Source organism: Sphingopyxis sp., from assembly GCF_036675685.1.
Lineage (GTDB): Bacteria > Pseudomonadota > Alphaproteobacteria > Sphingomonadales > Sphingomonadaceae > Sphingopyxis.
In genome coordinates, this window is the sequence record NZ_JAKFEM010000005.1 from 168,368 (window position 1) to 223,976 (window position 55,609).

Here is a 55,609-nt window from a genome sequence, read left to right on the forward strand (position 1 = left end):
GGCAAACCGGCGGGGCCAGCCGCCGCAACCACGCTTCCGCACCGCGGTTTCGAACCATCGAGAAAAATATATGACCGACCAGTTCCAGCTTACCGACGACCAGCTTGCGATCCAGGACATGGCGCGCAAATTCACCGCCGATGCGATCACGCCGCACGCGGCCGACTGGGACGAGAAGCACATCTTCCCGCGTGAGACGATCAAGGCGGCGGCCGAGCTCGGCTTCGCGTCGATCTATGTATCCGAGGAATCGGGCGGCATCGGGCTGGGGCGGCTCGAATCGGCGCTGATCATGGAAGCGATGGCCTATGGCTGCCCCGCGACCTCGTCCTTCATCTCGATCCATAATATGTCGAGCTGGATGATCGATGCGTTCGGCAGTGCCGAGGTGAAAGCCAAATTCCTGCCCAGCCTGGTGACGATGGACAAGATCGCGAGCTATTGCCTGACCGAACCCGGCTCGGGCTCCGACGCGGCGGCGCTCAAAACGAACGCCAAACTCGAGGGCGGCCATTATGTCATCAACGGCACCAAGCAGTTCATTTCGGGTGCCGGGGTCAACGACATCTATGTCACTATGGTCCGCACGGGTCAGCCGGGGCCGAAGGGCATTTCATGCCTCGTCATCGAAAAGGACATGCCCGGTGTCAGCTTCGGCGCCAAGGAGCGCAAGCTGGGCTGGAATGCGTCGCCCACCGCGCAGGTGATCTTCGACAACGTCAAAGTGCCGGTCGAAAACCGCGTCGGCGCCGAGGGCGACGGCTTCCGTTTCGCGATGGCGGGGCTCGACGGCGGGCGGCTCAACATCGGCGCCTGCTCGCTGGGCGGCGCGCAGCGCTGCCTCGACGAAGCGGTCGCCTATACCAAGGATCGCCAGCAGTTCGGCCAGCCGATCGCCGATTTCCAGAACACCCAGTTCATGCTCGCCGACATGGCGACCGACCTCGAAGCGGCGCGCGCGCTGCTTTACATGGCGGCGGCGAAAGTGACCGCGAACGCCCCCGACAAGTCGCGCTTCTCGGCGATGGCAAAGCGGCTCGCGACCGATAACGGCAGCAAGATCGTCAACGACGCACTCCAGCTGTTCGGCGGTTACGGTTATCTGAAAGATTATCCGATCGAGCGTTTCTGGCGCGACCTGCGCGTCCATTCGATCCTCGAGGGCACCAACCAGGTGATGCGGATGATCGTCGGAAGGGACCTGCTGCGCCAATGACCGACGATGTTCTAATCTCGACCGAAGGCCGCATCGGCCGCATCTCGCTGAATCGTCCCAAGGCGATCCATGCCCTGAACCTCACCATGTGCGAGGCGATGATCGACGCGCTTTTGAAATGGCAGGGCGATGACGCGGTCGAGGCGGTGACCATCGATCATAGCGAGGGCCGTGGCTTCTGCGCGGGCGGCGACATCCGCATGCTCGCGACAAGCGGCGCGAAGGACGGCAAGGAGGCGAGGGCCTTTTTCCACACCGAATATCGCCTCAACCATCTGCTCTTCACTTACCCCAAGTCCGTCGTCGCTTTCATGGACGGCATCACCATGGGCGGCGGGGTCGGGATTTCGCAGCCGGCGAAATATCGCGTCGCGACCGAACATACGCGCTTCGCGATGCCCGAAACGGGGATCGGCCTGTTCCCCGACGTCGGCGGCGGCTGGTATCTGCCGCGATTGGAGGGCCGCGTCGGCGTCTTTCTCGCGCTCACCGGCGCGCGCCTCGACGGCGCCGAATGCCTCGCGCTCGGTCTCGCCACTCACTATCTCCCGTCCGAAAAGCTCGCCGAGGCGAAGGAGCGCATCGCCGCGCACCCCGATCGCATCGGCGGTATCCTCGGCGAGCTTTCGATCACCGCACCGTCCGCCGCGATCACCCAGCATATCGACAAGATCAACCGGCTGTTCGCGAGCGACACCTACGAGGATATTCTCACCGCGCTCGAGACCGACGGCGGCGAGTGGGCCCAGAAAGAGCTCGACGCGCTGCGCACCAAATCGCCCCAGACATGCAAGATCGCGCTGCGTCAGCTCAAGGAAGGCGGCGCGATGCACGACTTTGCCGCGCAGATGACGCAGGAATATGCGATCGGCAGCCGCGTCGTCCAAATGCACGATTTCCTCGAGGGCGTCCGCGCGCTGATCGTCGACAAGGACAACAGCCCGAAATGGAATCCGCCAACCGCCGAAGCCGTCACCGACGACTGGATCGACGCGATCTTTGCGCCCTTGCCCGATGAGGAAAAATGGACCCCGCTAACCTGACCTCGTCACCCCGGACTTGATCCGGGGCCCACGCGGTCATGGATACCGGATCAAGTCCCGGATGACGATTATCTGGAGATCATGAGAATGACATACGAAACCCTCCTCGTCGAAACGCGCGGCGCCGTCACCCTGGTGACGCTCAACCGCCCGCAGGCGCTCAATGCGCTCAATTCGAAGGTGCTCGACGATTTGATCGCGGCCTTCGCGGCGTATGAGGCCGATCCGGGGCAGCGCTGCGCGGTGCTCACCGGCTCGGGCGACAAGGCGTTCGCCGCGGGTGCCGACATCAAGGAAATGGCCGACAAGCCTGCCGCCGATTTCTATCTCGAGGATTTCTTCTCGAAATGGACGAGCGATTTCGTGAAGAAGGTCCGCAAGCCGTGGATCGCCGCGGTCAACGGCTTCGCGCTCGGCGGCGGCTGCGAACTCGCGATGATGGCCGACTTCATCGTCGCGTCGGACAAGGCGAAGTTCGGCCAGCCCGAAATCAAGCTCGGCGTCGCGCCGGGCATGGGCGGGTCGCAGCGGCTGACCCGCGCCGTGGGCAAGGCGAAGGCGATGGAAATGTGCCTGACCGGCCGGATGATGGACGCGGCGGAAGCCGAACGCTCGGGCCTCGTCGCGCGCGTCGTCCAGCATGAAAGCCTCGTCGACGAAGCCGTGAAGACCGCGACGACAATCGCCAGCATGCCGCCGATGGCCGCGATGGTAAACAAGGACATGGTCAACGCCGCGTATGAGACGACGCTCGACCAGGGGCTGATCTACGAACGCCGCCTGTTCCAGATCCTCGCCGCGACCGAGGACAAGGCCGAAGGCATGGCCGCCTTCATCGAAAAGCGCGAAGGCGTGTGGAAGGGGCGGTGAGCCCTTCGCGGCGACAGGTCGTCTCAAAGCGGGCAATTTACGCCGCCGCGATCCTGATTGGCCTGCATATCCTTGCTTACGCCTATGTCGTGGATCAACGCATCTTATATGATCAGGGCGACCTCGAAGGATTGCTCTGGTGGCTCGTCGCCTTCCTGATCTTACCCGCTGCCGCCTTGTTGACGCTTGCGGTCAGTCTGGTCGCGCAGTGGCTGAAATCGAAAAATCCTTCGGGAGAATGACATGAAAATCGCATTCATCGGACTTGGCAATATGGGTGGCGGGATGGCCGCGAATCTCGCGAAGGCGGGGCATGACGTCCGCGCGTTCGACCTCAGCGAAGAAGCGTTGGAACGCGCTGTCGAAGGGGGCTGCACCCGCGCTGTGTCCGCCGCGGAAGCCGTCACCGGCGCCGAAGCCGTGGTGACGATGCTTCCCGCGGGCAAGCATGTCGCCTCGGTCTATGAAGCCGAGGTGTTTCCGAACGCTGCACCGGGGACCTTGCTCCTCGACTGCTCGACGATCGACGTCGCGACCGCGCGCTCGAATATCGAAGCTGCGACCGCCAAGGGTCTCGTCGCGGTCGATGCGCCGGTGTCGGGCGGCATCGCCGCCGCCAACGCCGGCACGCTGACCTTCATGGTCGGCGGCACCGACGACGGCTTTTCGCGCGCCGAACCGATCCTTGCGAAGATGGGCAAGGCGGTGATCCATGCCGGCGACGCGGGGGCGGGGCAGGCGGCGAAGATCTGCAACAACATGCTGCTCGGCGCCTCGATGGTCGCGACGTGCGAGACGCTCGCGCTCGCGCAGAAATTGGGGCTCGACCCGCAGAAATTCTTCGACATCGCCAGCGTATCGTCGGGGCAATGCTGGTCGCTGACCTCCTACGCGCCGCTCCCCGGCGTCGGGCCAACGACCCCCGCCGACAATGATTACAAGGGCGGGTTCGCCGCCGCGCTGATGCTCAAGGATTTGCGCCTCGCGATGGAAGCCGCGGCAAGCGTCGACGCCGACGTTCCGATGGGGACGAAAGCGCGCGAGCTGTATGAGGCATTCGTCGATGCCGACAAGGACGGCCGCGACTTTTCGGCGATCATCCACACGCTTCAGTAAAAGTCTGCCGTCTCGCCGCCATCGCGGCGCTCGGTCCGGTGCACCTGCGTCGGCGCGTCGCGCCGGCCGGTGCGCACCTCGATCCGGTCACCCACCCGCCGCACTTCGGCGGGCACCAATATCCTCGCGCGCGCCACGGCGACCGCCGTCGCTTGCGGCGCCGGGACCGGCGCGCTGCCGGCGAGCAGAAGGGCGGCGAGGGCGGACATGGCGTTCATGCTCTACCCTAACGGCAGGTCTTGCCAGTGCTTTAACCCTGAATCGCAGGTTTTCGCTCATCCCTGCGGCCACGCGAGAGCAAATGAAAGGCCGCCTGCCCCACGCCGGGACAGACGGCCTCCTTTTCGCAAGCGATAGCGAGCTTAGAAGCCCGACTTCGCCGCCGCCTTTTCCTTGAGCAACGGCGCGATGGTAAATCCATGCTTCTCGAGCGCCGCGACGATCTTGTCGGTGCCCTCAAGCCCCGCCCAGAACATCGGGCCGCCGCGATAGACCGGCCAGCCATAGCCATAGATCCATACGACATCGATGTCGCTCGCGCGCTGTGCCTTGCCTTCGGACAGGATCAGCGCGCCTTCGTTGACCATCGGATAGAGGGTGCGCTCGATGATCTCCTGGTCGGTGATTTCGCGCTTTTCGACCCCCGCCTTCGCCCGGAACTCCTCGATGATCTCGGCGACACGCGGGCTTTCGCTCGGATTGCGCTTCTCGTCATAATCATAGAAGCCCGCCTGCTTCTTCTGCCCCCAGCGGCCTTCGGCGGCGAGCGCGTCGCGGATGCTTTCGATGCGGTTGGGATCGCGGTGCCAGCCGATGTCGACCCCCGCAAGATCGCTCATCTGAAACGGCCCCATCGGCATGCCGAATTCGACATGGACCTTGTCGACCTGCGCCGGGGTCGCGCCTTCGAGCAGCAGCTTCATCGCTTCCATCTGGCGGGGTTTCAGCATGCGGTTGCCGATGAAGCCGTCGCACACGCCCGCGACCACGGCGACCTTGCCGATCTTCTTGCCGATCGCCATCGCCGTTGCCAGCGCATCGGGCGCGGTCTTTTCGCCGCGCACGACTTCGAGCAGCTTCATCACATTGGCGGGCGAGAAGAAGTGCATGCCCAGCACATCGCCGGGGCGGCTCGTCGCGGTCGCGATTTCGTCGACGTCGAGATAGCTGGTGTTCGAAGCGAGGATCGCGCCGGGCTTGGCGATTTTATCGAGCTTGCCGAAGATGTCCTTCTTGACGTCCATATTCTCATAGACCGCCTCGATGATGAGATCGCAGTCGGCGAGCGCTTCGAGGCCGAGCGTCGGGGTGAGCAGACCCATCATCTGGTCGACCTGTTCGGGCTTGAAGCGGCCCTTGGCGGCCGACGCATCGTAATTCTTGCGGATCACGCCAAGCCCGCGGTCGAGCGCGTCCTGCGCCATCTCGACGATCGTGACGGGGATGCCCTTCTGGAGGAAGTTCATCGAAATGCCGCCGCCCATCGTGCCGGCGCCGATCACGCCGACCTTCTTGATGTCGCGCAGCTTGGTGTCCTTGGGCAGGCCGTCGATCTTCGCGGCCTGACGCTCGGCGAAGAAGATGTGGCGCTGCGCGGCCGACTGGCTGCCGAACATCAGCTTCATGAACTGCTCGCGCTCAAAGGCGAGGCCCTCGTCGAAGGGCAGGCGCGTCGCCGCCTCGACGCAGGCGAGGTTGGCGTAAGGCGCCTCGAACCCGCGCCAGCGCTTGGCGTTCGCCGCCTTCAGCTGTTCGATCACCGCGACATCGCCGAACACCGGGCGGTTGCGCGTCGGGCGCGGACCGTCGGCGATCTTCGCGCGCGCAAAGGCGATCGCATCGGCGGCGAGGCTGTCCTCGCCCGCGAGTTCGTCGACAAGGCCGAGTTCCTTCGCCTTGGCGGCGGGAAGCGGGTCGCCGGTCGAGGTCATCGTCGCCGCGGCTTCGACGCCGACGACGCGCGGCAGGCGCTGGGTGCCGCCGGCACCGGGGAGCAGGCCGAGCTTCACCTCGGGCACGCCGAGCTTCGCCGACGGCACCGCGATGCGATAGTGACAGACCAGCGCGGTCTCGAGACCGCCGCCGAGCGCGGTGCCGTGGATCGCGGCGACCACCGGCTTCGATGCCGCCTCGATGCTGTTCAGCACCGCGTTGAAATCGGGACCGCGCGGCGGCTTGCCGAATTCGCTGATGTCGGCGCCCGCGATGAAGGTCGCACCGTCGCAGCGCAGCACGATCGCCTTGACGCTGTCATCGGAAAGCGCGGTCGCGAAATGATCTTCCAGCCCCTGGCGGACATGCCAGCTCAGCGCATTGACCGGCGGGTTGTTGACGATGATGACGGCAACGTCGCCGTCCTTCTGCATCGTGACGGAAACGGGAGTATCTTCGGACATTTTAGGCTCCTTGGTCTGAACCCCGTTCGCAACGAGCGAAGTCGAGATGCCCATCGTCGGCAATTGCCTTCTGGGTGTCCGGGCTTTGCTCGACACAAACGGGAAGAGGGGTTTGCATTTTCAATCGTCGATCGCGGCGTGGACGAGGGTCTTGACCTCGCGCCGCACGGGATAGGTGGAAGAGGGCATGAGCTGGGTCATGAAGACCATGCAGATCTGCTCGACCGGATCGACGAAGAAACCGGTCGAGAACATGCCGCCCCAATAATAATCACCGACAGAGCCGGGGGTCATCGTCTGTGCGGGGCTTTCGTTCACGGCAAAACCGAGACCGAAGCCGACCCCGGCATTCTCGGCCTCGGAGAAGATGCCGACGCTGTGCTGGACAAGGTCGCCGCCGCCGACGAGGTGGTTCGCGGTCATCAGCGCGAGCGTCTTGCGGCTGATGATGCGGACACCTTCGAGCTGCCCGTCGCCGAGCAGCATCAGGCAAAAGCGGTGATAATCGTGGAGTGTCGAGGCGAGCCCGCCGCCGCCCGAATGGAAGGTGCGATCCTTCGCCCAGCGGCTCTTGTCGCCGCTGTCGAACGGCTTCATCTTGTCCTTCGGATCAAAGGCGTAGCAGTCGGTCAGCCGGTACTGCTGGTCCGCAGGCACCTTGAAGCCGGTATCGACCATGCCGAGCGGACCGAAGATCCGCTCTTGCAGCACCTCGCCAAACGGCTTGCCCTCGATCCGCTCAATCACCGCGCCGAGCACATCGGTCGCCATCGAATAATTCCAGTGCGCGCCGGGGTCGAACTGCAGCGGAATTTTCGCCAGATCGGCGATGAAGCTGTCCATTGTATAATCGGCGTCGAAATCGTCGATGCGCGCCTTGCGGTATGCGGCGTCGACCGGCGTGCGCTCCTGAAAGCCGTAGGTGAGGCCCGCGGTGTGGCGCAGCAGGTCGACCATGCGGATCGGAGAAGCGGGGGGCCGCGTCAGGAAGGGCACATTGCCCCCGCCCGCGACGAAGACGCCGGTATCCTTGAACTCGGGGCAAAACTTCACCAGCGGATCGCTGAGCGCAACCTTGCCCTCTTCGACGAGCATCATGAACGCGATGCTCGTGATCGGCTTGGTCATGCTCGCGATGCGGAAGATCGCATCTTCTTTCAGCGCTTCGCCCGGCCGCGCTTCGCCGATGCAAGAGACATGCGCGACCTCGCCGCGCCGCGACACAAGCGTCGCGGCGTGCGGCAGGCGGCCTGTGTCGACATATTTGGCGGCGAGAAACGCCGGGATGCGGTCGAGGCGCGTTTTATCGAAACCATGGCTCATGCGACGCGGACCCCTTCGAGGGTGGCGGCTGCCTCGGCGAGCAGCGCCGGATCGATGGCAAGGTCGCTGGCGGCGGCATTGTCATGGACCTGGCTCGCGCGGCTCGCGCCGACGATGACGCTCGCCATCCCGGGTTGCGCGAGCAGCCACGCGACCGCGAGCTGCGCCATGCTGCATCCCGCCTTATCGGCGATCGGGCGCAATCTCTGCACCGCTTCGAGCACCGGCTCGGCGAGATAGCGTTCCATGAAATGCTGGTCCTCGCTCGTCGCGCGGCTGCCCGCGGGCGGCGGCGCGCCGGGAAGATATTTGCCGCTGAGCACTCCCATCGCGAGCGGCGACCAGACGATCTGGCCGATGCCATTGGCGATGCACAGCGGGATCACCCCGGCTTCGGGGCGCCGGTAGAGCAGGCTGTATTGCGGCTGGCTCGACACGAATTTGACGTTGGGCGGCGCGAGCGCCAGCGCCGCGGCGATCTGGTCGGGCGACCATTCGGAAAAGCCGATCGCGCGCGTCTTGCCGCTGCGCACGACCTCGCTCAGCGCCGCCATCGTCTCCTCAAGCGGGGTGTCGGGATCGTAGCGGTGGCATTGGTAGAGGTCGACATAGTCGGTCTGGAGCCGCGTCAGGCTGGCGTCGATCTGCTTCTCGATCTGCGCGCGGCTCAGCCCCTTGTCGCTGTCCGACATCGGGAAAAAAACCTTCGTTGCCAGAATATAGCTATCGCGCGCGCGGTCCTTGAGCGCGCGGCCGAGAAATTCCTCCGCCGCGCCGCGGCCATAGGCATTCGCGGTGTCGATGAAGTTGATCCCGGCGTCGAACGCCGCGTCGAGACATTCACGCCCCGCGCTGTCGTCGACCCCGACCCCATAGGTCAGCCAGCTGCCGAGGCAGATTTCGGAGACTTTGATGCCGCTGTCGCCGAGGTCGCGATATTGCATGGATCAGCCTTTCGTCAGTGCGAGGTCTGGCCGAGCAGCTGGCGCGTCACCGGGTGCGAGCTGGTGAGCCCGCCATCGACCGCGATCGCCTGGCCATTGACATAGCTTGCCTGGTCGCTTGCGAGGAAAAGCGCAACATTGGCGAGTTCTTCGGGCTGCGCCGCGCGGCGAAGCGGATTGAGTTGCCCCAGCTTGTGGGTGACCTCCTTCGCCTTGGCATAGTCGAAGGTCGGCTTGGTCATGCCCGTTTCGGTGAGGCCGGGGCACACCGCGTTGACGCGCACACCGCTCGTCGACAGCTGCTGCGCCGCGACCTTGGCGAGGTTGATCACCCCCGCTTTCGAGGCCGAATAGGCCCCTGGACCCGCGCCCGAATTGAGCCCCGCAACGCTCGCGGTGAGCACGATCGCGCCGCCGCGGCCCTGATCGACCATCGCCTTGCCGGCGTGCTTCACCATCAGCGCGGGGCCGATCAGGTTGACGCGCAGCGTCTCGGCCCAGGCGATGGGGTCGAAATCGAAAATGCCGCCCATGTCGCCGATGATCCCGGCGTTGGCGAAGGCGACGTCGAGGCCGCCGTAGGTTTCCTTCGCGGTCGCGACGAGCTTCGCGACATCGGCCTCGACACCCGCGTCGATCTCCAGCGCAACCGCTTCGCCGCCGGCATCCTTCACCAACTGCGCGGTTTCGTGCACCGCCGCCGTCTTGTCGCCGATGACGAGCTTGGCGCCCTCGGCGGCGAAGCGCAGCGCGCTCGCGCGGCCGATGCCGCTGCCGGCACCCGTGATGATCGCGATCTTGCCGTCCAATGCTCCGCTCATACCACGACACCTCCATCCACAACGATCGTCTGCCCGGTTATGAAGGTTGACGCGCCTGACCCCAGGAACACCGCCGCCCCCGCGATCTCGCGCGGCTCGCCGATCCGGCCGAGGCAGGCGTTCGAGGTCGAGGCTTTCAGATTTTCCGGATTTTCCCACAGCGCCTTGGCAAAATCGGTTTTGACCAATCCCGGCGCGATCGCGTTGATCCGGACGTTCGCCGGACCGAATTCGCGCGCCAGATTTTTGACCATCTGGATATCGGCGGCCTTGGTGATCGCATAGGCGCCGAGGATCGACGAACCGCGCAGGCCCCCGATCGACGACACCAGGATGATCGACCCCGACTGCCGCTCGCGCATTTCGGGGGCGACCATCGTGATCAGCCAGTGCTGGGCGACGATATTGTGGTCGAGCGTCTTGCGCAGCGCCTCGTCGCTGATCGCCTCCATCGGCCCATAATGCGGGTTCGACGCGGCGTTGCAGACGAGGATGTCGATCGGCCCGAACGCCGCGCGTCCCGCATCGACCATCGCCTGCAGCGATTCCTTCGACGACAGGCTCGACGAGACGGCGATGGCGGCGCCGGGATGTTTGGCGTTGATCCCCGCCGCGACGGCCTCGCACGGCTCGATGTTGCGGCTGGTAATCACGACCCTGGCGCCATGATCGGCATATTCCTCGGCAATCGCCTGCCCGATGCCGCGCGACGATCCGGTGATGATCGCGACCTTGCCGCTCAGATCGAATAAACTCATGCGCCGGCCTTTCGTGCAAAATCCCACGCCTTTTCCGCCAGCGGACGGACGCGTTCGGACATGTCCTTGGCATGTTGCGAGGAGGCGGTACCCTCGATCACGCGCTTCTTGATGCCCTGGATGATCCCCGCGAGGCGGAAGAAATTATAGGCGAAATACCAGTTCATGTCGGGCACGCCGTCGCGGCCGGTGGCCTTGCAATAGCGTTCGACCATTTCGTCGAGTTCGGGAATGCCAAGCGCCGCGCGGTCGATATCCATGACCCCTGACCGGCCGCCATTTTCGGTGACCCATGCCATCGCGACATAAGTGAAATCGGCGAGCGGATCGCCCAAAGTCGACAATTCCCAGTCGAGCACCGCGAGAATTTCGGGGCGGCCCTTCGCAAAGATCATATTGTCGATGCGGTAATCGCCATGGACGACGCTGGTGCGCGTCTGTTCGGGAAGGCTCGCGGGAAGGAAGGCGATCAGCCGTTCCATCTCGTCCATCGTCTCGGTTTCGGACAGCCGGTATTGCTTGGTCCAGCGGTCGACCTGACGGCCGAAATAATTGCCGGGCTTGCCATAGTCCGACAGCCCCGCCGCCTCGACGTCGACATTGTGCAGCGCGGCGAGCGTATCGATCATCGCCTCATAGGTCGCGCGGCGGTTTTCGGGGGTCGATCCCGGCATTGCGCCGTCCCAGATCGTGTGGCCGTCGACCATCCCCATCACATAGAACCAGCTACCGATGACACTGTCGTCGGTGCACAGGCCATATTGGCGCGCGACGGGGAAGCCCATTTTGTGCAGCCCCGCCTGCACCTTATATTCGCGGTCGACCGCGTGCGCCGACGGGAGCAGCGGGCCGAAGGGCTTGCGCCGCAGCACATAATTGCCCGACGGCGCGCCGATCTTGTACGTCGGGTTCGACTGGCCGCCGGCGAATTTATGCTGGGTCAGCGGACCGGTGAAACCCTCGACATTTGCTTCCATCCACGCGGTGAGCTTCGCCTCGTCGAGCAGATCGGCGCCTTCGGGCGCGACGGTGCCGCTGAAGGCCTTCTGGGCGTCGAGAGTCATTGATCGAAAACGATCACCGACCGCGCGGCGTCGCCTTTCTTCATCTTGTCGAAACCGTCGTTGATCTTCTCGAGCGGGATCGTTTCGGCGACGATGCTGTCGAGGTCGAGCAGCCCGCGCAGGTAGAAATCGACAAGCCGCGGGATATCGACCGGGAAGCGGTTGCCCCCCATGATCGCGCCCTGCAATTTCTTGCCCGAAAGCAGGTCCATCGCGCTGAGGCCGACCTTTTCGGACAGCGGCATCATGCCGAGGATCGTCGCGGTGCCGCCGCGGCGTAGCGATGCAACCGCGAGGCTGGCCGAGGCCGGACGCCCGACCGCTTCGATCGCATGATCGACGCCGCCCCTCGTCAGGTCGAGGATCTGCTTGGCAGCATCCGCGTCCATTGCGTCGACGACATCGGTCGCGCCGAGCTTCATCGCCAGCGCGCGCTTTTCCGGAACCGGGTCGGCGGCGATGATGCGCCCCGCACCGGCGATCTTCGCGGCGTTGATCGTCGCGAGGCCGACGCCGCCGCAACCGACGACCGCGACGGTCTCGCCCGGGGTGACCTTGCAAGCGTTGAAGATCGTTCCCGCGCCCGTCGTCACCGCGCAGCCGATGACCGCGGCGCGGTCGAGCGGCATGTCGGGGTTGATCGCGACGCAGGCATGTTCGTGGACGAGCATCGTTTCGGCAAAGGCGCTGAGGTTGAGCATCTGGTTGACGATGCTGCCATCGGGGCGCGTGATGCGCGGCGGCTGCCCGGGCGTGCGGCGCGTGTCGCCGCCCATGCACAGCGACATGCGGCCCGAAACGCAGAACTCGCAGTGGCCGCAAAAGGCGGACAGGCAGGTGACGACGGCATCGCCGACCTTCACCGTGCGCACTTCGCTGCCGACCGCCTCGACGATGCCCGCGGCTTCGTGGCCGGGGATCGCGGGCAGCGGGTGCGGATAGGCGCCGTCGATGAAATGCAGATCCGAATGGCAAAGGCCGCAGGCGGCGGTGCGGATGCGCACCTCGTGCGGGCCGCAGTCGGCAATCTGCACCGTCTCGATGGCGAGCGGTTTGCCGGGTTCGATCAGGATGGCGGCTTTGGTCATTCATGCTCTCCGTTTGGTCCCCCTCCCGCCTGCGGGAGGGGTTAGGGGAGGGAATGTTAAATACGAAGCGGAACAGGCCCTCCCCCGGCCCCTCCCGCAGGCGGGAGGGGAGCTAGCGCGAAACCCCTATGTCGCCCGACGAAAAGCCCGGATCGGCCGCTTCGCTATGCTTGGCGAATTCGATCCGCGCGATCGCGCGCTCGTGGACCTCGTCGGGACCGTCGGCGAGCCGCAAGGTCCGTTGGTGCGCATAGGCCTTGGCCAGCCCGAAATCCTCGGACACGCCGCCGCCGCCGTGCGCCTGGATCGCGTCGTCGATGATCTTCAGCGCCATGTTCGGCGCCTGCACCTTGATCATCGCGATCTCGGCCGCGGCCGACTTGTTGCCGACCTTGTCCATCATGTCGGCGGCCTTGAGGCACAGCAGGCGCGTCATCTCGATGTCGATCCGCGCGCGCGCCAAGCGATGTTCCCAGATGCTGTATTCGGCGACCTTGCGGCCGAAGGCGACACGCGACTGCAGCCGCTTCGCCATCTTGGCGATCGCTTCCTCGGCGACGCCGATCGTGCGCATGCAGTGATGGATGCGGCCCGGGCCGAGGCGCCCCTGCGCGATCTCGAAGCCGCGGCCTTCGCCGAGCAGCATCGCGTCCTCGGCGTTGACGCGCACGTCCTTGAGCTCGATTTCCATATGGCCGTGCGGCGCGTCGTCATACCCAAAGACGGGCAGGTGGCGCAGGATGTTCACGCCCGGCGTATCGAGCGGCATCAGCACCATCGACTGTTGCGCGTGGCGCTTCGCGCCGAAATCGGTCTTGCCCATCACGATCGCGACGCTGCAACGCGGATCGCCCGCACCCGACGACCACCATTTGGTGCCGTTGATGATATAATCACTGCCGTCGCGCTCGATCCGCGTTTCGATGTTTGTCGCGTCGGACGAGGCGACCTTGGGTTCGGTCATCAGGAACGCCGAGCGGATCTGCCCGTTCATCAGCGGCCCGAGGTATTTTTCCTTCTGCTTGGCCGTGCCATACCGGTGGAACACTTCCATATTGCCGGTGTCGGGCGCCGAGCAGTTGAAGACTTCGCTCGCAAAGCCGACGCGGCCCATTTCCTCGGCACACAGCGCATATTCGAGGTTGGTGAGGCCGGGGCCTTCGAACTCGAACGTCTCGTCGACATGGTGGTGCGCGGCGCTGCGCGGCGGCATGAACAGGTTCCAGATGCCGGCGTCCTTCGCCTCGGCCTTCAGATCCTCGACGATCTGGATGACCTTCCAGCGGTCGCCGGCCTTGTCCTGCTCGTTGTAAGTGGGGACGGCGGGGCGAACCTTGCGCTCGATGAAATCGCGCACCCGGTCCCGCCAATAGACCTGCCGGTCGGTGAGATCGAAATCCATCTGCGCTTCCTTTCCCTTTACGTTCACGTAAACTCTTGGACCGATTCGACGGCCTTGCCAAGTCCCGTGGGACCCAAAATTACATCATTCCGCCGCTGCGCGACATGTTCGTTACGGATGTGCTCCGCTTGCGTCGGGTTCGGCGCGTGCGGCGTCGCCCAGCAACGCCAGTCGCGCCTCGTGATCGGCGCGCGAAATCGGGAATTTGCGCATGACGATCAGCCCCAGCGTGCCGATGATCAGGATCGCGAGCGCATAGCCAAGCGCGAGGTTGCCGAGCACGTCGCCGCCGACCTCGCCCGGTTTCGCATTCGCCGGAAAGGCCGCGAAAGACAGGATCAGCCCGGCGGCGAAGATGCCGATGCCCGTCGCGCATTTCTGCATGAAGAAATAGCCCGCGAAGAACAGGCCTTCGGACCGGCGTCCGGTCTCGCTCTGCGACGCTTCGACGACATCGGCCATCATCGAGGAGGAGAGGATCATCAGGATGATCGAGAAGCTGTTGGACACGAAAACGAGCGCGAACATCGTCGCGACACTCGGTTTTCCGGGCAGGCCGGGGAAAAATCCCTGGATCCACGCGAAATAGATGCCGCTGTTGACGAGCAGGGCGACGGCGCCGGCGAAAATCGCGCCGTCGCGCTTGCCGAGCTTTGCCGACAGCGGCGCCACGAGCAGGAAGGCCGCGATCATCGACCCGAACAGCAGGAAGACATAAGCGACCATCTCGCCCTGCGTGAACTGCCAGAAAAAGCCGAGCAGATAATTGTTCATCGAAAAGGTGATGCCCTGATTGATAAAACCGAACAGCGCCGCGAAGATCAGCCACAGGAAAGCCCGGTTCGACAGCGTGTCGCGCATGTCGCGCAGGATATGGCGAAGCGTCATCACGGGCTTCACATCGGCGAGGTTCGACACCGCGATCCGCTTATGCTGCCCCGCTGCCGAAACCAGCACTGCGCCAGCCATCATCAGCGCCCCGGCGAGGGCATAGGGGAAATAGCCCTCAGGATCGACGAGCCCTTTCGCGCCGCCGAAAAAGACGCCGTAAGCAAGCAGCAGGATGAGCAGCCCACCGCCCCAACCGAACAGGAAGCGATAGCGCATGACCGCGGTGCGTTCGTCATAATCGCCGGTGAGTTCGGGGACGATCGCGACCGACGGCACCTCGCACATCGACACCAGCGACCGCACGATGATTGCAAAGCCGATTAGCCACGCGACGGTCATCGTGTCGCTCATTTCGGGCGGGCTCCACAGCATCATCCACGCGATGGCGAGCGGGATCGGTGCGCCGTAAAGCCATGGCAGGCGGCGGCCCCAGCGACTGCGCGTGCGGTCGGTCAGCTCGCCGATCACCGGATCGACGAAGGCGTCGGCGATCAACGCGACCATGATCGCGGCACCGACGATGCCCGCGTCGAGCCCGATCACCTGATTGTAGAAGAGCAGAAGAAAGGTCGAAAAACCGTTGTCCTTGACGCCATAGGCGATGCTGCCAAGCCCATGCGTGGCCTTCAGCCAGACGGGCAGGCGTTTGGGCGCCGGAACCGTCGCGGCCGCTGCGCTCACGCGTCGGCTCCGGCCTTGGCGGCCTCCTCCATCGCAACGAGCGCATCGAACAGGCCGGGGGCTTCGGGGTCCCAGGCGTGGCGCTGGCCGATCGTCAGTCCGCCGTCGACCAGCATATGCGTGCCGGTCATGAAGGAGGATTCCTCGCTCGCGAGATAAGCGACGGCGTTGGCGATATCCTCGGGCTGGCCGCCGCGCGCGACGGGCTGCGCGGCCGCGCTCATCCCCGCGATGATCGCCTTCGCCTGATCCTTATGCGCGTCGGGCACGTCGAGCGACGAGGTGAAGATATTGGTGTTGATGAAACCGGGGCAGATCGCGTTGACGCGAATGCCGTAGCGCGCGAGGTCGGTCGCCGCGATTTTGGAAAGGTGGAGCACGCCCGCTTTCGCGACGGCATAGGCGATCGGCGAATAGCCCGCGCCGAGCGCCGCGACGCTTGCGGTGTTGACGATCGATGCACCCTTGCGGCCCTTCATGTGCGGGCTTGCATAGCGGATACCCATCGCGACCGATTTCAGTACGAGGTCCATCGTGCGGTCCCAGCCTTCGGGGGTAATTTCGTCAATCGGCGCGCGGTCGCCGGCGGCGGCGGCGTTGTTGAACACGATGTCGATCCCGCCGGCTTTGGTGGCCGCCTCGTTCATCAGCGCCTCGATGTCCGACGGCTTGGTGACGTCGCAGCGGACGAAATCGATCTTGCCGTTCGACGCGGCGGCGAGCGCCTGTCCGCCGGCATCGTCGATGTCGGCGGCGAAGACATGTGCGCCTTCGCTCGCGAGTTTCAAGACTGTGGCTTTGCCGATTCCCGATGCTGCACCGGTGACGACGGCAATCTTGCCAGCGAATCGCATGACCCATTCTCCCGTTTTCTTTTGCCACTTAGCTTAGGGGCCAAAGGACATGCGTCAACGCTGGTCAAACGGACGCTACGGCGCCGTAACGGCAGGTGCGCCCGGCCAAGTTGACGCTTGCGTAAAGCAGGCGACTGCTCCTAGATTTGGGACAGGAAGAGGAGCCTGAAACATGAGCGATCTGGACGCTTTTCGCGCCGAAGTGCGTGGCTGGCTGGAGGCGAACTGCCCCGCCGAAATGCGCGAGCCCATCCGCGACGAAGGTGACGTCTGCTGGGGCGGGCGTAACTGGGTGTTCAAGAACGACGCCCAGAAACAGTGGCTCGAAGCCTGTGTCAGCAAGGGCTATACCGTGCCTGACTGGCCGAAGCCTTATGGCGGTGCCGGGTTGACTCCCGAAGAGACCAAGGTCCTCAAACAGGAAATGAAGCGCATCAATGCGCGCTCGCCGCTCGACAGCTTCGGCATCTGGATGCTCGGCCCCGCGCTGCTGCAATTCGGCACCGAGGAACAGAAGGTCGAGTACCTCAACCCGATCGCGCGCGGCGAAATCCGCTGGTGCCAGGGCTATTCGGAACCCGGCTCGGGCAGCGACCTCGTCTCGCTCCAAACCTTCGGCGAAGACAAGGGCGACCATTGGGTCGTCAACGGATCGAAGATCTGGACGAGCTACGCCGACAAGGCCGACTGGATTTTCTGCCTCGTCCGCACCGACAAGGCGAACAAATATCAGGGCATCACCTTCATGCTCTTCGACATGGCGAGCAAGGGGGTCACGACCAAGCCGATCCTCCTCATTTCGGGGAACTCGCCCTTCTGCGAAACCTTCTTCGACGATGTCGAAGTGCCCAAGACGCAGTTCATCGGCGAAATCAACCGCGGCTGGGATGTCGCCAAATATCTGCTCGGCCACGAACGCGAGATGATCTCGGGCGGCGGCGCGGGCGGCGACATGGTCAGCATCGGCGGCGCCTTTGCCAAGGCGTTCGGCAAGAATGCTGCGGGCGAGCTCGACGACCCGATCCTGCGCGCCGAAATGGCTGCGTTCGATGTCGATGTCTTCGCGTACCGCGCGATGGGCGAGCGCTTCATGGACATGTGGAAGACCGGCCGCGCGCATCCCGCCAGCTCGAACATGATGAAATATGTCGGCACCGAGCTCAACAAGCGCCGCCACGAACTGGTGATGTCGGGGGGCGGCAGCGAAGCGCTCGAATGGGACAGCGAAGAGACCAAGGGCGGCGCAAGGGCGCGTGGCTGGCTGCGCACCAAGGCCAATTCGATCGAAGGCGGGACGAGCGAAGTCATGCTCAACGTCATCGCCAAGCGGATTCTGGATTTGCCGGGGGCATGAAATCAACCACCTCCGTTTGTCCTGAGGAGGGACTGAGCGGAGGCGAAGGCCCGTCTCGAAGGACACATACGCGACGGTCCTTCGAGACGCCATTTCGACAAGCTCAATGGCTCCTCAGGACGAACGGAGTTTTCTGATTATGCCGCTTTACCACAACGACGATCAGGCGATGCTCAAGGACAGCGTCGCGCCTTTCGTGGCCGAACAGGCGCCGGTTTCGCACTTGCGCAAACTCCGCGACAGCGCCGACGCGACCGGCTTCTCGCGCGACCTCTGGGCGCAGTTCATCGAAATGGGCCTGCCCGGCATGCTCGTTCCCGAGGGTCATGGCGGGCTCGGCATGGGGCATATGGAGGCGGGCATCGTGCTTGAGGAAATCGGCCGCAACCTGACCCCGTCGCCCTTCCTCTCGACCAGCGTCGGCGCTGTTGCCGCGCTCGCCAAAGCGGGCGGCACACAGGCCGACCGCTGGCTTCCCGCGATCGCATCGGGCGAGGCAATCATCGCGCTCGCGATCGACGAGGGCGCCAAGCACCGTCCCGACCGCATCGCGACCACCGCGACGCGCGCCGGCAACGGCTTCCGTCTCGACGGCAAGAAGAGCTTCGTGCTCCACGGCCATGTTGCCGACATGAGCATCGTCGCGGCCAAGACCGACGGCGGGATCACTTTGTTCGCGGTGCCGAGGGATGCGAAGGGCCTGACCGCTGACCCGCGCCGCCTCGTCGACTCTTCGCTCGCGAGCCATGTCACGCTCGATGGCGTCGAGGTCGATGCCGACGCGGTGATCGGCGAAGTCGATGCGGGCGAGGATGTCCTGAACGCACTGCTCGCCGCGACGCGCACCGGTGCCGCCGCCGAAATGGTTGGCGTCGGGCAGGGCGCGATGGACATGACGGTCAACTACCTCAAGGAACGCAAGCAGTTCGGCAAGCTGATCGGCGAGTTCCAGGGCCTCCAGCACCGCGCCGCGCATCTTTACGGTGAGATGGAAGTCGCGCGCGCGACGGTGATGAAGGCGCAGCAGCTGCTCGACGAGGGCAGCGAGGGCGCAAAGCTGATGGTCTCGGTCGCCAAGGCAAAGGCCGGCCGCGCCGCCAACCTCGCGGTGCGCGAGGGCGTGCAGATGCACGGCGGCATCGGCATGACCGACGAACATGACATCGGCCTCTATATGAAACGCGACCGCGCGCTCGCCGAATATATGGGCGATGTGCATTATCACATCGATCAGGTCGCGCGGATGAACGGCTACTAATCTCACCCCTCCCGCTTGCGGGAGGGGCAGCGAGACTTGCGAGCTTGCTCGCTAGTCGCAGCGGGGAGGGCGGATCGCCCGACATGCCCCACCCCAACCCTCCCCTGAAGGGGAGGGAGAAAAAAGGATTGCACTATGAACCTTCAGGACATGTTCGGCCTCGACGGCCGCATCGCACTCGTCACCGGCGGTTCGCGAGGGATCGGCAAGATGATCGTCGAGGGCTATCTCGCCGCGGGCGCGGCGCGCGTCTATATCTCGGCGCGCAAGAGCGCGCAGATCGAGGAAGCCGTCGCCGATTTCGAAACGCGCTATCCGGGCAAGGTCATCGGCCTGCCCGTCGACCTCTCGACCGTCGAGGGCTGCCGCGCGCTCGCCTCGGAACTCGAAGCGCGCGAGGAGCGCCTCGACATCCTCGTCAACAATGCCGGCGCCGCGTGGGGCGAACCCTTCGAGGGTTTCCCCGAAGCGGGCTGGGACAAGGTGATGGACATCAACGTCAAATCGCCCTTCTTCCTGACGCAGGCGCTGCACGGGCTGCTCAAGGGCGCGGGCACGCACGACCGCCCCGCGAAAGTGATCAACATCGGCTCGATCGACGGGATGCGGCTCAACCCGTGGGAAACCTATAGCTATCATGCGTCGAAGGCGGCGATCCTTTATCTCACCAAGCGCATGGCGGCGCGGCTGGTGCAGGATCATATCCTCGTCACCGCGATCGCGCCGGGCGCTTTCCAGTCGGACATGAACAAGGCCGCGCGCGACCATGGCGACGCGGTCGCGCAAAGCATCCCGGTCAAACGCATCGGCGTGCCCGAAGACATGGCGGGCGCCGCGATCTTCCTTGCGTCGAAGGCGGGCGACTATGTCGTCGGCGACACGATCACCGTCGACGGCGGGCTGGTGCACGGCGACGTGCGGACCAGCATCGACGCGTAATTCTACTCCTTCGTCACCCCGGACTTGATCCGGGGTCCACGACCGCGCCGCCGGAATGGATGCCGGATCAAGTCCGGCATGACGAAGAGGGGCGCGATTGACTCGCGCGCGGCGAAGGTGTATTATGCAACTAATGCACCAAGGAGATTCCCGATGCGTCTGGCTTTCCTCATCCCGCCGATGATGCTCCTCGCCGCCTGCGGGCAGGAGAAGGACGCCAAGGACGGCACCGAAGTGTCGATCAATGCCGAGGGCGACGGTGGCGGGGTCCAGATCAAGACCGGCAAGGACGGCGGCAATATCAAGATCGGCGGCGACGGTGCCGCGATCGACATCGACATTCCCGATTTCGTCGATCTCGATATCGAGAGCGATTTCGACATCGACGGGGTGAAGCTCTATCCGGGCAGCAAGGTCACCAAGGTCGACGTCGACGCGAACGACAAGAATGGCGCCGACAAGGCGACGGTGAAACTTGGCTTCACCTCGCCCGCCGCGCCGACAAAGGCCGCCGACTGGATGGCGGCCGAATTCGCGAAAAAGGGCGTCAAGGTCACGCGCACCGGCGACACGCTCGCGGGCAAGGACAAGGACGGCGCTGATTTCACGATCAAATTCGGTCCCGACGGCGCGAACGCCAAGGGCGAGGTGGTGATCGTCAAGAGCTGACGGCAGCGAAAAACAAACCGTCGCCCCCGCGAAGGCGGGTGCCGCTAGCAACCTTGGGCAAGGCCTCTTGCGGCCCCCGCCTTCGCGGGGGCGACGTATATGTTACCCGCTATTCCTCAATGCCGTCGCGATCGCGTTGATCGTCAGCTGGATGCCCTCGGCGATGCGCGGGTCGGTCTCCCCGGCGCGGTGGCGCTTCATCAGCTCGATCTGGAGCAGGTTGAGCGGCTCGATATAGGGCAGGCGCAGCCGGATCGACGCCTCGAGCGCCGGATTCTTCTCGAGCAATCGCGTCTGTCCCGTGATGTCGAGCAGCCCGTCATGCGCGCGGTTCCACCCGTCGCGGATGCGCGCGAAGATCGTCTCATGCCCGTCGATATGGCCCGCGAGTTCGGCATAGCGCGCCGCGATCCCCATGTCGGATTTCGCGAGAACCATCTCCATATTGCCGAGCAGCGCCGCGAAAAAGGGCCAGCCCGCCGCCATGTCGGTCAGCAGCGCCTTGTCCTCGAATGCCGCAAAACCCTCGCCGGTGCCGTACCAGCCCGGCAGCATCGCGCGCGCCTGCGCCCAGCTGAACACCCACGGGATCGCGCGCAGATCCTCGATCGCATTGCTCTTGGTGCGGCTCGACGGCCGCGACCCGATCTTCAGCGTTGCGATTTCGGCGATCGGCGTCATCGCGCGGAAGAAATCCTTGAACGCCGGCGTGTCATAGACGAGCCCGCGATAGGCGGCGAAGGCGCTGTCCGACACGGCATCCATCGCCGCGGTAAAGCGCGCCGCATCCTTGTCGCTCAGCGCTTCGGGCTCGAGGCTCGCGAGCAGGCTCGCCGACACCATCGCCTCGAGGTTCGTTGCCGCGCTGTCGGCGGTGCCATATTTGGCGGCGATCACCTCGCCCTGCTCGGTGATGCGGATGCGCCCCTGCACCGTGCCCGCGGGCTGTGCGCGGATCGCGGCAAAGGCGCTGCCGCCGCCGCGCCCGACCGCCCCGCCGCGGCCGTGGAATAATTGCATCGCGGTATCGGCCTCCTCGAACACCGGGGTCAGCGCCTGCGACGACTGGTAGAGCCCCCACGTCGAGGTCAGATAGCCGCCGTCCTTGTTCGAATCCGAATAGCCGATCATCACTTCCTGATGCCCGCGCACGCCGATCTGCGGACCGATCTCGGGCATCGCGAAATAGCGCGCCATGATCGCGGGCGCGCGGTCGAGGTCGGCGATCGTCTCGAACAGGGGCACGACCATCAGGTTCGATTTGCCCGCTTCGCCGCCGCTGCGCCACAGCCCCGCCTCGCGCGCGAGGACATGGACTTCGAGCAGGTCGGACAGGTCCTGCGCCATGCTGATGATCCACTGGCAGATTGCATCATTGCCCAGCCGCGCGCGTACATCGGCGGCGGCGTGGACGATCGCGAGTTCGCCCGCGGTCTCGTCACTCCACTGGTGCCACGGCGCGGCGAGCGGCCGGTCGCTCGCGAGCTCGGCGGTGAGCAGCGCGACGCGTGCTTCCTCATCGAGCGCGGCATAGTCGGCGCACACCCCCGAAACGCGGAGCAGTTCGGCGAGCACGCGCTCGTGCACCGCGCTGTTCTGGCGCATGTCGAGCGTCGCGAGGTGAAATCCGAACACCTCGACCGCGCGGATCAGCCGCCCGAGCGCGCCGATTCCGCCGAACTGGCCCTGACCGCTCGCCGACAGACCCGTCGCGATGGTGACGAGGTCGCGGCGGAGGGACGCGGGGGTGGCATATGGCTTGCCCGCCAGCGTCGAAGGGCGCGGCGGCGCCCGCCCGACGATCTCGGCATAGGTCGCGCAAAGCCGCGCATAAATGCCCGATAGCGCGCGGCGATAGGGCTCGTCGCGGCGGCTCGGCGCGGTGTCGCCGCTCGCCTCGGCCAGCGCTTCGACCGCGTCGGGGACGACGGCGAGGCTCGCCGACACCGACAATTCGGCACCCAGGTGGTGGACGGCATCGATATAATGGCCGAGCACCGCCGCCGCGTTGCGCGCGGTCGCCATGTGCATCGTTTCGGCGGTGACGAACGGATTCCCGTCGCGGTCGCCGCCGATCCAGCTGCCGACGCGCAGGAAGCTTGCGGGGCGCTGCCCCAGCTCGGCTTCCCAGCGCGCGTAGAGTTTGGGCACCACGGGCAGGAAGACGTCGCGCAAATAAGTCAGCGCGTTGTCGATTTCGTCGGCAACGAACAATTTCTCGGTGCGCAGCGGCCGCGTCTGCCACAGCAGCACGATCTGCCGCCGTATCGCATCCTCGACGACATCGCCCTCGGGAGTCTCCGCGGCACCGCTGTCGCGCAGCAGCATCAGCTCGGCGATGCGGTTCTTGTGGTCGAGCACCGACTTGCGCCGCACCTCGGTCGGATGCGCGGTCAGCACCGGCGCGACGAGCGACGCGCCCAGCAGCGCGGCGATCGCATCGCCGTCGATCCCGTCCTCGCGCAGTTTCTCGATCGCCGCGGCAACCGTCGCTTCGGGCTCGGCCGCAACCCCCTGCCGATCCTCGGCCAGGTTCGCGAGCATCGAGAACAGCATGAAGCCGCGCACGAAGGCGATCGTGTCGTCGAGGCTCAGCGCATCGAGCCCCGGGTCGATCGCCTCGGCGCCCGCGATGCCGCGATGCCTATCGACGCTCGACGAGCGGATATATTCGGTCTGGCGGAACAGCTTGTCGCCGCCATAGGCGCGAATGACGTCGCCGAGGATCCGCCCCAAATAGCGAATGTCGGGATTTTGCGAGATCTGGATAGGCGGGCCCATGGGCCGCTTTGCTGCACCTGCGAAGGCGCGGGGTCAAGCGGCGCATAGCTATGCCTTTATTGCGCGCGCGTTAAAACTATTGAAATCGGTTGGCACGAAGGGGGAAGCATGAAGCAACGAAACGCCATGATTGCCGTGTGGGCCGCGCTGCTGGTCGCGGTCGGCTTTATCCTCTCCTTGTCGATGACGGGTTCCGATCGAGCGAGTGGGTCTGGAACTGAAATCGGAGCCAAAGGCGCCGGTGTGAAGACGGCGATACATCCATGGCCCGAAGCCGCAGAGGTTCGGGTATTCGTTGAAGACGTTCCGTTCGATGAATTCGAGCGCACCGGAAAGAATATGTCGAAGCCCGATGGCACCGTGCTGACGAAATCTCAGCGGGCTACGCTGGATAAGGCGGTGCATCTGTACCGGATGACGCCCAAGGAATATGCCAATTCCGCCGTTGCCGGTTGCTTCATCCCCCATCATTTCTTCCGGTATTATGACAGAAAAGGACGTCAGATCGGAGAGCTGGCGGTTTGTTATTGTTGCGGAGGAATTGAATTTTCACCCGCCATCAAACAACTCCGTCCCGAAGAAGAATGGCAATTCGACTTCGAGGGGGTGGAGACGATGCTGAAAGAAATGGGCGTACCAACCGACGTCAATTGCTGATGAGAGCGCTCAGCGCGTCTTCACAAGATTGAGCGTGCCCATGTCGATCCGCGGCCGGCCGTCGAAGGTGACGCTGTTGCGCGTGTCGGTGATGAACATCAGCTGCCCCGACGCATCGGTGATGCGCGCCGAAACCGCATAGCTGTTCCGCGGCTCGAGCGTGTTCTGGTCGACGGTCAGCGAAAAGGCGAAGGGCACCTGGCGGCCGTCGGCGGTGAAGCTTTGCTGCGCAATGGTGCGCGAGGGGGCATCCATCAGGCTGACATCGCTGAGCTGGATTTCGATCTGCGCCGTCGGCGGCAACGCCATGCGTTCGCGATAGCTGATGTTGCCGGTCACCGACACGGGCTGTTCGGACGGCCCCAGCGTCGCGCAGGCGGCGAGCGGCAGGGTGACGAGGCTGAGCGCAAGGGCGCGGGCGATACGGACCATGGTTGTTCTCCTGTTACGGTTGGCGGCGCGTTAGGGCCGCGTCGATGAACCGTGTCTGTCCGGCTTGTTGTACGCCTTTCATCCCTCCAGTTCGACATCCCAATAAAGCCAGTCGATCCAGCTTTCGTGCAGATAGCCGGGCGGAAAGGCGCGGCCATTGTCCTGCAACTGCCAGCTCGTCGGACGCCAGGGCTGGTGATAGATCGGCATCCGCGCCTGTTGCGGGGTGCGGCCGCCTTTTTTGAGGTTGCACGGCGCGCAGGCGGTGGTGACATTTTCCCAGCTTGTGCGCCCGCCCAATCGGCGCGGCACGACATGGTCGAAGGTCAGATCCTTGCCCGACCCGCAATATTGGCACGAAAACCGGTCGCGCAGGAACAGGTTGAAGCGCGTGAATGCCGGATGCTGCGACGGTTTCACATATTGGCGCAGCGCGATGACGCTGGGGATCGGCATCGTCCGCGTCGGCGAATGAATCTCGCGCTCGTAATTTTCGACGATGGTGACGCGGTCGAGGAAAACCGCCTTGACCGCGGTTTGCCAGGGCCACAGGCTCAGGGGATAGTAGCTGAGCGGCGTATAATCGGCATTCAGGACAAGCGCGGGACAATTATCGGGATGCCGGACGAGATCGGGATGGAACATGGCTTTAGAACGCTGCCCCCATATTTGCGCGGGTTGGCGCGCCACTGCCTTCCCCAAGTGACATGCGTATTACATGCCGCATCAGATTCTGACGTCAAGGGGGCTTTTATCGCAAGATATGGAAGGATAATCGCCCGCCTCCCACAGGATATGGAAATTGCTCCCCAACCATGCTGACCCGTTTCGCGCCCAGCCCGACCGGCGAACTGCACCTTGGCCACGCTTATAGCGCGGTGCTGGCGCATGGCGCAGCGCGCGCGGCCGGGGGGGAATTCCTGATCCGTATCGACGACATCGACGGCAACCGGTCGCGCGAAGACTATGTCGGCGCCGCGCTCGCCGACCTCGCATGGCTCGGCGTCGACTGGGACGGCGAACCGGTGCGCCAGTCGCAGCGGCTCGGCGATTATGCCGCCGCGCTGGGCGCGCTTCGCAGCCGCGGCCTCGTCTATCCCTGCTTCTGCACCCGCGCCGATATTGCCGCGAGCCTCGCCGCACCGCATGGCCCGTCCGGGGCGATCTATCCCGGCACCTGCCGCGATCTGGGCATGGCCGAGCGCGAACGGCGGATGGCCGACGAGCCGCATTGCTGGCGGCTCGATATTGCCCGCGCCGTCGTGGCTGCGGGCGATCTGACGTGGGAAGAGGGGGGGCAGGGGCTCCGCGCCGCCGACCCCCTCGCGCACGGCGACATCGTCCTCGCGCGCAAGGACGCCCCCGCGAGCTATCATCTCGCGAGCACGCTCGACGATGCGATGATGGGGGTGACGCACGTCATCCGCGGCGCCGACCTGATCACCTCGACCGACGTCCACCGGTTGCTCCAGGCGCTGCTCGGCCTCGCGACGCCGCTCTATCGTCATCATGCGCTAGTCTGCGGTCCCGACGGCAAAAGGCTGGCGAAACGCGACGCGGCGGCGTCGCTCAAGGCCCTCCGCGACGGCGGGCTCGATGGCCCCGCGCTCGCCGCCGATTTGCGTGCCGGACGGCTTCCCGCTGGCTATTCGCTGCAAAATCCCTAGAGTGGGGGCATGGAAATCCTGCTCATCCTTGGCGTCGTGGTCGCCGCCGGCTTCGTCCTCTTCTCGCTCGCGCGGGGGCTCTTCTATTTCTCGCAAGGGCACAAGGCCCAGATGGACGGCGCCGTGCACGAGAATCAGGTGATGCAGAACAAGATGATGATGGCGCGCGTGAAGTGGCAGGCGATCACCATCATCCTGCTCGTGCTTGTCGGCCTGTTCGCCGCGGGCAAATAAGCTCCGGCCCCAATGGTCAAGCTCAACAAAATCTACACGCGCACCGGCGACGACGGCACCACCGGGCTCGTCGACGGATCGCGCATCGCCAAATCGGACGCGTTGATGGCGGCGATCGGCGACGTCGACGAAGCGAACAGCTGGGTCGGCATCGCCGCCGCGGCGCTCGACCCGGCGAGCGAGGAGGCCGCGATGCTCGCGCGCATCCAGAACGAGATGTTCGACCTCGGCGCCGATCTCGCGACCCCGCCCGACATCCAGTTCGGTTTCGGCCCGCACGACATGGCATTGCGCATCGTGCCGAGCCAGATCGCGCGGCTCGAGGACGAGATCGACGCGATGAACGACGCGCTCGGCGCGCTCAAGAGCTTCATCCTTCCGGGCGGTACCGAGGCCGCGGCGCGGCTCCACCTCGCGCGTGCGGTGACCCGGCGCGCCGAACGCGCGGCGGTCGCGGCGCGAGCGGAGCGCGACCTCAACCCGATTGCGCTGGGTTATCTCAACCGTCTGTCGGACCATCTGTTCGTGCTGACGCGGCACCTCAACGCCGCGGCGGGCGGCGACATCTTGTGGAAACCCGGCGCCACGCGCTGACGTCCAACTCATTCGTCATCCCGGCGAAGGCCGGATCTCACCGGGAAGTAAGGATGCGAGGTCGAGATCCCGGCCTTCGCCGGGATGACGGGTATGTCTGAACAATGTTCCCTAAATGTTCTAGACATTCCGGCGGGCTGTAACCATAATCCGTTCACCAGCGAAACCGAATCGCACCCCGGGGGATTGTCTCACCATGGCCAGCCGCACCGACGCTTCGCCGACGACCGATACGATGGAGCAGCTCGCACGGCGCTTCGCCGCGACCCGCCGTCTGTCGCTCGATCTGGTGGCGACCCTCTCCGACGCCGATGCCAGCGCGCAGTCGATGCCCGACGCGTCGCCCGCCAAATGGCATCTCGCGCACACCAGCTGGTTCTTCGAAACCTTCGTGCTGCGCGACCATGTCGCGGGCTATCGCCTGTTCGACGAACGCTATCCCTTTCTGTTCAACAGCTATTATGAGGCCGAAGGGCCGCGCCATGGGCGCCCGAAGCGCGGCTTGCTGACCCGCCCGTCGCTCGACGAGGTCCGCATCTGGCGCGCGCATGTCGACACCGCGGTGCAGACCGCGCTTTCCGACCTGTCGCCCGCGGCGCAGGCGCTCGTCGAGCTCGGCATCCAGCACGAGCAGCAGCATCAGGAATTGCTGCTCACCGATTTGAAGCATCTCTTCGCGCAGAACCCGCTCGGCCCTGCCGTGTGGAGCGGCGATTCTGCAATCGCGAATAAAGTTGCCCAGTTTTCCGCCGTTCTGCCGCCGCGCGGTGAGGCGAGTGCGATGCGATGGGTCAAGGGTGCCGAGGGCGTGGTTTCGGTCGGCCACGCTGGCGACACTTTCGCATTTGACTGTGAAGTTCCGCGGTTTTCAGCACTTCTGACCCCGCACGCGCTTGCGAGCCGCCCGGTGAGCAACCGCGAATGGCAGCAGTTTATCGACGATGGCGGCTATCACACATCGTCGCTCTGGCTCAGCGACGGTTGGGCGTGGGTGCAGTCCGAAGATGTGGATACGCCCGCTTACTGGCGCGAGGGACGCCAGTTCACCCTTTCGGGCTGGCAGGAGATCGATCCCGCCGCTCCCGTCACCCACATCAGCTTTTTCGAAGCCGACGCCTTCGCCAGCTGGGCCGGCGCGCGTCTGCCGACCGAGATCGAGTGGGAAGCCGCCGCGGCTGCGCTCGATCCGGCATCGGGGCAACAACTCGATGCCGCGGGGCCGGTACAACCTGCCGCGCCCGGCGCTGACACCGGCTTGCAACAGATGTTCGGCAGCGTGTGGGAATGGACCGGCAGCGCCTATCGCCCCTATCCCGGCTTCCGCGCCGCGCCCGGTGCGGTCGGCGAATATAATGGCAAGTTCATGAGCGGCCAGTTCGTGCTGCGCGGCGGCAGCTGCGCGACCCCGCGCGGCCATCTGCGCGCCTCCTACCGCAACTTCTTCTACCCCCACCAGCGCTGGCAATTCACCGGCGTGCGGCTCGCGAAGGATCTTTGACATGGGCGTTGTGCGCAATCTTAGGCAAGTTGCAGCGGACGACGCGGGCGTCGATATCGCGTTTCGTGCCGACGTCCACGCGGGGCTCAGCCAGCAGCCTAAGGCGATCCCCGCGCGCTGGTTCTACGACGCGACGGGGTCTGCGCTGTTCGAGGATATTACCACGCTCCCCGAATATTATCCGACGCGCAGCGAAACCAGCCTTTTGACCCGGCATGCCGCCGACATCGCCGCCGCGATCGGCCCCGGCCGCGCTGTGGTCGAACTCGGGTCGGGCAGCTCGACCAAGACCCCGCTGCTGCTCGATGCGATTGCTCCCGCCGCCTATGTGCCGGTCGATATTTCGGGCGACTTCCTGCGCGGCAGCGCCGATGCGCTCGCCGCGCGTTTTCCCGGCCTGCCCATCTATCCGGTCGAGGCCGATTTCACCCAGCGTGTCGCGCTCCCGCGCGAGATTTGCCCGCTGCCAAAGCTCGGCTTCTTTCCCGGCAGCACGATCGGCAACATGGTCGCACGGACCGCGATCGACCTTTTGCGGGGCTGGCGCGAGGCGCTGGGCGACGGGTCGCTGATGCTCATCGGTATCGACCGCATCAAGGATGTGGGCGTGCTCGAGATGGCCTATGACGACCCGGCGGGGGTCACGGCGGCCTTCAACCTCAATTTGCTCGAACGGATCAATCGCGAGCTCGAGGGCGATATTCCGGTCGCCAATTTCTCCCACCGCGCGATCTGGAACGATGTCCATGCGCGGATCGAAATGCACCTGGTCGCGGCGTGCGCGATGGATTTCGCCGTCGACGGTCACCGCTATCATATGGCGAAGGGCGAGACGATCCACAGCGAGAACAGCCACAAATATGGTCTCCGCGATGCGAATCTGCTGCTCCGCGCGTCGGGTTGGACCCCTATCGCGACGTGGGACGATGCCGACCCCGCTTTCGCCCTGATCCTCGCTGAAGCGACGGCGTTTCGCTCCGCCCCCTGACGCGCGCTCTTGACGCGCGAGACCGAAGCCGTAGGGGCACAGGCACGGTTTTCAGCAAAAGGGCAGCATATGATCGTCGGCGTCATCGGGGCAGGGCAAATGGGCGCGGGGATCGCGCAGGTGTCGGCGGGCGCAGGCCACGATGTGCTGCTCTCCGATATCGATCTTGCACGCGCCGACGCGGGCAAGGCGGGCATCGCCAAGGCGCTCGGCCGCCTCGTCGCGAAGGAAAAGATGAGCCAGGGCGATGCCGATACGCTGCTCGGCCGCATCACGCCGGTCGCCGACTACAGTGCCTTTGCGCCCGCCGGCCTCGTCATCGAGGCGGCGACCGAGCGCGAGGAGATCAAGCGCGCGATCTTTGCCAGCGTCGGTCCGCATCTGTCGGCCACCGCGATCCTCGCCAGCAACACCAGCTCGATCCCGATCACCCGCCTCGCGCAAGCCGCCCCCGATCCGGCGCGCTTCATCGGCGTCCACTTCTTCAATCCGGTTCCGGTGATGGGCCTCATCGAACTGATCCGCGGCCTCGCCACCAGCGATGCGACCCTGCAGGCTGTGGAAGCCTATGGCCGCGGACTCGGCAAGGAAATCGTCCATGCCAACGACGCGCCGGGGTTCATCGTCAACCGCGTGCTGATGCCGCTGATCAACGAGGCGGTGTTCGCGCTTGGCGAGGGCGTCGCGACGATGCAGGACATCGACACCGGCTGCCGTCTCGGGCTCAATCATCCGATGGGGCCGATCACGCTCGCCGACTTCATCGGCCTCGACACCTGCCTCGAGATCATTCGTGTGCTTTACAGCGGCACTGGCGACCCGAAATTCCGCCCGGCGCCCTTGCTCGTCCAATATGTCGATGCCGGCTGGGTCGGGAAAAAGGCCGGGCGCGGCTTTTACGACTGGACGGGCGAGGCGCCCGTGCCGACACGGTGACATCGCCGCCCGACGCTGGCCTCGCGCTCCGCGCCTCCGGCTTCGGGCTGACCTTTTACCCGAGCCACGCCGCATTGCTGGCGGCTATCCTTCTCACTTTCGCAAAACAGGCGCCGGGCCGGCAGTTTTTGACTGGACGGATGGGGCGCCGCATCCCAATATTCGGTCGGGGTCGGAACTGCTTTTCGGAGGAAAGACTATGCGCAGCAAGCTTTTGATGAGCTTCGCGGTCGCTGCCTTCATTTTGCCCGTCCATTCGCACGCCCAGCAAGGCGCGCCGCAGGATTCGACGATCAAGGACACCGCCAATTCGGTGACCGAGCCCTTCGACGGCAAGGAAGTGCCTGCAAAGCTGTTGGCGATCGAGAACAACCCCTATTCGCTCGCCGGCCTTGGAAAATGCGCCGCGATCGTCAAGGAAGTGGGCGAACTCAACGACGTCCTCGGTCCCGATGTCAACGAACAGGTCGACAAGGACCGCGCCAAAAAGCGCGAGGAAACCGCCGGCCGGGTCGCCGGCACGGTCGCGGGGTCGGTCATTCCCTTTCGCGGGCTGATCGGCGAGGTGACAGGCGCGAACGCCGAACGACGGCGCTATGCGCTGGCGGTTTATGCCGGAACGGTGCGCCGCGGCTTCCTGAAAGGTGTCGGGCTCGAGCGCGGCTGCAAGGCGCCGGCCCGGCCCTGACCCATATCTTGCCGTCAGAGCGGCGTGTAGACGACGCGGCAACTTTCGGGTGCCGAGCGCAGCGCGGTGTTCCACATCACGCCGTTGCCCTGCCGGTGCAGCCGTGCACCGCTCTTGTTCTCGTAAATCTGCCCGCTGTTGGCGGGGGTCGATTTGAGTACCATCGTCCGGCCGCCGTTGACGCGCACGATCGCGCCGTCGCCGACATAGTCGACCTTCAGCCGTGTGCCGCGGTCGCATTCATAGCTGGTGCCCGTGTTGCGCGGCACCGAGGAGCAGCCCGCCACGGCAAGCGCAGCCGTGGCGGCAACGAAAATTGCAATCGTCCTTTTCATGGCTGTTTTCCTCTTCAATAACCTGACCGGACGCAGAGCACGTCGGCGAGATAGATCCGCCCGCTGACGGTTTCCATATGTTCGCGCGCCGACCCGTTCCAGCCGATCGAACGGCAATAATTGTCGGCAGTCTGCGCTGCGCAATTCGCGGTGCCGGACCCTGTCTGGCAGGCAAGGATACGGACATTGCCGCGCGCCGGCTGGGTGTGGAATTCGGCGAAATTGCCGCGCGTGACCTGATCGTTCGCCGGTGGCTGCCAGCCGCCGCCCCCGCCGGTCCCGACCGGGCGGATCGACTGGATGGTGAGCCCGCGCACGACGTTGTTCAGCATCGGCGTGTCGCGATCGATCGTTCGGCAATTGCCACGATAGCGGGTCTTTTCGCACAATTCCCAGCGCCCGTTCGGGACGCGGACCGAGTTGACCGGCCAGGCGAGACCGAGGTTTGGTTTTTCCTCGCCGATGAACACCGCGGGGCCGCGATAGCCCGCGTCGCGATAGATGGTCGCCTCGGGCGGTCGGTATCGCCGCTCTTCGGGTGTCTGCGCGCTCGAGGTGGCAAGGAAGCCCGCCCCGATCGACGCTGCAAATGCGGCAAGAATCGACAAACGATAAGCGGTTTTCATGGCAACCTCCCTGTTGACGAACGCGATCCGCGAATTCGCTATGATGCTGAGTTTACGCCATTCAGTGGCGGCTTGCAAATTGTCCCAACAGCCTGCGTTAACTCTCCCGGCACCGTAGCGGCAGGTCAGGACGTCTTGGTGGATTCGGTTGCTGGAACGTCCGCTGGCGCCGCTTCGGGTGCCGGAGCAGGTGCTATGGCCGCCTCTGCCGCGGGCGTCGGCGGCGGAGGTGCCGCCAGCGGCGGGGCGATGCCCAGCATCAGCCCCGCAAGCGCCGCCGACATCAGGTTCGACAGGCTGCCCGCGAGCAGCGCCTTCAACCCCAGCTTCGCGATCATCGGGCGTTGGTTCGGGGCAAGCCCGCCGGTGACCGCCATCTGGATCGCGATCGAGCTGAAATTGGCGAAGCCGCAGAGGGCAAAGGTCGCGATCGCGACCGCCGCCGCCGACATGGCGCCCTGCGCCCGGCCGAGGTCGATGAAAGCGACGAATTCGTTGAGCACGACCTTGCTGCCGAACAGCCCGCCGACGCCCGCGCTTTCTTCCCACGGTACCCCCATCAGCCACATCACGGGGCGGAAGATCGTGCCGATGATCGCCTGGAACGACAGGCCGTCGACGCCGAACCAGCCGCCAATGCCCGCGAGCAGGCCGTTGGCGAGCGCGACGAGCGCGACGAACGCCATGACCATCGCGCCGACCGCAACCGCCAGCTTGACGCCGGTCTGCGCACCCTGCGCCGCCGCCATGATGATGTTGGCGGGCTTTTCCTCGTCGTGGCTCGCCTCGGGCATCACGATCGGTTCGATGCCGATGTCCTTGGGATCGTCGGGCATCATGATCTTGGCCATCAATATGCCGCCGGGCGCCGACATGAAACTGGCGGCGAGCAGATAGGGGAGCAGGTGCGGGCCGATCATCCCCGCGTAAGCACCGAGGATCGTTCCGGCGACCCCCGCCATGCCCACCGTCATCACGGTGAACAGCTGCGGCGGGGTCAGACCGGCGAGATAGGGACGGATGACGAGCGGCGATTCGGACTGGCCGACAAAGATGTTCGCCGCCGCGCCCAGGCTTTCGACCTTGGTGATGCCGGTGACCTTCTGGATCGCGCCGCCGACCCATTTGATGATCAGCTGCATGATCCCGAGATAATAAAGCACCGAGATGAGCGAGGCGAAAAAGATGATAACAGGCAGCGCGCCGATCGCGAACACCGCCTTGCCATAGGGCGCCTGCGTCAGCACTTCGCCGAACAGGAATTTCGTGCCCTCGTCGGCATAGCCAAGAAGGTTCGACACGCCGTTCGACATCGCCTGGATCACCGCACGGCCCCACGGGGTGCCGATCACCAGCACGGCGAAACCGGCCTGGAGCAGGAAGGCGGGAATGACGATGCGCAGGCGAATCCAGCGACGGTTCGACGAAAAAAGCACGGCAATTGCGAGCAATGCGACGATGCCGAGCAGACCGATCAGGCGTTCCATAATTTCTGTGCGTCCCCCGCAAATTGTTACCCGTGTCTAACGGCCTTTGGCGGCGGGGCAAGTCTGCGCCGATGCGCCATCTTTCCACCCGCCGCAAAAGCGATTAAGCGGCCTCGATGGAAAATAGCCCTTCGCGCGTGATCGCGCCCTCGTTGCTGCTGTTCGCGATCCTCTACGGCGGCATGGTTCCGCTCGGCGGTTTTCTCGGTGCGAAGCAGGTGGCGCTCGGTTCGCTTGCGGTTGAAGCCGGGATTTTTCCTTTTCTGACACTGATCGCCATCTCCAGCGGCATTGCCGAACTCCACGGCCGCATCGTCGCCGACAAGCTGGTGCGACTGGGCTTCATTCCCCTCATTCTCGCGATCATCCTGACGGTGTTCGTGCTGCAATTGCCGACCGACGAGGGGATGTACGAGCCGGCCAAGGAGGCCTTCCCGATCATCGTCGGACAGGGTTGGCGCATGATGGCGGCGGGTATCCTCGCTTATGGCGTGTCGGTCAGTCTCAACGTCTGGCTCTTTTCGCGGATGACCGCGAATAATGGCCGGCTGCTGCCGCTGCGCGGCTTCATCGCCGCGGCATTGAGCCAGATCGTCGATACGTTGATCTTCATCACCGTCAGTTTTTATGGGGTTCGTCCGATCGCTGACCTGATGCTCGGCCAGATGATCGCCAAGGTTGTCCTGTCTGCTGTGATGGTACCGCTGCTCGTTATGGCGGTGGTTGCGCTCGGCCGCCACCTCGATGCGAAGAACGCAGGATGATGTCGATGACCGATCCTTCAAAAATGCCGGACCTGCTCGCCAAGGCCGAAACGCTCGTCGAGGCGCTGCCCTATTTGCAGCGCTATGCCGGCGAGACTTTCGTGATCAAATATGGCGGCCATGCGATGGGCGATGCCGAGGCGCAGCGCGATTTCGCCGAGGATGTCGTGCTGCTCAAAGCCGTCGGGATCAATCCGGTGGTCGTCCATGGCGGGGGACCACAGATCGGCGCGATGCTGAAGCAGCTCGGGATCGAATCGACCTTCGTCGGTGGGCTGCGTGTCACCGACGCCGCGACCGCCGAGGTCGCGGAGATGGTGCTGGCGGGCAAGATCAACAAGGAAATCGTCGGCTGGCTCGCCGCGCTCGGTGGCCGCGCGGTCGGCATTTCGGGCAAGGATGCGAACCTCGTCCTCGCCGAAAAGGTCAGCCGGACCGAGCCCGACCCCAATTCGGGGATCGAGCGGCATGTCGACCTGGGCTTCGTCGGCGAACCCGTCGCGGTCGACCCGACGATCCTCGTCAATCTGACGAAGGATAATTTCATACCCGTAGTCGCGCCGGTTGCGCTCGGCGCCGATGGCGCGACCTATAATATCAACGCCGACACGATGGCGGGGGCGATCGCTGGCGCGCTCGGGGCAAAACGCTTCTTCCTGCTCACCGACGTTGCCGGCGTGCTCGACAAATCGGGGGGGCTGCTCACCGATCTCGACCGGCCGGCGATCGACACGCTGAAAGCCGACGGGACGATTACGGGGGGTATGATCCCGAAGGTCGAGACCTGCGTCGCCGCGGTCGATGCCGGGGTCGAGGCGGCGGTCATCCTCGACGGGCGTATCCCGCATGCGATGCTGCTGGAAATTTTCACCGCGAGGGGTGCAGGCACGCTCATTCACCGCTAAGACGCCTGAAACGCCCCCTTTACGGAGAACCCGCCTTGTTTCTCATGATCCTCCAGATCGTCCACATCATCCTGACGGTGCTGTGGTGGTTCATCATCGCGCAAGCGGTGATGTCGTGGCTGATCGCGTTCAACGTCATCAACACCCACAATGATTTCGTCAATCAGCTGTGGACGGTGCTCGACCGGATCACCGAGCCGCTTTATCGCCCCTTCCGACGCATCATGCCTGACTTTGGCGGGCTCGACCTGACGCCGATGCTGGTGCTCATCATCATCATCATCCTCGACGGGCCGGTGCTGAACTATCTCGCCCGCCTGGCCTATGCCAACGGGATGGCGTGATGACGGTTGAAACCGCTGCGCAGGTGATCGACGGCAAAGCCTTTGCCGCCGGCCTGCGCGCGCGGATTGCCGATGCCGTTCCGACGTTCACAGCCGCAACGGGCCGTGCGCCTGGTCTGGCCGTGGTGCTGGTCGGCGATGATCCGGCGAGTGCGGTCTATGTCGGATCGAAGGGTAAGGCGACGGTCGCCGCCGGCATGGAAAGCTTTGAACATCGCCTGCCCGCCAGCGCGTCGCAGGCCGAGGTCGAGGCGCTGCTGCGCCAGCTCAACGCCGACGAGGCGGTCGACGGCATCCTGCTCCAATTGCCGCTGCCCGGCCATCTCGACGAGCAGGCGGCGGTCGCGACGATCGATCCCGACAAGGATGTCGACGGGCTCACCCCCGTCAGCGCCGGACGCCTCGCACTCGGCATCCCGGGGCTCGTGCCCTGCACCCCCTATGGCTGCCTGCTGCTGTTGCAGGACCGGCTCGGCGACCTCAGCGGCAAGGACGCGATCGTCGTCGGCCGCTCGATCCTCGTCGGCAAGCCGATGGCGCAGCTGCTGCTCGGCGCCAATTGCACTGTCACGATGGCGCATAGTCGCACGAAGGATCTGCCCGATCTCGTCCGCCGTGCCGACATTGTCGTGGCAGCGGTGGGGCGCGCCGAAATGGTGAAGGGCGACTGGATCAAGCCCGGCGCCGTCGTCATCGACGTCGGCATCAACCGCCTGCCGCCCGCCGCGGGCGAGGCGAAGGGGCGGCTGGTCGGCGATGTCGACTATGCCGGGGCCGCCGCGGTCGCCGATGCGATCACGCCCGTGCCGGGCGGTGTCGGTCCGATGACCATCGCGTGCCTGCTACGCAACACACTCGTCGCGGCGCACCGCCGCGCAGGGCTGGCCGATCCGGAGGGTTTTTGATGCGTCGTCTGTTGATCCCTGCGCTTGCCCTGTCGCTGCTGGCAGGCTGTGCATCGGATCCCGACGATCTCCGCAACCGGCCGCTCTCGGCCAATCCCAGCGCTTTCATCGCGGCCGAAATCGGCTTTGCACGGCTCGCGCAGGAAAAGGGGCAATGGACTGCCTTCCGCGAAACCTCGCATCCCGATGCGGTGATGTTCGTGCCGCAACGCGTGAAGGCGCGCGACTGGCTGAAGTCGCAGAAGGACCCCGCCGAAGCGGTGAAGTGGCAACCGCACGCCGTCTATGTCAGCTGCGACGGCAATGCCGGCGCAACGACGGGCGCGTGGCAGAAGGGGCCGGCGAACGGCTTTTTCAGCACGGTCTGGGTGCGCGACGAAAAGGGCCGGATCAGCTGGATCCTCGACCATGGCGACGGCCTGGCGAGCCCACGCGAAGCGCCCGATTTCATTGAATCGAAACAAGCGGTCTGCGGCTCGCGCCCCGCCGTGCCGATCGAGGCGGGCGCCGAGGGAGAGGATATGGCCGTCGGCCTGTCGCGCGACCAGACATTGAGCTGGACCTCGACCGTGCGGCCCGACAAATCGCGCCGCGTGACAATCCGCCTGTGGGACGGCACCAAGATGGCGAGCGTTATCGACGATCAGGTCGCGGCCCCCAAACAGCCATGATCGATCTCTTCATCTCGGCCTTTGTCACGCTGTTCGTGGTGATCGACCCGCCGGGCTGCGCGCCGATCTATGCCAGCCTGACCACCGGGGCGAGCGCCGAACAGCGCCGGTCGATGGCGATCCGTGCTACCGTGATTGCGGGCCTTATCCTCGTCTTTTTCGCGATGTTCGGCGAAGCGCTGCTGAGCTTCCTCCATATCGATCTCGACAGTTTCCGCATCGCGGGCGGGATCATGTTGTTCATCATCGCGATCGACATGGTGTTCGAAAAGCGCACCGAACGGCGCGAACAGCGCGCCGAAAAGGTGAAGGCAACCCCCGAGGTCGAGGATGTTTCGGTCTTTCCGATGGCGATGCCGATGCTCGCCGGTCCGGGGTCGATCGCATCGGTGATGCTGCTCGTGGCGCAGAACAACGGCCTTGACCGCGCGTTCGTGATCTTTGGCGCATTGCTGCTCGTGCTGATCCTGACGCTGGGTGCGCTGCTCGCGGCGGGACCGCTGATGCGACTGATCGGCAACAAGGGTGAGGCGGTGATCACCCGCCTGCTCGGCGTACTGCTCGCCGCGCTCGCGGCGCAATTCGTGATCGATGGGTTGAAAGCGAGCTTTCCGTCGCTGACCTGATCCTCGCTCAACCGTCCTCTTGGCCGAAATCGTAAAATATACGCAGGATATTGGCATCGACGTCCTGTGCGAAAAACTCATAGAGCCGATAAGGCTTGGCCTTCGGCGGCGCGGCGATCGTCACCCCGACCGTGGCCCATTGATCGTGCAGCACGTCGACTTCACCGCGGTTTGCAAGATTGATCCACAGGACGACCGGCGCCTGGTTGCCGAGGCCCGAGCGATAAGCCGCGTCGGCGAGGAATATCCGCGCGTCGTCGCGCGACAGCCCCGCAAGGCCGAGCTGCGTGTCCGACCAGTCGATCGTGAAACCCAGCCGATCCCGATAATAGGGCAGCGCCTCAGCCAAGTCGCGGACCGGCACTTCAGGACATATGGACGGGAAGGTCATGGCGAAAGTCCCCTGCACCTCGGATGAAGTGCATATAGCAAAAGGGCGCCGCCCGGAAGCGACGCCCTTTCTGTCCACGGGAATGGACGAGATCAGTTCGCGGCGTTGACGTCGGCTTGCGTCACCGGCGCGATGCGGATTTCGACGCGGCGGTTGCACTGATAATCGGCCTCGCCGCGCTCGGGCGAGCATTTGAGCTGCGTTTCGCCATAGCCCATCGTCGCCATGCGCGCGCGCTGGATGCCGCGGCCGCCCAGATAGTCGGCGACCGACGCGGCGCGGCGTTCGGACAAGCCCTGGTTGTAGGTGTCGCTGCCCGTCGAATCGGTGTGGCCGTACACGTCGATATAGGTGCTGGGATATTCGGCGAGGGTCGACGCGACGCTGTCGAGCGCGCTGCGGAACTGCGATTTTACCAGCGCGCTGTTGTAATCGAAGGTCACGTCGCCGGGCATGTTGAGCACCAGCTGATCGCCCTGGCGCTCGACGTCGATTCCGGTGCCCGCGGTGCGTTCGCGCAGTTTCTTTTCCTGCTGGTCCATATAATAGCCCGCGCCCGCGCCAGCGACCGCGCCGATGCCCGCGCCGACGATTTCCTCGGTGCGGCTGTTGCGTCCGCCGATGAGGTCGCCGAGCAGATAGCCGCCGAGCGCGCCGCCGACGCCGCCGATCGCGGCCTTCGAAATTTTCCGCTCGCCGGTTACCGGGTCGGTCACACAGCCGGTCAGCGCGATCGCGCTGATCGCCGCGAGGGTGGTGAGCTTGATCGTCTTAATCTTCATTGTTTCGCTCCCTTTGTTCGGCGGCCCCTCAGGTCCTGCGAATGCCGCCTTCATGCCGATAACATATCGCCGCGCATCTGGTTCCAAAATCCGGCTGAACGGCGACTGAGCTGGGCGTTCAGGCGCGCGCCATTGTGCATCGCGGCGCCGTTCAGGCGCGCGCCATTGTGCATCGCGGGGACTTTCGCTTATAGGAGGCCGATGACCGATCCTTATAGGGGCAAGGCGCCGGTGCGCCCGCAACATATCCCATGACCCCCTTTCCCTGGTCCGACGTTGCGATCATCGCTGTCCTGATCCTCTTGAACGGCGTTTTCGCCCTCTCCGAACTCGCGATCGTCTCGGCGCGCGGGCCGCGCTTGCAGGCGGCGGAAAGGCGCGGGAGCCGCGGCGCCGCCGTCGCGCGCCAGCTTGCCGCCGATCCCGGGCGCTTCCTGTCGACGGTGCAGGTCGGCATCACGCTGATCGGCATCCTTGCGGGCGCCTATTCGGGTGCGAGTCTAGGCGGTCCGGTCGGCGAGCGATTGCAGGCGCTGTTCGGTCTCGACGACGAGAACGCGCAGGCCGCGGGTTTTGCCGTGGTCATCGCCGTGACCACCTATTTTTCGCTGATCGCCGGTGAACTCGTCCCCAAGCAATTCGCGCTGCGCGCGCCCGAACCGATCGCCATTTTCATGGCGCTCCCCATGCTGTGGCTGTCGAAAATCGGGGCGCCGCTCGTCTGGGTGCTCGACGCCAGTTCGGCGCTGGTCTTTCGCCTGCTCGGGCTGAACCGCGAATCCGAAGACCGGGTGACCGCCGAAGAACTGCACCTGATCGTCGCCGAAGCGTCGAAATCGGGGGTGATCGAGGAAAGCGAACGCGCGATCATCTCGGGCGTCGTGCGCCTCGCCGACCGCCCGGTGCGCGAGGTGATGACGCCGCGCACCGACGTCGACTGGATCGACATCGCGTCGGACGCCGATAGCGTCCGCGCCAAGCTGCTCGAAACCCCGCACACCCGCATCCCCGTCGCGCGCGGCTCGGTCGACGAACTCGTCGGCGTCGTGCAGGCGCGCGACATTGCGGCGGCGCTGTTCCGCGGCGAAGCGCTCGACCTCGAGCGGCTGACCCGTTCGGCGAAGGTCATCCACGACCAGATCGACGCGATGGACGCGCTCGAAGCCCTGCGTGTGGCCGAAGTGCCGATGCTGTTCGTCCACGACGAATATGGCCATTTCGAAGGGCTGGTGACCCCCGCCGACCTGCTGGCGGCGATCGCCGGCGAATTCGCGTCGGACCAAGACATCGGCAGCGAGCCTTTTGTCGTCGAGCGCGAGGATGGCAGCCTGCTGATCGCGGGGTCGATGCCCGCCGACCAGATGGCCGAACGGCTGGGGATCGAACTGGCCGGCGACCGCGACTATGCGACCGCTGCCGGCCACGCCCTCGCGATCCTGAAGCACCTGCCCAAGGAAGGCGAGCGCTTCGCCGATAAGGGCTGGCGCTTCGAGATCGTCGATATGGACGGACGCAAGATCGACAAGCTGCTCGTCACCGAGATCCGTAAACCGAAGGATGAGGCGGACGGCGGCTAGCTTGTCCCCGTGCCGGGCTGCCGCAAATGACGGCCTTGCCGCGCCTTAAGGTGACCGGGGTTGCCGCAATCGGCAGTCAAGATGTCGCTTTGGTCACCTTACGCGACGGTCGCGGACGGTCGCTCCGCCGATGCGGGGCGATTAATGCAAACGGTGCAAAGAGCCGAGCCGAGAAGGTTGGTATGGGCGGATAATATAGGACAGCAATTTTTCGGGTGGTCGCCTGCTGTCGGCTTTGGGGTGGTGAACCGCCATGGCCTTCTTTCGTCATCCCGGGCTGGATCCGGGATCCGGTCGGCGCAAGGGCCGCGTAATATTCCAAAGTTCAGTAAAGTTCAGCCCTATGCGCCCCCCCGATTTGGACCTCGCGGTGTGCTGGGCGCGCCCGGCACGCCCCGCCGTGGTCGCCCCGCACGCCGGGCATCGACCGCTTTATCCACCAAATGAAAGAGCCGGATGAAGGCTGGCACAGCCGGATAATGTAGGAAAGGCTTATTTGAAGGCGACGCCTGCTTTGGAGTGGGGAGCGGACGTTCAATCCTTGTCATGCTGAACTTGTTTCAGCATCCACGGTCCGCACTTTAATCACGCGCGGCGCCCAAGGATACGGCGGGCCATGGACCCTGAAACAAGTTCAGGGTGACGAAGAAGGATAGGTCCACTTCCGGTCGAAAACGGATCTTAGAGCTCACCGCCGAGCGCGCCATATTTCGCTTCGAACCCGGCCTTGTCGCCGCGCGCGAGATAGCCCGCCTGGTCGACCAGATTGTCGCGCGCGATACGGCCCTGGAAGGCGCCGAGCTGCGGGTCGATTGCGGCGACATCGGCATCGGTCCAGTCGGCGATCTGGCGGAAGCTGGTGACGCCGAGGCCGCTCAGCAGTACGACGAGTTTCGGCCCGACGCCCTTGAGCAATTGCAGATTGTCGGCGGTGACCGCCGACGGTGCCGGGGCGGGTTCGGGTGCCGTCGGCGGTGGAACAGCCGATTCCTCCGGAATGGCTGCGGCGGCTTCGGTCGGCACCGGCTTGGCCGCAGCCTTCTTCGCCGCGGCTTTGGGTGTCGCTTTCGCTGCGGGCTTTGCGGCGGGCTTCGCCGCCGGTTCTTTTGCCTTCTTTGCGACAGGCTTCGCGGCCGTCTTGGGCTTTGCCGGGGCTTTGGGTGCCGCGACGACTGGCGCAGGGGCGGGAGATGCCGGCTCGGCAACGGGCTCGAGCTTGGGCGGCGGCGGGGGCGCCGCGACGGGCTGCGGCTTGGGCTCGATCGGTTTGAAGCGCGCCGGTTCGGCGGCGATGATCTCGGGCTTTACGGGTTCGAGCGGCTTGACGGGCTTGGCCGGTTCGGCGGCGGGCGGCGCAATCTCTTCGGGCTTCGAGCGCCCGAACAACCACCAGAGCAGCACGACCGCCACGACCAGTCCGACAACCGCAATAATGTAATTTTCCTGAAGCCACGCCATGGTTGTCTCCGCTCCTGATTTTGGTTCAGCCTATGCGGGCCAATTGGCTCGGTCTACCCCGAGGGATCGACCCGCATGAATTTCTTCGTCATTCCCGCGAAAGCGGGGACCCAGCGAGCCGACGTTGCAACTGGGTTCCCGCTTTCGCGGGAATGACGCGGTGGGAGAGTTCACTCCGCTTCGCGCGCGACCTCGCGCCATCCGATGTCGCGGCGGCAGAAGCCGGTCGCGAAATCGAGCTTGTCGACCGCGGCATAAGCCCGCGCCTGCGCCTCGGTAACAGTGCGGCCCGTCGCGGTCACATTGAGCACGCGGCCGCCCGCGGTGACGATCTGGCCGTCGCTGTGCGCGGTTCCGGCGTGGAAGACCCGCACGCCGCCGGTCTCGGCACCGGCGATACCGTGGATCGCGCCGCCCTTTTCGGGCGCGGCCGGATAGCCATTGGCGGCCATCACGACCGTCAGCGCATAGTCGCTCGCAAAGGCGGGTGGCGTCGCGCCGGCGAGCGCGCCGGTCGATGCGGCATGGAGCAGTGCGGCGAGGTCCCCCGCATAGCGCATCATCAGCACCTGGCATTCGGGGTCGCCGAAACGGCAATTATATTCGATCAGCTTCGGCCCCGCGTCGGTGAGCATCAGCCCCGCGAACAGCACGCCGACATAGGGGGTGCCCTCGGCGGCGAGCGTCGCGACCGTCGGACGGATAATGCGGTCCATCACGGCGGCTTCGAGATCGGGGGTGAGGACGGGCGCCGGGCTGTACGCGCCCATCCCGCCGGTGTTCGGCCCGGTATCGCCGTCGCCGACGCGCTTGTGATCCTGCGCGCTGCCGAACGCCATCACGTCGGCGCCGTCGGAGAGCGCGAAGAAGCTCGCTTCCTCGCCGGTCATAAATTCCTCGATCACCACCTCGGCGCCGGCACCGCCAAAGGCGCCGCCCATCATGTCATCGACCCCGGTTTTGGCCTCCTCGCGCGTTTCCGCGATGATCACGCCCTTGCCCGCGGCGAGCCCGTCGGCCTTGATCACGACAGGGATCGAAAAGCCTTCGAGCACCGCATGTGCTTCCTCGGCGCTCGTGCAGCGGACATAGGCGGCGGTCGGGATGCCGGCACGCGCGCACAAATCCTTGGTAAAGCCCTTCGACCCTTCGAGCCGCGCCGCCGCGGCGCCGGGGCCGAAGACCGCGACGCCCTGGTCGCGCAGCCGGTCGGCGAGGCCCGCGACGAGCGGCGCTTCGGGACCGACGACGACGAAATCGATCGCATGCGCTTTGACGAAGGCAATCAGGCCATCGAGATCGTCGGCGGCGATGGCAACGCATTCGGCATGCGCCTCGATCCCGGGATTGCCCGGTGCGGCATAGAGCTTGGCGCAGCTTGGCGATTGTGCCAACTGCCAGCTAAGCGCATGTTCGCGGCCCCCCGATCCGACCAGCAGGATATTCATGTCTGTCCCTTTTCCCGACCCGGCGTCCGACGATGACACCGCCGCGCGGCTGTTAGCCGAGGCAGCGCCCGGCGACAATGCGCCCGCGCTGTCGGTCAGCCAATTGTCGGCGGCGATCAAGCGCACGGTCGAGGACGGCTTCGCGCGCGTGCGCGTGCGGGGTGAATTGTCGGGGACGAAGCGCGCGGCGTCGGGGCATTTTTACGCGGCGCTGAAGGACGACAATGCGCTGATCGACATGGTGATGTGGAAGGGGCAGGCGGGGCGGCTTGCCTTCCGGCCCGAGGACGGGATCGAGGTGATCGCGACCGGCAAGCTCACCACCTATCCCGGCCGCTCCAAATATCAGCTCGTTGTCGATACGCTCGAGGTCGCGGGCGAAGGCGCGTTGATGCTGCTGTTCGAAAAGCTCAAGGCGCGGCTCGGCGCCGAGGGGCTCTTTGAGCGCGACCGCAAACAGGCACTTCCCTATCTGCCCGCCACCATCGGCGTCGTGACGTCGCCGACCGGCGCCGTGATCCGTGACATCCTTCACCGGCTCGCCGATCGCTGCCCGACGCGGGTGATCGTGTGGCCGGTGCTCGTGCAGGGCGACGGCGCGGCGGCGCAGGTCGCCAATGCGATTCGCGGCTTCGATGGACTCGCGCCCGGCGGGCCGGTGCCGCGGCCCGACCTGGTGATCGTCGCGCGCGGCGGCGGTTCGATCGAGGACCTGTGGGCGTTCAACGAAGAGGTAGTCGTGCGCGCGATCGCCGATTGCCGCATCCCGACGATCAGCGCGGTGGGGCATGAAACCGACGTCACGCTCGCCGATTATGTCGCCGATGTGCGCGCGCCGACACCGACCGCGGCCGCCGAAATGGCGGTGCCCGTGCGCGCCGAACTGCAGGCGCAGCTCGCGACCTGGGGCGGCCGGACGATCGGTGCCGCGAACCGCCACCAGTCGCTGGCGAGCGAGCGGCTGACCGCGCTGGCGCGGCACCTGCCGCGCCGCGAGGCGCTCTATGCGCCGCAGCGCCAGCGGCTCGACGACAATGGCGACCGGCTCGATCGCAGCCAGCGCCACCGGCTGGCGGTCATTGCCGAGCGGCTCGCGACGCGCGGCGCCGCGCTGCGGCCGGGATTGCTCGCACGGCGATGGGATCGCGACCGCGCGCTGCTCGAAGGACTGGGGCGGTTGTTGACCTCGCTCGATCCGCGGGCGCTGCTCTCGCGCGGCTATGCGATGGTCCGCGATGCGGGCGGTTCGATCGTCACGACCGCCGCCAAGGCACAGGATGCCGGGCATCTCAGCTTGCAGTTCGCCGACGGCGACGTACCGGTACAGGTAAGCGGCAGCGATGCGCCGCCATCGCCGTCGCCGAGACCGGTGCGAAAGGCGCCGCCCGCGGCGCCCAAACGGGGGCAGGGCGAGCTTTTCTGAGATTGCCGGGGGTGGCCGCGCGGCGCGATGCTGTTATAGTCGCCGTCATGACATCCCGACGAATGGACAGAGAATCATGTTGATCGCCAGCCGCAACCGCCTTGCCCGCCTCCAGTACGGACCGAACGGGTTTCGTGTCCTTGCCCCCGGCGACCATGTGCTGTGCGCGGTGACCGGCGTGCCGATCGGCCTCGACGAACTGCGCTATTGGTCGGTCGCGCGGCAAGAGCCCTATGCCACCGCCGCGATTTCGGTGCAGGCCGAACAGGACAGCGCGCGCGGGGCATGAGTTTCGCGCGATATGGGTCCCGCTATACGGTGGCGCTGCCGCTGCTGATCGTCGCGGCGAACTGCGTACCGCCGACTGAGGCTCCTGCCGCGCCTATGCCGTCTCCCGCCGCTGGCGTCACGTCGTCGACGGCGAAGGGCGCGTATGATGTTCCGATGAGGTTTCCGGACTTCATACTTTTCGGCAATCCGGAACAGGGCCGGGCGCTGAAGGCGCAGGCGCCGACCAATACCCGGCAAGTGCTGTTCAACGGCCAGCCAATCCCTCTGGCGGAGGATGGCCAATTCCTGATCGCCTTCGATCGCGACGCTCCCGCCACCGCGCGATTGGTCGCGACGCTCGCCAATGGCCGGATAATCGAACATCCCATCACCGTAGCCCCGGGCACGTGGCGGATCGAACATATCAACGCCCCCTATCGCGGCAGCGCGTCGAGCGACGCCGATTTCGCGCGCCGCCGCCCCGCCGAGCTCGCGCAGATCGCGGCGGCGCGCGCGATGCAGGTCGATTCCAACGGCTGGAAGCAGCGTTTTCGCTGGCCGGTAACCGGGCGCTTGTCGGGCTTCTTCGGGTCGCAGCGCGTCTACCAGGGCAAGCCCGGAACCTACCATAGCGGAACCGATGTCGCGGTGCCGGCGGGCACAGCCTTCGTCGCGCCGGCCGACGGTGTCGTCGTGCTCGCGGCAGCGACGCCCTTCACGCTCGAGGGCAATCTGTTGATCGTCGACCACGGCATGGGCCTGAGCAGCGCGTTTCTCCATTGCCAGCGGCTCGACGTGAAGGTCGGCGACCGGATCGTGCAGGGGCAGCGGCTCGGAACGGTCGGCCGGACCGGGCGCGCGACGGGGCCGCATATGCACTGGGGGCTGAAGTGGCGCGATGCCCGTCTCGACCCTGGAAAGCTGGCTGGCCCGATCGGCGGCTAACCGATGGCGGACCGCGCCCGAATTCGTAACCGATGAAACAAAATGTCGCAAATGCGGCGCTGCAGCATATTGTATTTCGCCGAATCCCGCGGTTGTTGCAAATACGTCACAATGGGTTTTGAAACGACGGAAAGCGGGGGGAATTTCCTTTACTCCAGATGAACCAACGGTCATCCCGCACGCTATCGGGGTGTCTATGCGTCGGCTGTCGAGCCGTCGCGTCGGGGGCCCGGGTATCTTTTATCACTCAGTAGCAAGGGACTGCACTGTGAAGAAAACCCAATATTCCAAGCTGAAGCTGGGCGCTGCGCCGTTCGTGATGAGCGTCGCCCTGGTTTCGGCTCCTGCCTATGCGCAGGACGCCGCCGAAACGACGGCCGAGGCGCCGGGCGGCGAAATCGTCGTCACCGGTACGCTGATCCGCAACCCGAACCTCGAACAGTCGACCCCGGTCAACGTGACCACGTCGGACGCGATCGAACTGAAGCAGTCGAACGTCGCCGAAGAAGTCCTGCGCGAAATGCCCGGCGTCGTCCCGAACATGGGTTCGGCCGTCAACAACGGCAACACCGGCGGCTCGTACGTCGATCTTCGCGGCCTCGGCTCGACCCGTAACATCGTCCTCCTGAACGGCAACCGCGTCGCTCCGTCGGACGTCAACGGCCGCGTCGACCTCAACAACATCCCGCTGGCCCTGATCGAGCGCGTCGACGCGCTGACCGGCGCCGCGGTGACCACCTATGGTGCCGATGCCATCACCGGCGTGGTGAACTTCATCACCAAGCGCGATTTCGCGGGTCTGGAAGTCTCGGCTTCGGAACAGATCACCGAACAGGGCGACGGCAACGTCTTCCGCGTCGACGCCACCATCGGCGCGAACTTCGACGATGGCCGCGGTAATGCCGTGCTGAGCATCGGTTACCAGCAGGCTGACCCCGTCTACCAGGGTGCGCGTCCGTTCTCGGAAAACACCCTCGACAGCTATTCGGACACATTCATCGGCTCGGGCACGTCGGTTCCGTCGCGTTTCTCGGGCACCCGCCCGCTGAACCCCGATGGCACGGTGAACACCGATCCGACGGTCGCCAACGGCGGCCTGCGCCAGGTCAACGCCGCCGGCCAGGGCGTCGGCACCTTCGCAACCTACAACTTCAACCCGTTCAACATCTTCCAGACGCCGTTCCAGCGCTATAACATCTATGGCCAGGCGAACTATGAAGTGTCGGACGCGATCGAAGTCTATGCGCGCGGCATGTTCTCGAAGAACAAGGTGTCGACGATCATCGCACCGTCGGGTTCGTTCGGCGGCACCGTTACGGTCAACCTGAACAACCCGTATCTGCCCGCCACGCTGCGCAACCAGTTCTGCGCGTTCAACACGTCGACCGTTGCCGGCACCTACACGCCGCGCTTCACGCCGGGTGAATGTACCGCAGCTGCCGCCGCGACCGGCCGCACCGATGCAGCCTATCGCGAAGTCACCGTCACGCTGAACCGCCGTACCCCCGAAGTCGGCCCGCGCATCAGCGATTATCAGACGACCTTCTTCGACTATCGCGTCGGCGCGCGTGGCGGCATTACCGACACGATCGACTGGAACATCGAAGGCGCCTATGGCGAATCCGAAAATATCCAGACGATCCAGAACTACACGCTGCAATCGCGCTTCCGCGAAGCGTCGCTGGCCAATAACACGACCACTTGCCAGAGCGGCAACGCGGCCTGCGTTCCCGTCAATATCTTTGGCCCCGAAGGCTCGATCACGGGTCCGATGGCCGACTTCCTGACGGAAAACAGCTCGTCGACCAACCGCACCACGCTGTCGCAGGTTCGCGCGATCGTCTCGGGCGACCTTGGCTTCGCTTCGCCGATGGCGGTGCAGCCGATCGGCTTCGCGCTGGGCGGCGAGTTCCGCAGCTATACCGCGCAACAGGCGTCGGATCTTCTCGCCAAGACCCCGGGTGAACTCGGCGGTGCCGGCGGTGCGGCTCCCGACATCGACGGTGCTTATGATGTCTATGAGGCTTATGCCGAAATCGTCGCGCCGCTCGTCGAAGACAAGCCCTTCTTCGAAAGCCTGACGCTCGAAGCCGGTATCCGTTATTCGGATTACAGCATCAAGGGCGCCGGTGGTTACAACACCACCACCTGGAAAGCCGGCGGCAGCTGGGAACCGGGTGCGGGCGTCAAGATCCGCGGTAACTACAGCCGCGCGGTCCGCGCGCCGAACATCGGCGAACTGTTCACGCCGACCTCGGTTGGCCTGACCAACCTGGGTATCGATCCCTGCGCCGGCGCTGCTCCGGTCGGGAACGCCGCCTTGCGCGCGGTCTGTCTTGCTCAGGGCGCTCCGGTGGGTACGATCGGCTCGATCACCAACCCGACCGCGGCTCAGGCTAATATCACCACCGGTGGTAACCTGAACCTGAAGCCCGAAAAGGCCGATACCTGGACGTTGGGCCTAGTGTTCCAGCCCGACTTCCTGCCGCGCTTCAACCTGTCGGTCGACTATTACAACATCAAGATCGAAGACGTGTTGGGCGTGCCGCTTCCGGGCGACATCATCGCGGCCTGTTTCGACGACCTCGACGCCACCAGCGCGGCTTGTACGTCGATCCGTCGTAACCCGATCACCGGCGGCCTCGACGGCGATCCGGCGACGACGCCGGGCCTGTTCGGCACCACGAACAACCAGGGCCGCCTGTTCACCGACGGTGTCGACCTCTTGATGAACTACAACATGGATCTGGGCTTCGCGAGCCTCGACTGGTCGTTCGTCGGCAACTGGACGCGCAGCTCGAAGTTCAAGGCGAACGCGGCCGATCCTGCTTCGCTGAATCGCGAATGCGTCGGCTACTACAGCGTCAACTGCTCGTTCACCGGCTCGATCCAGCCCGAACTCCAGTTCTCGAACCGCTTCACGCTCGGCTTTGACAAGGTCGACCTGTCGCTGCTGTGGCGCTGGCAGGATAGCGTGTCGTTCGAACCGGCGCAGCTCGAAGCCGATCGTGCCGCTGCCGACGCAGCGAACCGCAATGGTGCGGGCGTCCTTCTGCCGCTCGCGGACCAGGGTTGCCCCGACTTCGACGGTGCCGATCCGGGTGCTTGCGTCGTCGATCCGAGGTTCCGCAAGATCAAGGCGGCGCATTATTTCGACCTGACCGCGCGCTTCAACGTCAGCGACAATCTGACGTTCACCGCGACCGTCCAGAACCTGCTCGACAAGAAGCCGCCGCTCGTCGGCAACACGATCGGTTCGACCACCTACAACAGCGGCAACACCTTCCCTGCGTCCTACGATGCGCTGGGCCGCCGTTATGCGGTGTCGGCAAAGCTGAAGTTCTAGTCACTTCACGCTTCGGCAAGAATTGGGGGCGGACAGCAATGTCCGCCCCTTTTTCTATGGGATGACGGAAGTTTGAATATGCGGCTTAGCGGATGAGCATCGGTCGCGGCAGGGCAAGCGGAATGCCGGCCCGATCGGCGACGACCTCGGCCCAGCCGACCACCTGGTCGATTTCCTCGCCATAGGCGGTTTCGGCGACGCCAAGGTCGCGCTGCCGTTCGCCGGCGGCAAAGGGCGCGCCCGATTTGCTGTTCCGGCCAAGCGCGGGATGCTCGGCGATGGCGGCGCGGTCGCTCGCCAGACCCAGATGATCCATCGCCGCACTGACCGCCGCTACGGGATCGGCGGTCAGTGCTTCGCTGTCGAGCGACGCGATCCGGTCGGGCGCCCAGCCGAGCAACGCGGCAAAGGCCTGTTGCTGTGCGAGCCAGCCAACCGCCGCGACCTGCAGGTCCGACTGGCGGAAATAATCGCGTGCTTCGAAGCCCAGCTGGACATAGCCATCAGCCAGATAGCCCTCGAGCAGCTCACGGCACCACAGCCGACACCACATACCCTTGCGCGCGACCGACAACAGGAAGGCGCGCAGCGGCGCATGGAGCAGGATCGCCCGCGCCTCGGGCCGCAGCATCAGCGCGCCGCGGGCGAGCGGGTTGAAGATGTTCGACGGTTTGATGACCACCGCCTCCCCCGCCGCGAAGCCGCGCTCCAGCATGGCTAGCGCATCGTCCATGACCCGCCCATGCGCACGCGACTCCGCGCCGCGCCGCCGCCATCCGACCATGTCGTTGAGCAAAACCGGCTCGGATAGGCTGGTCGCGACGCCCGGTTGATCGAGGGCCTGCGCGAGCATCGTCGATGCGCAATAGGCCGAATGAAAGAGGAAATGGACAGGCGCACGCGCCTCGCCCGGCGCCTCGCGGCAGTCGGTGCGGCGCAGCACGACCGGCGCCACCTCTTCGCCCAGATGCAAATCGGTCAGAAAGGGCACGCCGCCGCGGACGGCGCGCGGGACGCGGCGGAAATGGAATGCGTCGTGCCCCGGATCATAACGATGCGCGAGCCATTCGGCGTCGTCGATGATGGCGGTCACGGGGGGCGCGGCGGTCATCAATCGACCTTGCCGATTGCCCCTGCCGATGGCAAGCATGGCCATGACCAGCTCACCTCCACCCGCCTCGGCCGTCGAGGCCAACCGGTTCGGGATTGCCGCGTTGCAGGCCGGCGATGCCGAGGCCGCAACCCGGCATTTCACCGCGGCAATTGCGGGCGACCCGCAATCGGGCGCCTTGCAGCGCAACCTCGCTTCTGCATGGCGCGCGCTCGGGGACGATGCGCGCGAGCTTGCCGCGCTCGACGCCGCGCTTGCGATCGACCGCCGCGACCTCATCGCGTGGATCCGCAAGGCGGAGCGGCACGAGGCGCAGGGCGACAAGGGCGCCGCGCTGGCGGCCTGGAGTGCCGCCGTTGCACTCGGCGCGCAGCTGGGCCCCGCCCCGCCGGCGCTCCAACCGTTACTGGCGCATGGGCAGGCGTTTGTCATCGGGGCCACCGACGCCATGTTCGCGGCGGCATCGGATGCCTTCGGATCGATCCGCGACGATCTCTCCGAAACCGAGGCCCGCCGCGGCGAGGCTTTCATCGCGAGCGCGCTCGGCCGTCGCCGTATCTATCAGAATGAATGTGCGGGCATTTATTACCCCTTCCTGCCTGCCGACGAATTTTTCGATCGGGGTCATTTCCCCTGGCTGGCCGAAATCGAGGCACAGACGGGAGCGATCCGCGCCGAGCTGCAGGCGCTGCTGGGCGATCCCGGGGAGGCGCTCCGGCCCTATGTGCGGATGGAGGCGGGGACGCCCGATTCGATCTGGTCGGGGCTCGACAACCAGCTTGACTGGGGCGCCTGCTTCCTCTGGGAATATGGCGAGCCGAACCAGCTGGTGCTCGATCGCTGCCCCGCCACTGCCGCCGCGCTCGCGGCGATCCCGGGTGCGCGCATCCCGGGCCGCGCGCCCAGCGCCTTCTTTTCGATGCTGAAGCCCCACACCCGCATCCCGCCGCACACCGGGGTCACCAACACGCGGGCGATCGTCCATCTTCCGCTGATCGTCCCGCCGAACTGCGGCTTTCGCGTCGGCGGCGAAACGCGCATATGGGAGGAAGGCCGGGCCTTCGTGTTCGACGATACGATCGAGCATGAGGCGTGGAACGACAGCGACGACCTGCGCGCGGTGCTGATCTTCGACGTGTGGAACCCGCATTTGAGCGCGCGCGAGCGCGACCTTTTGCTGCGTTATTTTGCGTCGGCCGACGCGTCGGGATATGCGGTGCCGCGCTAGGCCTAGCGTCGCTTGGTATCCGTTTGTCACCGGACGAAATTCAGCTTTGCGAAAGGCCTCTTGCCAAATATGATGCCGGTCATGAGGCTGCGGGCGATGCCCGCGGTAGGAGGATTTTCATGAACCATATTATGCCTGCATTTTTCGCAGCAGCCTTGCTGGCTGCGCCGGCCGCCTTCGCGGCCGAAGGAACCACCGCTACCGATCGCGCGCCGCCGTCGCAGCCACCCTCGGCGATGACGCCGACCGAGATCAAGGCGTATAACGAGGGGCTCGCCCAGACCCATCCCTATTATATCAAGTGCCGCAAAACGCTGGAAATCGGCTCGCTCGTGAAGAAGAACCGCGTTTGCTACACGAATGAAAAGTGGAAAGAGGTATCGCACAAGGGCAACCTCGACGCCCGCGATACGGCCGAAGCCATGCAGAGCAAGGCGGGCAATTCCAACTGATTGCCCACCGGTCGATGATGGGAGGCATATGATGCGTAATGCAGCAATTATGACCCTGTTGATGGGCGTGTCGGCGACCACTGTCGTCGCCGCCAACGAAACCGAAGCGCCACTCGCCCGCGCGGCATCCGACATGTCCGGTGCGGAAATCGACGCTTATAACCAGGGTCGCCCGATGAGCGATCCCGGCTATATCCGGTGCCGCCGGATCGAGCAGATCGGTTCGCTGGTCAAGAAGTTGCGCGTCTGCAACACCAACGCCGACTGGAAGCGCCTATCGGACAAGGGCAACCAGGATGCACGCGATTCGATGGAAGTGATCGCGCGGGGCTGGAGCAACTCGCAAGAACCCCAGGATCAGGTCATGCAGCAGATCCGGCCCCAATAGAAAGGCCCTCCGATGTCGCCGATACTCATCATGCTGGCTTTCCTTGCCGCGTCGCCATCGCCCGCCGCGCCAGACCCCGCGGACCGCACCGCGCCCGATCGTCCGCCGTCGACGATGACGAGCAGCGAGATCAAGGCGCATAACGAGGGGCTGCCGATGACCCACCCCTATTATGTCAAATGCCGCAAGATCGAGGAAATCGGCTCGCTCGTGAAGAAAGCGCGCGTTTGCCACACCAACGAGCAGTGGAAGCAATTGTGGGTGCAGGGCAACCAGGATTCGCGCGACACGATGGACGCGATGGCGAGCAAGGCGGGCGACTGCCGCGCGACCGGGACTTGCTGACGTAATTTCATTTCCGCCTTGCGGAAACGCGCGGCACCGGCCCGCTCCCCCACCCAGCCTCCCATAGGATAAACTCGATTGGGAGGCCGGGTGGGGGAGCGGGCCGGTGCCGCCTCGCCATCAGGCGAATGGTTTTACGCCGAGGTCAGCTTCAAGGCCCCGTCGCCTTCGTCGACCTTGATCGTCGACCCGTCCTTGACCTCGCCTTTCAGGATCAAATCCGCGAGCGGGTCTTGCAGATATTTCTGCACCGCGCGCTTCAGCGGCCTGGCGCCATAGACGGGATCGTAACCGACGCGGCCGAGCCATGCGCGCGCCGCATCGGTGAGGTCGAGCGTGACCTTGCGGTCGGCGAGCAGTTTCTGCACGCGCGCGACCTGGATGTCGACGATGCCGCCCATATGCTGCTGCGCCAGCCGGTTGAAGAGCACGATCTCGTCGAGCCGGTTGAGGAATTCGGGCCGGAAATGGGCGCGGACGACTTCCATCACCGCGGGCTCGGCCTGTTCGACCGGCGCATCGTCGGGAAGCGCCGCGATCGCCTGGCTGCCGAGGTTCGAGGTCAGGATGATCAGCGTGTTGGTGAAATCGACCGTGCGGCCCTGCCCGTCGGTGAGGCGTCCGTCGTCGAGCACCTGCAGCAGGATGTTGAAGACGTCGGCATGCGCTTTCTCGACCTCGTCGAATAGCACGACCTGATAGGGGCGGCGGCGCACCGCTTCGGTGAGCGTGCCGCCCTCTTCATAGCCGACATAACCCGGAGGCGCGCCGACGAGGCGCGCAACGCTGTGCTTTTCCATGAATTCGGACATGTCGATGCGGACCATCGCATTGTCGTCGTCGAACAGGAAGCGCGCGAGCGCCTTGGTGAGTTCGGTCTTGCCGACCCCCGTCGGGCCGAGGAACAGGAAGGAGCCCAGTGGGCGGTTGGGGTCCTGCAAGCCCGCCCGCGACCGGCGCACCGCCGTCGATACCGCGTGCACGGCGTGGTCCTGGCCGATCACCTGCCTGGCAATCGTCGGTTCCATCGCCAGCAGTTTCTCGCGTTCGCCCGCCAGCATCCGGTCGACGGGGATGCCGGTCCATTTGCTGACCACCGCGGCGATGTCGTCGGCGGTGACTTCCTCACGCAGCATCGCGTTGCCGGCGATCGCCTGCGCCTCTTCGAGCTGCTTTTCGAGGCCCGGGATGGTGCCGTAGCTGAGCTCGCCCGCCTTCGCGAGATCGCCCGCGCGCTGTGCCTGGTCGAGCGCGTTGCGTGCGGCGTCGAGCGCTTCCTTGATCTTGGCCTCGGCGTGGATCTTGTCCTTTTCGGCTTGCCACTTCTGCGTGACCTCGGCCGACTGCTGTTCGAGATTGGCGAGGTCGGACTGCAAGGTCGCGAGCCGATCCTTCGATGCGGCGTCGCTTTCCTTGCCGAGCGCCGACTCCTCGATCTTCATCTGGATGATGCGGCGGTCGAGCGTCTCGATCTCTTCGGGCTTCGATTCGACCTCCATGCGGATGCGGCTCGCGGCCTCGTCCATCAGGTCGATCGCCTTGTCGGGCAGGAAGCGGTCGGAGATATAGCGGTTCGACAGCGTCGCCGCGGCGACGATCGCGCCGTCGGTGATCCGCACGCCGTGGTGCAGCTCATATTTCTCTTTCAGCCCGCGCAGGATCGAGATCGAATCCTCGACCGTCGGTTCGCCGACGAACACCGGCTGGAAGCGCCGCTGGAGCGCGGGGTCCTTTTCGACATGCTTGCGATATTCGTCCAGCGTCGTCGCGCCGATGCAATGGAGCTCGCCGCGCGCAAGCGCGGGCTTCAAAAGGTTCGAGGCGTCCATCGCGCCCTCGCCCTTGCCGGCGCCGACGAGCGTGTGCATCTCGTCGATGAACAGGATGATCTCGCCCTCGGCGGCTTTCACATCGTCGAGCACGCCCTTCAGGCGTTCCTCGAATTCGCCGCGATATTTGGCACCTGCAATCAGCGCGCCCATGTCGAGCGACAGCAAGCGGCGGTCCTTCAGGCTGTCGGGGACGTCGCCATTGGTGATACGCAGCGCGAGCCCTTCGGCGATCGCGGTCTTGCCGACCCCGGGTTCGCCGATCAGCACCGGGTTGTTCTTGGTGCGGCGCGCGAGAATCTGGATGGTGCGGCGGATTTCCTCATCGCGCCCGATCACGGGGTCGAGCTTGCCCTCGCGCGCGACTTCGGTGAGGTCGCGGGCGAATTTCTTGAGCGCTTCGTAGCGGTCTTCGGCCGAGGCGGTGTCGGCCGAACGACCGCCGCGCAGGTCGTTGATCGCAGAGTTAAGGGCATCGGCCTTGACGCCCGCATCGGCGAAGGCCTTGCCGACCGGCGTTCCGGTCGAAAGCACCATCGCGAGCAGCAGCCGCTCGACGGTGACATAGCCGTCGCCGGCTTTGGTAGCGACCTGTTCGGCCTGGTCGAGCAAGCGCACGGCGTCATTGTCGAGCCCCGGTGTTGCTTGCGCTCCCGAGCCCGACACGGCGGGGACCTTCGCAAGCAGCGCGTCGATGCCTTGCACCGCGCGCGCAGCGTCGCCACCGCTCTTCGCGATGAGGCCCGCGGCCATGCCCTCATTGTCTTCGAGCAGCGCCTTGGCGATATGTT

General features: G+C 65.1%; 55 protein-coding genes (1 of these 55 only partly in view). 32 read left to right on the forward strand and 23 right to left on the reverse strand.

Going from position 1 to position 55,609, the window contains the following annotated elements; translation table 11 throughout:
* The first annotated feature begins 70 nt into the window (after positions 1–70).
* The 5 genes from V6M50_RS03005 to mmsB all read left to right on the forward strand — a co-directional run bounded on the left by V6M50_RS03005 (position 71) and on the right by mmsB (position 4,245).
* Positions 71–1,216, forward strand: a complete 1,146-nt coding sequence (locus tag V6M50_RS03005; protein ID WP_332817052.1) for an acyl-CoA dehydrogenase family protein — start codon at positions 71–73, stop codon at positions 1,214–1,216.
* Positions 1,213–2,259 (forward strand): enoyl-CoA hydratase/isomerase family protein, encoded by a 1,047-nt coding sequence (locus tag V6M50_RS03010; protein WP_332817053.1) that lies wholly within the window; start codon positions 1,213–1,215, stop codon positions 2,257–2,259. The genes V6M50_RS03005 and V6M50_RS03010 overlap by 4 nt, the downstream gene beginning before the upstream one ends.
* Before the next feature lie 87 nt (positions 2,260–2,346).
* Positions 2,347–3,129, forward strand: coding sequence for an enoyl-CoA hydratase-related protein (locus tag V6M50_RS03015; RefSeq protein WP_332817054.1), 783 nt, complete (start codon positions 2,347–2,349; stop codon positions 3,127–3,129).
* The gene (locus tag V6M50_RS03020; protein ID WP_332817055.1) at positions 3,114–3,371 is read left to right on the forward strand and encodes a hypothetical protein; all 258 of its coding nucleotides are present in this window, start codon (positions 3,114–3,116) and stop codon (positions 3,369–3,371) included. Before V6M50_RS03015 ends, V6M50_RS03020 begins: the two co-directional genes overlap by 16 nt.
* Position 3,372: 1 nt before the next feature.
* Positions 3,373–4,245 (forward strand): 3-hydroxyisobutyrate dehydrogenase, encoded by an 873-nt coding sequence (mmsB, locus tag V6M50_RS03025; RefSeq protein WP_332817056.1) that lies wholly within the window; start codon positions 3,373–3,375, stop codon positions 4,243–4,245.
* Here the strand turns inward: mmsB and V6M50_RS03030 are convergent.
* From V6M50_RS03030 to V6M50_RS03080, 11 genes are all read right to left on the reverse strand, one after another.
* Entirely contained in the window at positions 4,239–4,463 is a 225-nt protein-coding gene (locus V6M50_RS03030; protein ID WP_332817057.1) for a hypothetical protein, read from the reverse strand. The genes mmsB and V6M50_RS03030 overlap by 7 nt on opposite strands.
* 144 nt (positions 4,464–4,607) lie before the next feature.
* The gene (locus tag V6M50_RS03035; protein WP_332817058.1) at positions 4,608–6,641 is read right to left on the reverse strand and encodes a 3-hydroxyacyl-CoA dehydrogenase NAD-binding domain-containing protein; all 2,034 of its coding nucleotides are present in this window, start codon (positions 6,639–6,641) and stop codon (positions 4,608–4,610) included.
* 120 nt (positions 6,642–6,761) lie between these two features.
* Positions 6,762–7,964 carry a serine hydrolase domain-containing protein gene (locus tag V6M50_RS03040; protein WP_332817059.1) on the reverse strand — a complete coding sequence of 401 codons (1,203 nt, stop codon included), beginning with the start codon at positions 7,962–7,964 and terminating at the stop codon, positions 6,762–6,764.
* A complete protein-coding gene (locus tag V6M50_RS03045; RefSeq protein ID WP_332817060.1) occupies positions 7,961–8,908 on the reverse strand; it encodes an aldo/keto reductase family protein in 948 nt (315 codons plus the stop codon). Before V6M50_RS03045 ends, V6M50_RS03040 begins: the two co-directional genes overlap by 4 nt.
* Before the next feature lie 14 nt (positions 8,909–8,922).
* A complete protein-coding gene (locus V6M50_RS03050; protein ID WP_332817061.1) occupies positions 8,923–9,729 on the reverse strand; it encodes an SDR family NAD(P)-dependent oxidoreductase in 807 nt (268 codons plus the stop codon).
* Positions 9,726–10,487 (reverse strand): SDR family oxidoreductase, encoded by a 762-nt coding sequence (locus V6M50_RS03055; protein WP_332817062.1) that lies wholly within the window; start codon positions 10,485–10,487, stop codon positions 9,726–9,728. Before V6M50_RS03055 ends, V6M50_RS03050 begins: the two co-directional genes overlap by 4 nt.
* Positions 10,484–11,551 (reverse strand): phosphotransferase family protein, encoded by a 1,068-nt coding sequence (locus V6M50_RS03060; protein ID WP_332817063.1) that lies wholly within the window; start codon positions 11,549–11,551, stop codon positions 10,484–10,486. Before V6M50_RS03060 ends, V6M50_RS03055 begins: the two co-directional genes overlap by 4 nt.
* Positions 11,548–12,639 (reverse strand): Zn-dependent alcohol dehydrogenase, encoded by a 1,092-nt coding sequence (locus V6M50_RS03065; RefSeq protein WP_332817064.1) that lies wholly within the window; start codon positions 12,637–12,639, stop codon positions 11,548–11,550. The genes V6M50_RS03060 and V6M50_RS03065 overlap by 4 nt, the downstream gene beginning before the upstream one ends.
* Before the next feature lie 112 nt (positions 12,640–12,751).
* The gene (locus V6M50_RS03070) at positions 12,752–14,041 is read right to left on the reverse strand and encodes an acyl-CoA dehydrogenase family protein (RefSeq protein WP_332817065.1); all 1,290 of its coding nucleotides are present in this window, start codon (positions 14,039–14,041) and stop codon (positions 12,752–12,754) included.
* A gap of 111 nt (positions 14,042–14,152) precedes the next feature.
* Positions 14,153–15,613, reverse strand: coding sequence for an MFS transporter (locus V6M50_RS03075; protein ID WP_332817066.1), 1,461 nt, complete (start codon positions 15,611–15,613; stop codon positions 14,153–14,155).
* The gene (locus tag V6M50_RS03080; RefSeq protein ID WP_332817067.1) at positions 15,610–16,467 is read right to left on the reverse strand and encodes an SDR family NAD(P)-dependent oxidoreductase; all 858 of its coding nucleotides are present in this window, start codon (positions 16,465–16,467) and stop codon (positions 15,610–15,612) included. Before V6M50_RS03080 ends, V6M50_RS03075 begins: the two co-directional genes overlap by 4 nt.
* 172 nt (positions 16,468–16,639) lie before the next feature.
* Between V6M50_RS03080 and V6M50_RS03085 the strand changes: the two genes are divergently transcribed.
* The 4 genes from V6M50_RS03085 (at position 16,640) to V6M50_RS03100 (ending at position 20,687) form a co-directional block, all read left to right on the forward strand.
* A complete protein-coding gene (locus V6M50_RS03085; protein ID WP_332817068.1) occupies positions 16,640–17,821 on the forward strand; it encodes an acyl-CoA dehydrogenase family protein in 1,182 nt (393 codons plus the stop codon).
* A 139-nt stretch (positions 17,822–17,960) separates the two neighbouring features.
* Positions 17,961–19,079, forward strand: coding sequence for an acyl-CoA dehydrogenase family protein (locus V6M50_RS03090; RefSeq protein ID WP_332817069.1), 1,119 nt, complete (start codon positions 17,961–17,963; stop codon positions 19,077–19,079).
* Between the two features lie 135 nt (positions 19,080–19,214).
* Positions 19,215–20,018, forward strand: coding sequence for an SDR family oxidoreductase (locus V6M50_RS03095; protein ID WP_332817070.1), 804 nt, complete (start codon positions 19,215–19,217; stop codon positions 20,016–20,018).
* A 153-nt stretch (positions 20,019–20,171) separates the two neighbouring features.
* Positions 20,172–20,687, forward strand: coding sequence for a hypothetical protein (locus V6M50_RS03100; protein ID WP_332817071.1), 516 nt, complete (start codon positions 20,172–20,174; stop codon positions 20,685–20,687).
* Positions 20,688–20,789: 102 nt separating this feature from the next.
* On the opposite strand, the gene ppc is transcribed toward V6M50_RS03100, so the two are convergent.
* A complete protein-coding gene (gene ppc / locus V6M50_RS03105) occupies positions 20,790–23,468 on the reverse strand; it encodes a phosphoenolpyruvate carboxylase (protein ID WP_332817072.1) in 2,679 nt (892 codons plus the stop codon).
* A gap of 108 nt (positions 23,469–23,576) precedes the next feature.
* Here ppc and V6M50_RS03110 point away from each other — a divergent pair, with 108 nt between their 5' ends.
* Entirely contained in the window at positions 23,577–24,125 is a 549-nt protein-coding gene (locus tag V6M50_RS03110; RefSeq protein WP_332817073.1) for a hypothetical protein, read from the forward strand.
* A 9-nt stretch (positions 24,126–24,134) separates the two neighbouring features.
* Here the strand turns inward: V6M50_RS03110 and V6M50_RS03115 are convergent, their stop codons facing one another.
* Both V6M50_RS03115 and V6M50_RS03120 read right to left on the reverse strand, forming a co-directional pair.
* A complete protein-coding gene (locus V6M50_RS03115; protein ID WP_332817074.1) occupies positions 24,135–24,557 on the reverse strand; it encodes a YbaY family lipoprotein in 423 nt (140 codons plus the stop codon).
* A gap of 78 nt (positions 24,558–24,635) precedes the next feature.
* Complete coding sequence (locus tag V6M50_RS03120; RefSeq protein WP_332817075.1) at positions 24,636–25,202, reverse strand: HNH endonuclease; 567 nt, start codon at positions 25,200–25,202, stop codon at positions 24,636–24,638.
* Between the two features lie 170 nt (positions 25,203–25,372).
* Here V6M50_RS03120 and gluQRS point away from each other — a divergent pair, with 170 nt between their 5' ends.
* From gluQRS to V6M50_RS03155, 7 genes are all read left to right on the forward strand, one after another.
* Positions 25,373–26,224 (forward strand): tRNA glutamyl-Q(34) synthetase GluQRS, encoded by an 852-nt coding sequence (gene gluQRS, locus V6M50_RS03125; RefSeq protein WP_332817076.1) that lies wholly within the window; start codon positions 25,373–25,375, stop codon positions 26,222–26,224.
* 9 nt (positions 26,225–26,233) lie between these two features.
* Complete coding sequence (locus V6M50_RS03130; RefSeq protein WP_332817077.1) at positions 26,234–26,458, forward strand: HIG1 domain-containing protein; 225 nt, start codon at positions 26,234–26,236, stop codon at positions 26,456–26,458.
* A gap of 12 nt (positions 26,459–26,470) precedes the next feature.
* A complete protein-coding gene (locus V6M50_RS03135; RefSeq protein WP_332817078.1) occupies positions 26,471–27,052 on the forward strand; it encodes a cob(I)yrinic acid a,c-diamide adenosyltransferase in 582 nt (193 codons plus the stop codon).
* Between the two features lie 196 nt (positions 27,053–27,248).
* On the forward strand, positions 27,249–28,550 hold the full coding sequence (gene egtB / locus V6M50_RS03140; protein WP_332817079.1) for an ergothioneine biosynthesis protein EgtB: 1,302 nt from the start codon (positions 27,249–27,251) through the stop codon (positions 28,548–28,550).
* 1 nt (position 28,551) lies between these two features.
* Complete coding sequence (egtD, locus tag V6M50_RS03145) at positions 28,552–29,538, forward strand: L-histidine N(alpha)-methyltransferase (protein ID WP_332817080.1); 987 nt, start codon at positions 28,552–28,554, stop codon at positions 29,536–29,538.
* Between the two features lie 69 nt (positions 29,539–29,607).
* A complete protein-coding gene (locus V6M50_RS03150) occupies positions 29,608–30,474 on the forward strand; it encodes a 3-hydroxyacyl-CoA dehydrogenase NAD-binding domain-containing protein (RefSeq protein ID WP_332817081.1) in 867 nt (288 codons plus the stop codon).
* Between the two features lie 199 nt (positions 30,475–30,673).
* The gene (locus tag V6M50_RS03155; RefSeq protein WP_332817082.1) at positions 30,674–31,162 is read left to right on the forward strand and encodes a hypothetical protein; all 489 of its coding nucleotides are present in this window, start codon (positions 30,674–30,676) and stop codon (positions 31,160–31,162) included.
* A 14-nt stretch (positions 31,163–31,176) separates the two neighbouring features.
* On the opposite strand, the gene V6M50_RS03160 is transcribed toward V6M50_RS03155, so the two are convergent.
* The 3 genes from V6M50_RS03160 to V6M50_RS03170 all read right to left on the reverse strand — a co-directional run bounded on the left by V6M50_RS03160 (position 31,177) and on the right by V6M50_RS03170 (position 33,610).
* Complete coding sequence (locus V6M50_RS03160; protein WP_332817083.1) at positions 31,177–31,497, reverse strand: MliC family protein; 321 nt, start codon at positions 31,495–31,497, stop codon at positions 31,177–31,179.
* Positions 31,498–31,511: 14 nt separating this feature from the next.
* On the reverse strand, positions 31,512–32,123 hold the full coding sequence (locus V6M50_RS03165; RefSeq protein WP_332817084.1) for a beta/gamma crystallin-related protein: 612 nt from the start codon (positions 32,121–32,123) through the stop codon (positions 31,512–31,514).
* A gap of 125 nt (positions 32,124–32,248) precedes the next feature.
* Positions 32,249–33,610, reverse strand: coding sequence for a NupC/NupG family nucleoside CNT transporter (locus tag V6M50_RS03170; protein WP_332817085.1), 1,362 nt, complete (start codon positions 33,608–33,610; stop codon positions 32,249–32,251).
* A gap of 116 nt (positions 33,611–33,726) precedes the next feature.
* Here V6M50_RS03170 and V6M50_RS03175 point away from each other — a divergent pair, with 116 nt between their 5' ends.
* From V6M50_RS03175 to V6M50_RS03200, 6 genes are read left to right on the forward strand one after another with little or no spacing between them, the layout of a single operon-like run.
* Positions 33,727–34,374: a queuosine precursor transporter gene (locus tag V6M50_RS03175; RefSeq protein ID WP_332817086.1), complete on the forward strand. Its 648-nt coding sequence runs from the start codon at positions 33,727–33,729 to the stop codon at positions 34,372–34,374.
* Positions 34,371–35,279 carry an acetylglutamate kinase gene (gene argB, locus V6M50_RS03180; protein WP_443030472.1) on the forward strand — a complete coding sequence of 303 codons (909 nt, stop codon included), beginning with the start codon at positions 34,371–34,373 and terminating at the stop codon, positions 35,277–35,279. The genes V6M50_RS03175 and argB overlap by 4 nt, the downstream gene beginning before the upstream one ends.
* Positions 35,280–35,323: 44 nt before the next feature.
* Positions 35,324–35,623, forward strand: coding sequence for a YggT family protein (locus V6M50_RS03185; RefSeq protein ID WP_332817151.1), 300 nt, complete (start codon positions 35,324–35,326; stop codon positions 35,621–35,623).
* A complete protein-coding gene (folD, locus tag V6M50_RS03190; protein ID WP_332817088.1) occupies positions 35,623–36,528 on the forward strand; it encodes a bifunctional methylenetetrahydrofolate dehydrogenase/methenyltetrahydrofolate cyclohydrolase FolD in 906 nt (301 codons plus the stop codon). Before V6M50_RS03185 ends, folD begins: the two co-directional genes overlap by 1 nt.
* Entirely contained in the window at positions 36,528–37,199 is a 672-nt protein-coding gene (locus V6M50_RS03195; RefSeq protein WP_332817089.1) for a hypothetical protein, read from the forward strand. The genes folD and V6M50_RS03195 overlap by 1 nt, the downstream gene beginning before the upstream one ends.
* A complete protein-coding gene (locus tag V6M50_RS03200; RefSeq protein ID WP_332817090.1) occupies positions 37,196–37,825 on the forward strand; it encodes a MarC family protein in 630 nt (209 codons plus the stop codon). Before V6M50_RS03195 ends, V6M50_RS03200 begins: the two co-directional genes overlap by 4 nt.
* A 7-nt stretch (positions 37,826–37,832) precedes the next feature.
* Here V6M50_RS03200 and V6M50_RS03205 read toward each other — a convergent pair whose 3' ends face one another.
* Both V6M50_RS03205 and V6M50_RS03210 read right to left on the reverse strand, forming a co-directional pair.
* Complete coding sequence (locus tag V6M50_RS03205) at positions 37,833–38,216, reverse strand: VOC family protein (protein ID WP_332817091.1); 384 nt, start codon at positions 38,214–38,216, stop codon at positions 37,833–37,835.
* Between the two features lie 92 nt (positions 38,217–38,308).
* Entirely contained in the window at positions 38,309–38,998 is a 690-nt protein-coding gene (locus V6M50_RS03210) for an OmpA family protein (RefSeq protein WP_332817092.1), read from the reverse strand.
* Between the two features lie 251 nt (positions 38,999–39,249).
* Here V6M50_RS03210 and V6M50_RS03215 point away from each other — a divergent pair, with 251 nt between their 5' ends.
* Positions 39,250–40,575 (forward strand): hemolysin family protein, encoded by a 1,326-nt coding sequence (locus tag V6M50_RS03215; protein WP_332817093.1) that lies wholly within the window; start codon positions 39,250–39,252, stop codon positions 40,573–40,575.
* A 681-nt stretch (positions 40,576–41,256) separates the two neighbouring features.
* Here the strand turns inward: V6M50_RS03215 and V6M50_RS03220 are convergent.
* Positions 41,257–42,033 carry a hypothetical protein gene (locus V6M50_RS03220; RefSeq protein ID WP_332817094.1) on the reverse strand — a complete coding sequence of 259 codons (777 nt, stop codon included), beginning with the start codon at positions 42,031–42,033 and terminating at the stop codon, positions 41,257–41,259.
* 170 nt (positions 42,034–42,203) lie between these two features.
* Positions 42,204–43,481 (reverse strand): phosphoribosylamine--glycine ligase, encoded by a 1,278-nt coding sequence (gene purD, locus V6M50_RS03225; RefSeq protein ID WP_332817095.1) that lies wholly within the window; start codon positions 43,479–43,481, stop codon positions 42,204–42,206.
* On the opposite strand from purD, the gene xseA reads away from it, so the two are divergent.
* The 4 genes from xseA (at position 43,480) to V6M50_RS03245 (ending at position 49,465) form a co-directional block, all read left to right on the forward strand.
* Entirely contained in the window at positions 43,480–44,904 is a 1,425-nt protein-coding gene (xseA, locus tag V6M50_RS03230) for an exodeoxyribonuclease VII large subunit (RefSeq protein ID WP_332817096.1), read from the forward strand. The two genes, purD and xseA, sit on opposite strands and share 2 nt — an antisense overlap.
* 76 nt (positions 44,905–44,980) lie before the next feature.
* Positions 44,981–45,193 carry a DUF2093 domain-containing protein gene (locus V6M50_RS03235; RefSeq protein ID WP_332817097.1) on the forward strand — a complete coding sequence of 71 codons (213 nt, stop codon included), beginning with the start codon at positions 44,981–44,983 and terminating at the stop codon, positions 45,191–45,193.
* Complete coding sequence (locus V6M50_RS03240; RefSeq protein ID WP_332817098.1) at positions 45,190–46,119, forward strand: M23 family metallopeptidase; 930 nt, start codon at positions 45,190–45,192, stop codon at positions 46,117–46,119. Before V6M50_RS03235 ends, V6M50_RS03240 begins: the two co-directional genes overlap by 4 nt.
* 268 nt (positions 46,120–46,387) lie before the next feature.
* A complete protein-coding gene (locus tag V6M50_RS03245; RefSeq protein ID WP_332817099.1) occupies positions 46,388–49,465 on the forward strand; it encodes a TonB-dependent receptor domain-containing protein in 3,078 nt (1,025 codons plus the stop codon).
* A gap of 85 nt (positions 49,466–49,550) precedes the next feature.
* Here V6M50_RS03245 and V6M50_RS03250 read toward each other — a convergent pair whose 3' ends face one another.
* The gene (locus tag V6M50_RS03250) at positions 49,551–50,576 is read right to left on the reverse strand and encodes a hypothetical protein (RefSeq protein ID WP_332817100.1); all 1,026 of its coding nucleotides are present in this window, start codon (positions 50,574–50,576) and stop codon (positions 49,551–49,553) included.
* A 43-nt stretch (positions 50,577–50,619) separates the two neighbouring features.
* Between V6M50_RS03250 and V6M50_RS03255 the strand changes: the two genes are divergently transcribed.
* From V6M50_RS03255 to V6M50_RS03270, 4 genes are all read left to right on the forward strand, one after another.
* A complete protein-coding gene (locus tag V6M50_RS03255; RefSeq protein ID WP_332817101.1) occupies positions 50,620–51,804 on the forward strand; it encodes an aspartyl/asparaginyl beta-hydroxylase domain-containing protein in 1,185 nt (394 codons plus the stop codon).
* 119 nt (positions 51,805–51,923) lie between these two features.
* The gene (locus V6M50_RS03260) at positions 51,924–52,256 is read left to right on the forward strand and encodes a hypothetical protein (protein WP_332817102.1); all 333 of its coding nucleotides are present in this window, start codon (positions 51,924–51,926) and stop codon (positions 52,254–52,256) included.
* A gap of 49 nt (positions 52,257–52,305) precedes the next feature.
* Positions 52,306–52,644 carry a hypothetical protein gene (locus V6M50_RS03265; RefSeq protein WP_332817103.1) on the forward strand — a complete coding sequence of 113 codons (339 nt, stop codon included), beginning with the start codon at positions 52,306–52,308 and terminating at the stop codon, positions 52,642–52,644.
* A 12-nt stretch (positions 52,645–52,656) separates the two neighbouring features.
* Entirely contained in the window at positions 52,657–52,989 is a 333-nt protein-coding gene (locus V6M50_RS03270) for a hypothetical protein (protein WP_332817104.1), read from the forward strand.
* Between the two features lie 134 nt (positions 52,990–53,123).
* Here V6M50_RS03270 and clpB read toward each other — a convergent pair whose 3' ends face one another.
* On the reverse strand, positions 53,124–55,609 hold the 3' portion of the coding sequence (clpB, locus tag V6M50_RS03275) for an ATP-dependent chaperone ClpB (protein WP_332817105.1). Its footprint extends 94 nt past the window's final position; 2,486 of the gene's 2,580 nt are visible here — the last part of the coding sequence; its start codon lies beyond the right edge, outside the window; it ends in the stop codon at positions 53,124–53,126.

Coding starts and splice junctions, on each gene's coding strand:
- ppc (WP_332817072.1), bottom strand. CDS start 23,468: ATGGGCCCGCCTATCCAGATCTCGCAAAATCCCGACATTCGCTATTTG.
- V6M50_RS03235 (WP_332817097.1), top strand. CDS start 44,981: ATGTTGATCGCCAGCCGCAACCGCCTTGCCCGCCTCCAGTACGGACCG.
- V6M50_RS03130 (WP_332817077.1), top strand. CDS start 26,234: ATGGAAATCCTGCTCATCCTTGGCGTCGTGGTCGCCGCCGGCTTCGTC.
- V6M50_RS03050 (WP_332817061.1), bottom strand. CDS start 9,729: ATGAGCGGAGCATTGGACGGCAAGATCGCGATCATCACGGGTGCCGGC.
- purD (WP_332817095.1), bottom strand. CDS start 43,481: ATGAATATCCTGCTGGTCGGATCGGGGGGCCGCGAACATGCGCTTAGC.
- V6M50_RS03250 (WP_332817100.1), bottom strand. CDS start 50,576: ATGACCGCCGCGCCCCCCGTGACCGCCATCATCGACGACGCCGAATGG.
- xseA (WP_332817096.1), top strand. CDS start 43,480: ATGTCTGTCCCTTTTCCCGACCCGGCGTCCGACGATGACACCGCCGCG.
- V6M50_RS03155 (WP_332817082.1), top strand. CDS start 30,674: ATGCGCAGCAAGCTTTTGATGAGCTTCGCGGTCGCTGCCTTCATTTTG.
- V6M50_RS03110 (WP_332817073.1), top strand. CDS start 23,577: ATGAAGCAACGAAACGCCATGATTGCCGTGTGGGCCGCGCTGCTGGTC.
- V6M50_RS03270 (WP_332817104.1), top strand. CDS start 52,657: ATGTCGCCGATACTCATCATGCTGGCTTTCCTTGCCGCGTCGCCATCG.
- V6M50_RS03070 (WP_332817065.1), bottom strand. CDS start 14,041: ATGGATTTCGATCTCACCGACCGGCAGGTCTATTGGCGGGACCGGGTG.
- V6M50_RS03035 (WP_332817058.1), bottom strand. CDS start 6,641: ATGTCCGAAGATACTCCCGTTTCCGTCACGATGCAGAAGGACGGCGAC.
- V6M50_RS03160 (WP_332817083.1), bottom strand. CDS start 31,497: ATGAAAAGGACGATTGCAATTTTCGTTGCCGCCACGGCTGCGCTTGCC.
- folD (WP_332817088.1), top strand. CDS start 35,623: ATGACGGTTGAAACCGCTGCGCAGGTGATCGACGGCAAAGCCTTTGCC.
- V6M50_RS03170 (WP_332817085.1), bottom strand. CDS start 33,610: ATGGAACGCCTGATCGGTCTGCTCGGCATCGTCGCATTGCTCGCAATT.
- V6M50_RS03260 (WP_332817102.1), top strand. CDS start 51,924: ATGAACCATATTATGCCTGCATTTTTCGCAGCAGCCTTGCTGGCTGCG.
- V6M50_RS03165 (WP_332817084.1), bottom strand. CDS start 32,123: ATGAAAACCGCTTATCGTTTGTCGATTCTTGCCGCATTTGCAGCGTCG.
- V6M50_RS03085 (WP_332817068.1), top strand. CDS start 16,640: ATGAGCGATCTGGACGCTTTTCGCGCCGAAGTGCGTGGCTGGCTGGAG.
- V6M50_RS03210 (WP_332817092.1), bottom strand. CDS start 38,998: ATGAAGATTAAGACGATCAAGCTCACCACCCTCGCGGCGATCAGCGCG.
- egtD (WP_332817080.1), top strand. CDS start 28,552: ATGGGCGTTGTGCGCAATCTTAGGCAAGTTGCAGCGGACGACGCGGGC.
- V6M50_RS03030 (WP_332817057.1), bottom strand. CDS start 4,463: ATGAACGCCATGTCCGCCCTCGCCGCCCTTCTGCTCGCCGGCAGCGCG.
- V6M50_RS03005 (WP_332817052.1), top strand. CDS start 71: ATGACCGACCAGTTCCAGCTTACCGACGACCAGCTTGCGATCCAGGAC.
- V6M50_RS03200 (WP_332817090.1), top strand. CDS start 37,196: ATGATCGATCTCTTCATCTCGGCCTTTGTCACGCTGTTCGTGGTGATC.
- V6M50_RS03195 (WP_332817089.1), top strand. CDS start 36,528: ATGCGTCGTCTGTTGATCCCTGCGCTTGCCCTGTCGCTGCTGGCAGGC.
- V6M50_RS03015 (WP_332817054.1), top strand. CDS start 2,347: ATGACATACGAAACCCTCCTCGTCGAAACGCGCGGCGCCGTCACCCTG.
- V6M50_RS03010 (WP_332817053.1), top strand. CDS start 1,213: ATGACCGACGATGTTCTAATCTCGACCGAAGGCCGCATCGGCCGCATC.
- V6M50_RS03065 (WP_332817064.1), bottom strand. CDS start 12,639: ATGACCAAAGCCGCCATCCTGATCGAACCCGGCAAACCGCTCGCCATC.
- gluQRS (WP_332817076.1), top strand. CDS start 25,373: ATGCTGACCCGTTTCGCGCCCAGCCCGACCGGCGAACTGCACCTTGGC.
- V6M50_RS03045 (WP_332817060.1), bottom strand. CDS start 8,908: ATGCAATATCGCGACCTCGGCGACAGCGGCATCAAAGTCTCCGAAATC.
- V6M50_RS03220 (WP_332817094.1), bottom strand. CDS start 42,033: ATGGCGTGGCTTCAGGAAAATTACATTATTGCGGTTGTCGGACTGGTC.
- V6M50_RS03090 (WP_332817069.1), top strand. CDS start 17,961: ATGCCGCTTTACCACAACGACGATCAGGCGATGCTCAAGGACAGCGTC.
- V6M50_RS03115 (WP_332817074.1), bottom strand. CDS start 24,557: ATGGTCCGTATCGCCCGCGCCCTTGCGCTCAGCCTCGTCACCCTGCCG.
- V6M50_RS03150 (WP_332817081.1), top strand. CDS start 29,608: ATGATCGTCGGCGTCATCGGGGCAGGGCAAATGGGCGCGGGGATCGCG.
- V6M50_RS03055 (WP_332817062.1), bottom strand. CDS start 10,487: ATGAGTTTATTCGATCTGAGCGGCAAGGTCGCGATCATCACCGGATCG.
- V6M50_RS03120 (WP_332817075.1), bottom strand. CDS start 25,202: ATGTTCCATCCCGATCTCGTCCGGCATCCCGATAATTGTCCCGCGCTT.
- V6M50_RS03205 (WP_332817091.1), bottom strand. CDS start 38,216: ATGACCTTCCCGTCCATATGTCCTGAAGTGCCGGTCCGCGACTTGGCT.
- V6M50_RS03040 (WP_332817059.1), bottom strand. CDS start 7,964: ATGAGCCATGGTTTCGATAAAACGCGCCTCGACCGCATCCCGGCGTTT.
- V6M50_RS03095 (WP_332817070.1), top strand. CDS start 19,215: ATGAACCTTCAGGACATGTTCGGCCTCGACGGCCGCATCGCACTCGTC.
- V6M50_RS03135 (WP_332817078.1), top strand. CDS start 26,471: ATGGTCAAGCTCAACAAAATCTACACGCGCACCGGCGACGACGGCACC.
- V6M50_RS03100 (WP_332817071.1), top strand. CDS start 20,172: ATGCGTCTGGCTTTCCTCATCCCGCCGATGATGCTCCTCGCCGCCTGC.
- egtB (WP_332817079.1), top strand. CDS start 27,249: ATGGCCAGCCGCACCGACGCTTCGCCGACGACCGATACGATGGAGCAG.
- V6M50_RS03175 (WP_332817086.1), top strand. CDS start 33,727: ATGGAAAATAGCCCTTCGCGCGTGATCGCGCCCTCGTTGCTGCTGTTC.
- V6M50_RS03240 (WP_332817098.1), top strand. CDS start 45,190: ATGAGTTTCGCGCGATATGGGTCCCGCTATACGGTGGCGCTGCCGCTG.
- mmsB (WP_332817056.1), top strand. CDS start 3,373: ATGAAAATCGCATTCATCGGACTTGGCAATATGGGTGGCGGGATGGCC.
- V6M50_RS03265 (WP_332817103.1), top strand. CDS start 52,306: ATGACCCTGTTGATGGGCGTGTCGGCGACCACTGTCGTCGCCGCCAAC.
- V6M50_RS03080 (WP_332817067.1), bottom strand. CDS start 16,467: ATGCGATTCGCTGGCAAGATTGCCGTCGTCACCGGTGCAGCATCGGGA.
- V6M50_RS03215 (WP_332817093.1), top strand. CDS start 39,250: ATGACCCCCTTTCCCTGGTCCGACGTTGCGATCATCGCTGTCCTGATC.
- V6M50_RS03060 (WP_332817063.1), bottom strand. CDS start 11,551: ATGACTCTCGACGCCCAGAAGGCCTTCAGCGGCACCGTCGCGCCCGAA.
- V6M50_RS03185 (WP_332817151.1), top strand. CDS start 35,324: ATGATCCTCCAGATCGTCCACATCATCCTGACGGTGCTGTGGTGGTTC.
- argB (WP_443030472.1), top strand. CDS start 34,371: ATGATGTCGATGACCGATCCTTCAAAAATGCCGGACCTGCTCGCCAAG.
- V6M50_RS03255 (WP_332817101.1), top strand. CDS start 50,620: ATGACCAGCTCACCTCCACCCGCCTCGGCCGTCGAGGCCAACCGGTTC.